We start from the raw sequence: 54,474 nt of genomic DNA on the forward strand, positions 1-54,474 counted from the left end.
TGGAGAACGAACACATGCCCTGGTTGTTCGCGCCCGTGATGTGCAGGTTGCTCTGCACGTCGGCGAAGCCCGCGGGTTGCGAGGGGGCGTTCCACGTGGCGTAGGAGAACGTGAGCCCGGTGAACGTCAGATCGTGGACGGGACGCGCCAGAGTGCCCGCACCTTGCAGGAGGGTCTCCAGGTGGGGCAGTTCGACGTCGAGGGCGTCCGGCCGGGCTCCGTCCAGCGGGTCCAGGTACAGGGTGTGACTGGACCGGTCGAGGAACCACTGGCCCGGATGCAGCAGGCTGCGCGCGTTCCGGATCGAGGCCGGCATCTGCGAGGTGCTCATCGAGGGCAGCGTGCCGCTGGCGTCCGAGTAGGCGGCGCGGTCGGTGACGTCCTTCCAGCACGGTTGGTCCATGGTCAGCGAGGTGCCGGACAGCGACCGCACGCCGCACTCGGAGTCGGTCCACTGCCCGTTGCCACCCGGGTAGTCGAACTCGACCTGCTGCAACTGGGCCGGCGTCAGCGCGGAGAAGAAGGCGATCGCGGCCGGGTCGCCCGACAGGTCGTAGCCGTCGGCCGAGCCCTTCCAGCCGCCGGCGAAGTGCAGTTGGGACGGGGTGGCCTGCGCCACGGGCGCCTGCGTGCCGCCGACGTAGAGCTGACGGCTGGCGTCGGCGGCCGGGACGGACGCCGACCAGACGCCTGACGGGGAGGAGGCGGTCCAGTGCCGCACGCGGCTCGCACCGGAGAGGACCGGGTGGGCGCCGCGTGCCGCGGTCCACACGATCGGGTGCTCGGGGCTGCCCGAGTCGGCCGCGTCGAAGTCGAGGGGCGCGGCCAACTGGTATGTCCCGTCGTCCAGGACCACCTGCACGTCGGCGGTGTGCTTTCCGGCGGCCCGACGGGCGGCCTGCTGGACCGCGGTGATCGAGCAGGGCGCAGCGGCCGAGCACCGGGTGCCGGTACCACCGGGTGCCGCGTAAAGGGACGCCGCGGGGCCGGCCGCCGCGGTGGCCGCGGACACCAGACCTGACGCGACAAGGGCCGCCACCGCCGTCACCGCCAGCGGCAGGACGGGACGTCGACGCATGAGCAGCCACACGGTGGGTCTCCTTCAGCGAAGGGCGATGACCGGAGATTCATCCGATCTATAGTGCGGTCGGTCACGCTAATCTCGGGGCATGCCCGCGTCAAGGCATCAAGCATCCGATGAATGGTTCCACACCTTGCCGGCCGGCGGCCGGCTCGTCGGGTCAGGCGGGCGGGGTGCGCAGGGGGGTGGCGTAGTGCTCCCCCCACTCCCGCAGCGCGCCGAGGACCGGGAGCAGAGCGCGGCCCGCGTCGGTCAGCAGGTACTCGTCCCGGGGCGGACGGTCGCTGTAGCGGCGGCGCTCGATGACTCCGGCGTCCTCCAGCTTGCGCAGCCGCAGGGCGAGCGTCTCGCGCGGGGCGCCGGTGTTGATCTGGATGTCCTTGAACCGGCGGACGTCGAATCCCAGCTCCCGGACGACGAGCAGGCTCCAGCGCTCGCCGACGGCATCGAGCGCGTCGGCGATGGAGCAGACCCGGGGAGCCACGCGATCAGTCGATTCGGATTCCGGACTCACCCGGCCATGCTACCGCTTCCGACCCTCCCGGCACCGAGTGAGTTCGCTTTCCGGACTCACCTTGGGTAGCGTTGCGGACAGGAGTGAGTTCGAAAATCGTACTTACTCGGAGAGAGGGGAACTCCCATGACCTGGATCGCATCGTCACCGCAAGAGCGCCGGGCACAGCTCGGACGATTCCTGCTGGGCACCGGCAACATCGGCGGATTGGCGACTCTGACCGGCCCGGGGCTGGGGCTGTCCGACTCCGAGGGCCTCGGCCTGATCGACCGCGCGCTCGCCGAGGGCTTCAAGACCATCGACACCGCCGACGTCTACACCGGCGGCAACAGCGAGCGCGTGGTCGGCGTGTGGAACAGGGAGCACCCGGACTCCGGCATGCTCATCCAGAGCAAGACGGGCTTCACCAGCAGCGGCCCCGACCTGTCCCCGGAGCGGGTGGGCCGCCAGTTGCGCCGCAGCATCGACACGCTCGGCCGGGTCGATCTCTACGTCGCGCACACCGTCGACCCCGAAACGCCGTGGTCGGCATCGCTCCCGGTCTTCAGCGCGGCCGTGGAGAGCGGCACCATCCGGGCCTACGGCCTGTCGAACGTCGACCGGCCCGCCCTGGAGTCGGCACTGGAGACCGCGGACCGCCTCGGGCTGGTGCGCCCCGAGCTGGTCCAGAACCCCTACTCGCTGATCGTCCGCGGCGACGACCTGTCCGTGCTGCCGATCACGCAGGCCGAGGGGCTGGCGTACACCCCGTACTCGCCGCTGGCGAACGGCATCCTCGCCGGCCGCTACAGCCGCGGTGAACGGCCGGAGCAGGGCAGCCGGGCCAGTACCGTGAGCCGGACCGACGCATTCCTGGACGACCCGGGGCTGATGAAGCGGGTGCAGGAGTTCGACCGGCTCGCGGCCGACCACGGCGTCACGCCGGCCGGGCTGGCGCTGGCATGGCTGGCCAACCGTCCGCAGGTCGCCGCCGCGATCATCGGTGTGAGCAAGGAGTCCCAGTGGCAGGGGGTCCATGAAGCCCTGAAGCTCGCATGGACCCCCGACCTCACCGCGCGGCTCGACGCCCTCTTCCCGGCGACCTGACCGCGCCGCGCGTCAACTCACCGTCACGGTAGGCGAGTTGTACCCCTCGATCCGCAGCGCGGGACGGCCCGACCGGAGTGCCGCCTCGGGCCAGGAGAGCGTGACGGTCCGGGTCTCCCCGGGCAGCAGCCACAGGTAGTTGTCGCTGTAGAGCGTCGGCAGCACCCGCTCGCCGGTGCGCTGGTCGCGCAGGGAGAGCCGGACCATGGCCGCGACGGCCGTGCCCCGGTTCCTGACCGTGGCGGTCAGCTCTTCGCGGCCGTCGCGGCGGCCGACCCGCCCGATGGACCCCGAGAGCCGGACCGGCTTGATCTTGTTGAGCCCGGCCAGGTCCGCCGGCGTGCGGTAGCGCCAGTAGGTGTTCCGCGACAGCTCGCGCCCCCGGCTGTCCTGGAGGACCAGCCGCAGCAGATGCACGTCAGGAAGGCTGTCCGTCCACGGCATCTGGAACGCCTCCGCGGTGGCGGAGGAGCCCACGCTCACGCCGGCCCTGCGCGTCGCCCCCAACTGCCTGCCGCCGAGATCGTGGACCTGGGCGGTGACGGTCGCGCCCTTCAGCGCGCTCGCGGTGTGGTTGACCGCGATGACCTGCCACTTCACCGGGTCGGCCTGGACATGCAGCGGCTCGCAGGCCGAACGCGCCCCGTAGTAGGTGCCGTTGACGTCGAAGTCGTAGTCGTAGGTCTGCCACACCGTGCTGTGCCAGGCGGGATGGGACATCCACAGCATGAGCCCGCTCGCGTCGTCCCACAGGTTGGCGTTCCACGCCTCGAACATGTTGCGGGTGTTCTCGTAGTTGACGAACTGGGCCTTGCGCGCGAAGTCGTCCAGGCCGCTGACCGCGCCCAGCCGGGCCTCGATCGCCGCCTTGTAGTTCTGGGGCGCCTGGTTACCGTGCTCGCTCCAGTCGTGGTAATACCACGCTCCGCCGATCGGCCATTCGGGCTCGTCACCGACGAGGTTGCGCATGCTCTCGGCGGTGGACACCACCGGCATGCCGATCTCGGTGTGGAATCCGAAACTGCGGCTGCCGTAGGACGAGGGGTCGTAGTACTTCTCGGGCTCGACCCAGTTGTACGGGCCGCCGCCGGAGATGATGCCGCCGGCCGAGTTGTTCTGGTAGAGCACGCCGGGCGCCTGCGACTGCACCGCGTCGCGCATACCGTCGTCGATCGCCTTCGGCGGATCGCCCTCGTTGGCGCCGCACCAGACCACCACGCTGGGGTGGATGCGGTAGCGCAGAACGGTGTCCCGCGCCAGCGAGTTGTACGCGTCGTGGTCCGGCGGGTCCATGCCCCAGGCGTTGGGGAAGTCGTTCCAGACCAGGATGCCGTGCTCGTCGCAGCTGGCGAAGAACTCCTCGCGGTCGCTACTGCCCACCCAGTTGCGGATCATTGTGAAGTTCATGTCGCGGTGCATCCGCACCGCCGCGTCCATCCGCTCGGCCGGCATCCTGCGCAGCAGCTCGTCCCAGCCCCAGTTGCCGCCGCGGGCCAGGACCCGCACTCCGTTCACGCTGATCTGCAGCGGGTCCGGCGCGTTCTTGACGGTCTTCACATCGGTCCAGGACTGCCCGTCGTCGGACACCTGGATGACGTACGTCTTCGGGTAGGCGGCCTCCCAGAGGATCGCCACCCGGTCGAACGTCCGGCTGTCGCCCAGGTCCACCTGGATCCACTGGTTGTCCTCGTACTGCGAGGACCAGCGGGTGCCCGGTGCGCCGTCCGTGGCGTTGGCGGCCGGAGCCGACGGGTCCTCGCTGGAGGCGGTCGCCTTCTTGTGCAGGGCCAGGTCGACACCGGGGTCGGCGCTGTCCAGCACGCCGAAGGACCACAGGGAGTTTCCCCAACTGGTCTGCCGCAGGCCGCAGTTCAGCCGGACGAAGCGGGCGCTCTGCCGAGCGAAGTCCTCGGTCTGCAGGCTGGCGTCACCGCCGTTGAACGGCAGCGGCACCGCCGAGTTGTCGACGGTCTTCGCGTCCGTCCACGCGGATCCGTCGGCCGACACCTGCACCGTGTAGGTCTGCGCGTACGCCTGCTCCCAGGTGAGGTCGACGCGGTCGAAGGACACCGCCGACCCCAGGTCCACCTGGATCCACTCGTCGTCCTGGTAGTCCGAGGTCCAGCGGGTGGCGGGGTCGCCGTCGGTGACGCTGCCCGGCTGCGTGCCGTCGGCCGACGAGGAGGCGGTCGCGGTCGCGTGCAGGGCCAGGTCGACGGCCGGCGCGGAGCCGTCCACGACGGACAGCGTCCACAGTGAGGAGCCCCAGTCGGTGGCCCGGGTCAGGCAGCGGACCCGCACGTACCGGGCCGTGCGCGCACCGACGTCCACCGACTGGGTGTAGGAGTCCGCGCCGCCCGTGAACGGCAGCGGGATCGTGTAGCCGTAGCCGAACTGGCGGATGCCGAACCGGGAGGTCCGCCGGTCGCTGCGCGCGCCAGCCACCGAGGCGGTGAGTTCGAGATCGTGCAGGTCCGCGTCGCCGAGGCCGTTCGGCCACCAGAGCCGGGGATTCCGCAGCCGCAGCCGGTCGAAGGCGTCGGGGGCGAAGACCACGTCCAGGCTCTTGCCGGCCGGCACCGTGACCGCCCGGGACACCTGCACGTCGTCGAACGCGGCCGTGACGGTGGCCCGGCGGTCCGCGCCCGAGGCGTTGCGCACCGGCACGGTGACGGTCAGTTCGGCGGCGGAGGTGTCCGGCAGCTTCGGCAGCACGGTGTCGACCCGCGGGTCGCCGATCACGACGTCGCCAGTGGTCCGCAGCCTGACGTGGTTCCAGATGCCGGCCACCCGGTCGCGTACGGCCGGCATCCAGTCCCAGCCGGAAACCGCCAGATACGTCGGCGAGTTGAGGTTCATCTGCCCGGCGCCGGCGTCGACCCACGACTCGCCGGCCGGTCCCTTGTCGCCGGGACTGCCCGGAACCGGCATCGGGGTGATCTTCACCGCCAGCACGTTCGGGCCCCGGTCGGCCAGCAGTTCGGTGACGTCGAGGGCCGACCGGGCGAAGGGGTAGGTCATCGTCCCGGCCTGCCGGCCGTTGAGCCAGATCTCCGCTTGGTGGTTGATCCCGTCGAACTCCAGCCAGACCCGGCGCCCGGACCCGGTCGGCAGCCCGCGCGGCACCTCGAAGTCCCGCCGGTACCACCAGGAATGGCGGGACAGCGCCTCGGGGATGTGCAGGTTGTTCAGGCCGCTGACCGGGTCGGGCAGCCGGCCCTGGTCGACCAGCGAGGCAAGGACGGTGCCGGGCACGGTGGCGGGCAGCCAGGTGCTCGTGTCGACCCCGGGTCCTGACAGGGCGGCGCCCTCGCCGCCCGCCCAGTCGTCCATGGTCAGGGTCCAGCCGGACTCCACCGGCACCGTGCCGTCCGCGGCCACCTCCAGGGCGGGAGCGCGGTGGTCGTGCCTGCCCCAGTCGGTCCAGCCGGTGGCCGGCGCGCGGTGGCCCCGCGCGACGCCGTACACCTCGAACCCGTTCAGGCCGAGCGGATTGGCGTTGGACCGCTTGCGGGAGGTCATCCGCACCCAGCGGGCGACGACCGGATCGCCCAGCGGGATGTCCACCACTCCCCCGGTGCCGGCGGTCGTGCGGTACACGCTCGTCCAGGTGCGCTTGTCCCGCGAGGTCTCCACGACGAACTCCACGGAGTAGCTCGACAGGATCTCCTTCCCCGTCGTCCCGTCGGACCAGTTCCCGGGCGGCCGGACGAAGACGGGGTCGTGCTCGTCCCCCTCGAAGGTGAGGCGGACCGAGGTCACCTGGCAGTCCGTCTGCAGGTCGACGAGGATCCACTGCGGGTCGCCGTCGGCGGCCCGCCAGCCGGTCCCGCGCACCCCGGCCGCGGTGATCTTGTCGACCGCGAACTCCCCCGGCGTGGGCGCGTAGTCCGTCGAGGACACCTCCACCGGGCGGTACGCCGCGAGCTCCGCGGACGGCCGCGAACTCCCCTGCGCCGGGCCGGGCTCGGCGGCCGAACTCACCGCCGGCGGAAGCACCGCGGCGAGCCCGAAGCCGGCCAGCAGCGTCGAGCCGGTGGCGACGACGGATCTCCTGGAGACGTCGCGCGGGGGTTGCGCCTGGTGCGCCATGGGCCAGTCCAATCACGAGTACGAACGGTGCGGGCGGGACGTGGTAGTTGCGCCAACAACTGAATGACAACGTTGCCATAGGCTCGGACGCGCGAGACGTCCTGTCAAGGGCCGAGGCTCCAGTCCGTTCCGTTTACGCGCGATGTTCGGGTTTCCGGCGACTCGGGACTCCGGCTCGCGCCGCAGCCTGCTCCTGGCCGCTCCTGCACGATTGGCCCACCGAGCGCGAGGCCAAGTGGCCCACCGACCTGGCGTTATGGTTGGCAGCGGCCGGCGGTGATCGCGCGCCGCCCGGCCGCTGTCCCGTCCTCCTTCCGGCAGCCGGATCCGACGGGCAGGCCATCGGCTGCGCGGACGGGAGAGCGGGTCACCATGCGGATCTTCATCGCCGGGGGAACGGGAGTCATCGGCCGTCAACTGGTGCCGCTCCTGGTGCGGCAGGGCCACGACGTCGTCGTCGGCACCCGCCGTCCGGATCACCTGCCCGCCCTGCGGGACGCCGGCGCGGACGGAGCGGTGATGGACGTCTTCGACGCGGAGTCGGTGGCGGCGGCGGTCGCCGGGGCCTCGCCCGAGGTGGTGGTCCATCAACTGACCTCGCTGGCCGGCGGCGACCCGGCGGCCAACGCGCGGATCCGTGCGGAGGGCACCCGGAACCTGGTCGGTGCGGCGAAGCGGGCCGGGGTGCGGCGGATCGTCGCCCAGTCGATCTCGTGGGCGTACGAGCCCGGCCCCGGTCCGGCCGCCGAGGACACCCCGCTGGATATTGGCGCCCCGGCACCGCGGTCGGTCACGGTGGGCGGCGTGCGGGCGCTGGAGTCGGCGGTCGCGGAGATCGACGAGTACGTGATCCTCCGCTACGGGACGTTCTACGGGCCGGGCACGTGGTACGCACCCGGCGGGTTCGTGGCCGGCGCCCTCGCCAAGGGCACTGTGGCCGCCAATGACGCGGTCTCCTCGTTCGTGCACGTCGAGGACGCCGCCGCGGCCGTGCCGCTCGCGCTCGGCTGGCCCAGCGGCGCGGTGAACATCGTCGACGACGAACCGGCGCCCGCTCACCTGTGGGTGCCGGTGCTCGCCGGCGTCCTCGGGGCGCCGGCCCCGGCGCGCAGTGAGGGCGGCGCCGCGTGGGAGCGCGGCGCGGCGAACGCCAAAGCCAGGTCCCTCGGCTGGCTGCCCGGGCATCCGACCTGGCGCACGGGTTTCTGAACCCGCGCACCATGACGGCCGCGGGCGGGTGCCGACGGTTCGACGTTGCCCGCCCGGCGGGCGCCTGGTGGGTTGCGCGGGTAGTGGCGGTCTATGGCACGTAGACCTTGCCGTACTCGCTCAGCCAGGGGCCGCGGCCGTCGCGGGGTTGCACGGTGAACGTCCAGGCGTAGCTGCCGGCGGGGACCTGGTGGCCCGGGGAGGTCGTCAGGTCCCAGGAGGCGGTGACGTTCGTGCCGTTGCGGGCGGTGCCGGTGCGGGTGGCGACGACCTTGCCCACGGTGTTCTTGATCGCCAGGGTCCAGGGGCCGGTCGGGCGGGAGTAGTCCCACTGGCCGGTGAACGGGATCGGCGTGTTGCCGAGGCTCGCGCCCGAGTCGATGGAGCGCAGCAGGTTGATGTTCTGCGGGACGATGCCCGCCAGCGGCAGGATGTGGATGCGCTGGCCGGCGTCCACGTAGGCGACGCCGCCGCCGTACTTGTCCACCGACCAGGTCACCCCGCGGTCGTCGGTGTAGTTCCCGGCGGCCAGGTCGGCCACGTCACCGGTGACCGCGGTGCCGCTGTGGAAGTCGGTCAGGACGAGCTTGCCGCGGGACTTGTCGTGCCGCACCAGGTAGCCGTCGCCGAGCAGGGTGTCGGTACCGGCGGGTACGGGGATGTTCTTCCCGGTCTTCCAGTCGTAGACCCCCGCCGTGCTCCCGCACGACCAGTACAACCACCGGTCGTCCGCCTGGAGTTCGGCGAACGAGGCGCAGGTCGCCGCGGTCTGGAACGTGCTGCCGAACGTGCGGTTGGTCAGGTTGTACGGGCGCGCGCTGCCCTTGCCGGCGGTGCCCGGCACCCAGAAGATGTTGCCCCACAGGGCGGCGGCGCTGGTGGTCCGGCTCACCTCGGGCCGGCCGCTGTATCCGATACCGAAGTCGGCCACCCACTGCTTGCCCTGCGAGGGGCTGGTGATCAGGATGTGGCCGTCCGACGCGTCCGAGACGACGTTGTCCGTCGCACCGGTCTCCACGTCGTAGCTGGCGTTGGACGCGCCAGGAACGGGTGCCTCGACCCAGTCGCTGCCTGGTCCGGTGGCGGCGGCACTACCGGTACCGAGGCCGACGAGAGGTGCACAGAACACGCCGGCTCCACAGCTTCTGGGGGAAGGGAGACTGATGTGCCACGGCTGCGTCGCGGCGCCGACGGTCGGCGCGGCGCCCGTACCCACCGCACGGCTGAGCATCTCCGCAGACTGGGTGACGGTGCTTCGGTAGAGCAACTGCCCTGCGCTGTACGTCAGTCCGTAGATCACGGCGGGCACCGGCGGCAGCGCGCGGACCGCGGTGAGGACCGGGTCGGCTCCGGGAGCCGCGGTGACCTTCCGCACCGCCCAGTCGTCGGGACCGGCGCCGCCGACCACCAGCACGGAGCCGTCGGGCGCGACGGCGAAGGACGAGTCGGAGACGGGCAGCAGGGTCTGCACGGTGCTGCCGCCGACCGGAACGCTGAGCAGCGGCAGGCCGGTCTGGCCGCCGGGGTCGCCGGGCCCGCCGAGGATGAGCGGTCCCCGCCGCACGAAGAGCACCCGGTCGCCGACGGGCACCGGGCTCACGTCGATGTCGCTCTTGACGGCTGCGGGGAAGGCCGTCGTCTCCACCGCGCCGGACGGGTCGTCCAGGCGCACGGAGTACGCCGTCGTCCCGCCCGGCTGGGACGTGAGCACCCGAGTGCCGCCGATGATCGTCCGGTACTGGGTGGCGGCCGGCACCGACGCGAAGATCTCCGTCGCGGAGGCGTCGGCGTAGCGCATCAGATACGTGTGGGAGACCCCGCTGACGCTCAGGTGGAAGGCGGCGTAGTCGGAACTCTGTGCGACCAACGTGTAGTTGGTCGCGCCGGCCGGTGTGCCGGTGACAGGCTGATCGGCTGTCGTGCTGTCGGCTGCCATTCGCAGGATGTGCAGCCCGGCTGTGTCGGCCGAGACGACGGCGTCGGACCGGAAAGCACCGGTGAACCGCTGACCGCCAGGCACCTGCACTGTCGCCACGGTGGCGGCGGTGGCCAAGTCGATGGCCTTGACGGTGGCGCCGGCCACGCTCGCTCTGAGGCCGGCGTTCAGCAAGGAGACCGACGACGGGACGGAGGCTCCCTGGGCACCGGTTGCCTCGTCCACCCACCGGGTGGTGCCGGCCTCGCTGGTGGCGAGATAGCCGGCGGCGCCGGCGGTGAGCAGCGTCTCCTGGGTGGGCTCCCAGCGGCTGCCGGCCGGGACGACGGTCTCCGGCTCGGCGGCACGCGGGGCGGCAGCGGGAGTGGCGGCGTGGACGGCCGGGGCGAGCCCGGCGCTGAGTACGACGGTGGTGGCGGTGGCGGTCAGGCCGCGGGCGAGCGCATGTCGGGACACGTCGTCATCCTTGTCGGAAAGGGTGAGCGGGCCCGTCGTGGGCCGCGGTCGGGCGAGCAGGTCCGCCACCGGGCCGCACGCTGCCGGGCCACCGCCTGGACGGCCCGTGGCCGCCGCCTTCCCCCGACAAGGTCCCCACCCCGTGCATCCCCGCCCCCTGCTGCCACCCGCCCGCGAACCGGAAGGTCCGCCTCCGCGAACCGCCTGGTCAACCCCCCACGGGCCGGCTGGCGGCAGCACTCTAGCAGCGAACTGCTCCCGCGACGGGCGGGTTCAGAGGTCCGGATTGGTGGTGGGCGACAGCAATTCGAGAACGCATGACGCGATCATGGCGGTTGGGTCGGATCGGCCCGTGACCGCCCCACCTCACCGACCTCCCTTGGTGCCGACTGCCGGGCCGCGGCCTCGGGGCACGTCAGACCGCCGGGGGTGTCCAGGCGTCCGTCGCGGCTTGGGCGGTCGGGTGGGTGGGGAAGACTGCTTCCAGTCCCACGACGTGGAAGATCCGGTCGATACGGGACGGGACGGCGGCCAGCGCGATGGACGCGCCGGCCTGCAAGGCGTGGTTGCGGGCGGCGATCAGGGCCGAGATGCCGCTGGAGTCGCAGAAGGCGACGGCGCCCAGGTCGACGACGAGGAGCTGGCCCGGCAGCAGGGACAGGTGGAGCAGGTGGGCGCGGACCCGGGGGGAGGTGACGTGGTCGAGGCCGCCGGTCAACTCCAGGACGGGGCCGCTCGGGGCGGTGCGGGTGTGGATCGTCAGATCGTTCACTGCTGCTCTTCACGGGTCGGTCGGGGCACGGTGACAGCCAGCAGTGCGGTGTCGTCGTCCACGCCGGTGCCGAGGCTGTCGAGCAGGTCGCTCAGTGCGCGGATGACGGCGGTCGCAGAGGCCGGGGCCAGGGACCGCGCGAGGTCGAGAAGGGCTTCGTCGCCGTAGCGGCCGCCGGATTGGTCCGCGTGGGCCTCGGTGAGGCCGTCGGTGTAGAGCAGCAGGGTGTCGCCGGCGCGCAACCGGACGGTGGTGGTGGCGATGTGAGGGTCCGGCAGGACACCGACGAGCTGGCCGCCGGGGGTCGGCAGGTAGTCGGCGGTGCCGTCGGCGCGCACCAGCACCGCCGGGGGGTGGCCGCCGCTGGCCAGGGTGATCTGGAACCCGCCGTGCTCGTCCGGGGTGAGCACGCCGAAGATGACCGTGCAGAACCGCGGGTCGATGCCGATGTACTCGTGGCTGAGCACGGTGTTGAGGTTGGCCAGCACCGCCGCCGGCTCGGGGTTGTACACGGCTGCGGCCCGCAGGGTGTAGCGGGCCAGCGAGGTGATGGCGGCCGCCGCGGCGCCCTTGCCGCACACGTCTCCGAGGAACAGCCCCCAGCTCCCGTCGCCGAGCGGGAACAGGTCGTAGAAGTCGCCGCCGACCTTGTCGGCGGAGGCGATGTGGTAGTGCGCGGCGATCTCCAGGCCGGGCACGTCGGCCAGGGCCGGCGGCAGCAGCGTCGCCTGGAGGGTGGCGGCCAGCTGCTGGAGGCGCTTGCGTTCGCTGTCGGACTCCCGGCGGGCGCGCAGCAGTTCCTCCTCGTAGGCGCGGCGGTCCCGCGCGTCGAAGATCATGCTCCGGATCAGCAGTGGCTTCCCGTCGCCGCCGGTCTTGACGGTGGAGGTGACCAGGACGGGCAGCCGGGTGCCGTCGGCGGCCTTCATCTCCAGCGCGATGCCGTTGACCTCGCCCTGCATCTGCAGCAGCGGCGCGAAATGCGTCTCGTGGTAGAGCTTGCCGCCCACGGTGAGCAGGTCGGCGAAGCGCCTGCGGCCGACCAGGTCCTCGCGACGGTAGCCGATCCAGTTCAGCAGCGTGGCGTTGACCTTGGCGATCTGGCCGTCCAGCAGCGTGGACAGGTACCCGCAAGGGGCGTTGTCGTACAGGTCCTCCGCGCTGTCCTCCAGCAGCGCGGAGAACGAGGCATCCTCCTGGGACGGGCCGTGGCCGGGACCACCCTCGCCACCGCCGGCCAGGCCACCACCACCGCCGGCCGCGTCACCGGTGCCGGACATCACCGGGCCGCACCGCCGGCTCCGGCCGCGAACGCCGCGATGGCGTCCGCTGTCGCCTCCGGCGCGCTCAGCTGCGGGCAGTGCCCGGTGGCGGGCAGCGTCACCAGCCGGCTGCCGGGAATCCGGGCCTGCACGAAGGCGCCCACCTCCGGCGGCGCGATCACGTCGCTGGCGCACTGCGCGACCAGCGTCGGCACGCTCACCCCGGCGAGGTCGGCGCGGTTGTCGGACAGGAACGTGGCGCGGGCGAAGACCCGGGCGATCTTCGGGTCGGTCCGGCAGAAGCTGTTCGTCAGCTCCTCCCCCAGCTCAGGGCGCTGCGGGTTGCCCATGATGACCGGTGCCATCACCGCCGACCAGCCCAGGTAGTTCGACTCCAGCGACTCCAGCAGCTCCTCGATGTCCTGCGCGCTGAACCCGCCCCGGTAGCCGGCCTCCGGGTCGTCGATGTAGCACGGCGACGGCGTCAGCAGCACCAGGCCGGCGAACAGCTCCGGCTCCGCCGCGGCGGCCAGCACCCCGACCATCGAGCTCACCGAGTGCCCCACGAAGACCACCGGGCCCGGATCCAGGTCCCGCAGGATCTCCAGCACGTCCTGCGCGTAGCCGTCCAGGCCCGCGTAGCGCTCCTCGCTCCACGCCGACAGGTCGGAGCGGCCCGCCCCGACGTGGTCGAAGACCACCACCCGGAAATCCCGCTCCAGCGCGGGCAGCACCAGCCGCCACATGTTCTGGTCGCACCCGAAACCGTGTGCCAGCACCACCACCGGCCCGTCGGGCCGGCCCGAGACCACCACGTGGTTCCTGCTTCGTACGTCCATACGAACCATCCTCCCACCAGCACGCATACCCCGGCTGCACGGCACGATGGGGGGCAGCTCTGCGCCCCCGGGCATCGGTCGCCCCGCCCGGCGCGGCCCGGTCACCGCGCCGCGGACGGACCGGGGGCTCACCCCATCAGGGCGAAGGCGTCCTCGATGCCGGCACGTCCGGATCCGGTCGCCAGCAGCAGCCGCAGGAGTACGCGGGCCTTGTACGGGTCGAGGAAGCCGCCGTCGATGAGTCCGCGCCGCCGCAGGTCGGACTCCGACCCCGGCGCCTGGTAGGTGTGCCGCAGGACCGAACCGCTCCCGGTGCGGGAGGTCAGCACCACCGGCATCCGCTCTGCCAGCGCGCCGAGCCGGGCGGCCAGCACCCCGGGGACGTGGCCGGCGCCGAATCCGGCGACGACCAGGCCCGCGTGAGTGGCCGCCAGACCGTCCAGCTGCGTTCCGTCGTCGTCCAGGGTGACCACGTGCAGGGCCACCCGGGCACGGTCGAGCCGCTCGCGGTCGACGTCGGCCGGCCACGGCGGCCGGCGAGGCGCGTCCAGGAGCATCCGCACCCGGCCCTCGACGACCCGTCCGAGCGGGCCGGTGCTGGGTGAGGCGAAGGTCGCGGGGCTCGTGCTGTGCGTCTTGCGGACCCAGCGCGCCGCGTGGATCTCGTCGTTGAGGACGACGAGGGCTCCCCTGCCGCGCGCCTCCCGCGCCGCGGCCACGAGCACGGCGGCGAGCACGTTGGCCGGGCCGTCCGCGCCGGCCATGGCCGGCTGCCTCATCGCGCCGGTGAGCACGAACGGCGCTTCGTGCGGCCATACGAGGTCGACCAGGAAGGCGGTCTCCTCCAGGGTGTCGGTGCCCTGCGTGACGACGACCCCGCCGGCACCCGCGGCCACCGCTTCAGCGGCAATGGCGACGACGTCGAGGATCTGCCCGAAGGTGAGGCTGCCGCTGGGCACCGATCGCACGTCCCGCACGTCGAGCCGCGTGTCCAGTTCTTCCAGGCCCGGCACGGCCGCGGTGATCTCGGCGCCGGTCAACCGTCCTTCCTGCCCGCGGGCCCGCACCGAGATCGTGCCGCCGAGTGCGATCAGTACGACGTCCAACGCCCGCTCCCGATCTGTTCATGACGCGTACGGCTCATGCCGCCCGGACGCGTTCGTGCTGGGTCTCGGCCCGCGGGGTGACGGCCAGCAGGTCCGCCGGTTCTGCGACCGTCAGCCGGTGCCAGGTTCCAGCCGGAACGATGAACGCGTGGCCGGCCGTCACCGTGGCGAAGGGCTCGTTGCCGGCGTCGTGGTCGCGCAGGTGCACATGGACCGTACCGGACAATACGCACAGCACCTCCTGTCCGGTCGGATGCCGCTCCCATACGTCGGAGTGCAGGGCCTTGCTGTTGTCGGCGTGGATGGCCCCGATGGTCCACAGGCCCGGGTCCGCGGTGCCGGGTCTGGCACTCGGTTCGGCGACACCGCCTTCGCGGAGGTGGACCAGGGTCCGGGACAGGTCGACAGGGCTCGATGTATTTCGGAACATGTTCCGAAACTAACATCGGGCCGCGGACGCTGTCCATTGCCGGGGGTCAGGCGACGCTCTGCCGGTGCCGCGCCAGCTCCGGTGCCGTCTTCGTGGCGATGAACTCCGTCACCCGGTAGGACGTCACCCCGGCGGTCACGAACGGATCGCCGGCCACGATCTCCTCGATGGCGGCCCGGTTCTCCGCCACGGCCAGGATCACTCCCCCGTCACGCGGGTTCTTGGCGCCCGAAGCGAGGAAGTGGCCCTTCTCGTACTGCTTCTCCAGCCACTTCACGTGGTCGGGCAGTACGGCGTCCACCGCGTCGAGCGGTGCGGTGTAGCTCAGCTCCAATACGAACATGATCACGAGCGTACCCCCGGCCGGCGTCGCGGCTGGGGCCGTTCTCACTCCGCCACCGCCACTGCCACCGGCACCGGCCGGTGCCGCTGCGCCCGGCGGACGGCGGGACCCATGGCCAGTCCGGACGCCGCGAACAGCGCCGCGAGCAGCAGCCATCCGGCGAGCCCGTGCTCCAGCGCGGTCACCGTGACGAGTACGGGGCCGAGCATCGTCGCCGCCGCCTGGCCGGCGTTGAACACCCCCTGGTAGGCGCCCATCGCGTCCTCCCTGGCCAGTTCGTAGCTCAGCGACCAGCCGCCGGCCTGCGACAGCACCTCGCCCACGCTTTGCAGCACCGCCGCCGCCAGCAGGACCAGCGAGGCCGCGACGGCGGGCAGGCCGTGCGCCAGCGCGGCCGTCACGCAGAAGGCCGCGACGAACAGCCCGCCGCGGCGGAAGGCCCGTGCGGCCGACCGGAGTTCCTCCGTGCCGCGGGTCGCCCGTACCTGGAACAGCACCACCAGCACGGTGTTGGTGATCAGCAGCGGGGCCACCAGCACGCGCGGGGCGTGGGTGGACTGGACCAGCCACAGCGGGATGCCGATCTCGATCACGGCGAACTGCATGCACAGCAGCGAGTTGATCACCGTGACGGCCAGGAAGGGCCGGTCCCGCAGGGCGCTGCGTGGGGGCGCTGCGGGTGTCGTGCCCCCGGGCCCGGTGGGTGCGGCGCCGGCCGCCGGGACGGGTGCGGGTACGGCGACGGGTGCGGGTGCGGAGATCGGGATCGTCGGCAGGATCAGCGCGACGGCGGCGAAGCTGGCCGCGTCGGCCAGGATCGCCACCGCGTACGCCCCGTGGGTGTCGGCCTGCAGCGCGAGCGAGCCGACCGCCGCGCCGGCGCCGATGGCGACATTGGTGACCGCCCGCAGGTAGGCGCGGCCCTTGACCCGTACGTCCTTGGGGAGCACCTGCGCGTACAGGGCGTTGCGCACCGCGGCCGAGCCCCGGTCCAGCGCGGTGACGGCGCAGGCCAGTACGACGAAGGCGGCGTAGCGGTGCACGGCCACGTAGCCGGCCATGCCGACCGCCTCGACGGTCACCAGCGTCATCAGCACCGGCCTGGTGCCCCACCGGTCCGCCGCCCGGCCGGCCGGGATGCTCGCCAGCACGCCGCACAGTCCGGCCAGCGTGAGCCCCAGGCCGACCCCGGCGGCCCCGAAGTGCAGGGCGCGGGTGAAGAACAGCACGCCGGTGGTCATGAACAGGCCGTTGCCGAAGGCGTTGACGAGGGTGAGCCCGGCCAGCCTGCGGACGACGGGATCGGGATGGAGCAGCCGTCGGCCGCGCTTGCCGGGTACGGGTGAGGGAGTGGCCACTGTGGCGGTCGCGGTCATGCCACCACCTCACCGCCGGCCGGCCGCCCGGCGAATTGATTTAGTGTGGAGCTTAATGATCCGTTTCCGGCTCGGCCTGGCCGACCTCGCCACCACCTCCTTCGCCACCTCGGCCCTCCAGGAGGCGGTGCTGAGCCTGCGCATGTGGACCCACCCCGGCCACTACGCGGAGCAGATGCCGCTGTTCCGGCAGATGCGCCCGGCCTTCGAGCGGCTGGACACCGAGCTGCTGACCTCGCTGGTGGCCACCAACAGGTGGGTGCCCGACTTCCTCACCCCGCGCCCCACCACGCCCTGGCCGGACTTCTCCGCCGAGCTCGCCGCGCTGCGCGCCACCGCCCCGCAGACCGTCGTCGCCGACCTGCGGCGGGCGTACCTGCCGCACGACCGGGCCGTGCCCGCCCGGCTGGCCCGCGGCGTGACGGATCCGCAGGCCACCCTGGACGACATCGCGGACGCGCTGGAGGAGTACTGGACGCAGTGCCTGGCGCCGATGTGGTGGCCGCGGGCCCGTTCGGTCCTGGAGGCGGACATCGTGTACCGCGCGCGGATGCTCGCGGAGCGCGGGGCGGACGGGCTGTTCGCCGATCTGTGCCACCGGCTGCACTGGGAGGAGGGGGCGCTGTCGATCGTCTGGGACCGGCCGATGGCCATCCCCGACGCCGAGGTGCACGTGGGCGGCCGGGGGCTGGTGCTGGCCCCGACCTGCTTCGCCCGCGGCGCGATCACCACGATCGACAACGCGGCGCTGCCCTGGATCAGCTACCCGGCCCGCGGCCGGGCGACGATGACCGAGAACCTCCGTCCGCCGCCCTCGCAACCGGCGTTGCAGCGGCTGCTGGGGGTACCGCGCGCCGGGCTGCTCACGCTGCTCGCCGAGCCCGCCTCCACCACGGAACTGGCCCGCCGGCTCGGCGTCAGCGCCAGCGCGGTCAGCCAGCACCTCGCCGTGCTGTCCGCCGCCCGGCTGGTGACCAGCGCCCGGCACGGCCGGATGGTGCTGTACGCGCGCAGCCCGCTGGGAGACGAACTGTGCCGCTGAGCGTACTTCGCCGCGCTCAGGGTAAGGCGGATCCCACAGGGCGATATGCGGTGGCCCGGCGGGCGGAGGTGATCGTTGTGCGGTTGCTCTGCGTGCTGCGTGCAGGTCACCGGATCGCCGAGGCACCAGGGCCCGGCCCTTCGGGGCCGGCAGCGATGCGCACGCCGGTCGGGCCCCGAGGCGGACTGGGCGGGCTCGGCCGTGTTCTCGTGCCCGGAGTCTGAGAACGACGTGGCCGGCCGCGGCGCGGAACGTGCTGGGCTGCTGGAGCTCGCCGAGCAGATGTCCGATGCCGTCCGGCGGCTGGCCCTGGTGTGGGACCGGGCACCGCTGAGCGTCAACCCACGGCTTTCCGCTCAGCAGTTGGTGACCCTGGAGAGCGTCAGCGCCTCGCCGGGGATCAACCTGACCGGCCTCGCGGACGTGGTCGGCGTGGGTCACTCTGCCGCGAGCCGCCTGTGCGACCGGCTCGAGGCGGCCGGGCTTCTGGAACGCCGGATCCCGCCCGAGAACCGCCGGGAGATCCACTTGACGGCCACCTCGCGCGGGCGAAGCCTGCTGGACGAGGTCGAGGCGCGGCGCCGTCAGGACCTGGCCGCGATCCTCGCGGAGATTCCGCCGGACCGGCGGGGCGAGCTGCGCGACGGCCTGCGGGCGGTGTCGGCGCTCGACCGCGGCGGCGCGGGGCGGCAGGACCCTCGGGGCTGAGCCGGTCGGCGGGGTCGCGGGGCTGGGCCGGGCCGCAGAACGCTTGGGCCTGCTTGCCGGATCGTTGGGCCGGCCGGTCGGCGGGATCGCGGGCCGGTCGGCGGGAACCTCTGGCGTGGTCTCGGGCTCAGCTCCGGGGGGCCGTGGGCCGGCCCGTCCAGTCGAGGCACACCACCGCCGCGTCGGCCTCGATGTCGGTCGTCCCGACATGGTCGAAGAGGCTGCCGACCACGGAGCGGGCGGTGTCGTAGGGGCCGGCTTCGCGGGAGGCGTGGATGCCGTCGCGCAGCGAGGCCCGGCCGAACTCGGTCCCGTCCTCGGCCTGGGCGCCGTGCACTCCCGAGCTGACCACGATCAGCCGGTCACCGGGTTCGACGTCGAAGGTCTGCTCGACGTAGGGGGTGTCCTCGAACATGCCCAGCGGCATCTGCGGGGTCAGTCCGACGCGCTCGACGCGTCCCTGCCGATGGCGGTAGATGTGCGGCGATCCCGCGTCGACGGCGCTCACCCGCCCGTTCGCCAGGTCGAACCGGAGCAGCAGGGTGGAGGCGTGGGAGGTGCCCCCGTACTGCGCGTAGACGGCCTGGTCGGCCAGGCACGCCTGGCCGACCACGTCGAGACCGGCCCGCCGGGCGTTGCGCATCGCGTTGACCGTCAGGCTGGTCAGCAAGGAGGCGTCCACGCCCTGGCCCATGCCGTCGGTCACGGTGACGATGAGGTGGTCGGCGCTGCTGGCCCAGTCGAAGTTGTCACCGCCGACGGCGTAGGCGGGTTCCAGGTGGCCGCCCAGGGTGAACTCCTGCCGGCTGCATCCGCAGCCGGGGAGCAGTTGCCACTGCATCTCGGCGGCCAGCGTCAGCCGCCTGCGCCGCCGGGCCTGCTGGAAGAGGTCCGTCTCCCGGTCGGCGATGAGGAGTTCATGGCCGAGCGCGACGGCGAACTCGGCGATCTCGTCGACCATGTCCTGGCCGGCGTCCGTGCCCGGCAGCTTCACCGACAGCACGCCGAAGCGGTCGCCGCGCACCGTCATGGGTACGTGCGTCTCGACGGTCTCCCCCACCCGTTCCACGACGGGTTGCTGCGTCGAGAACGCCGTCCCGCAGGGGCCGTCGACGGCGGACAGGCTCTCGGCGGCGTGCGGGAGCACGGTGACCGGCTGAAGGACGGTGCGACCGTAGTCGGCGAGCAGCACGATGGCGTCCTGCGCGCCGGTCAGTTCGATCAGCAGCGAACGGGCGGTCGGGATCAGGTCGTGCGGTGCAGCCTCGCGCAGGGCGCGGCTCACGTCATGGCCGAACATGCTCGCCATCTCCACTCCGGAGCCTTGACTGCGACGGGGTCGCGGACAGGCCGCGCGCTCCTTACGCCCTACTCCTTACGCCTTACGCCACGATCGGGAACAGTACATCGGCCCCGGTGACGGCCAGCACATGGACGACGCAGGAGCTCGGGGCACGCAGGCGGACACTGCCTCCCTCGCCCAGAGCCCTGTCCCGGGCCCGCAGCAGCGCGTTGAGGAACGTGGAATCGGCGAAAGTGACGCCCGACAGGTCCAGGACGAGGTGCGGGTGATGCCTCGCCGCCTGCTCCAGTGCGTGCTGTAAGGGGCCGATCCCGTCCAGATCGGCCTCCCCGGCGACACCGATCACGCTGGGCGTTCCCAGCTGCAGGGTGACAGCCATCCGGGTCCGGGCGCGTGGCGCCGGAACCTCACGCTGGTCCATGAACTCACGCTCCGATCTCGAACTGTTGTCGTCTGGCAATTGTTACCCTGCCACATCCGCGGCCGCCCGCGTCACGGCGGGCGGTAAAGGTTTCCCGCGCCCTACCCCTCACGCGGGCCGACGCGCCGGGCGGCAGCCGCGGCGCCGTGGCGAACGGGCCCGCTCTCGGATCGTATCGGCTGGTCAGGGCGGCCCGGATGTGGGACGGGGACGGTTTCGGATGGGGAAGACGGGAACACGTAGTCCATGACGAATTCCGATGACACGACGAAGACGCCGCATGCTCACGGGTCTCAGCCGAGCACCCGCCCGGGCTCCGACGAACCGCAGACCATCACGGCTCCGACGCCGCCCGTCGGGCAGAGCAGCGAGCCTCCGGAGGAGGCCGACGTCACCGACGAGGACGAGAGGGCCGAGCAGCCCGGTGCCGGCGGGAACGAGAAGTCGTCGTCCTCGGACGACTGAGCCCGAATCGGGAAGGCCGCTCTGAGCAGGGTGCGCCACACCGGGTTCCCGCCTCCGGCCTGTGGGGCGGCGGGGGTGGGGAGCGGCTGTGCGGGTAGGCGGCAGGAAACCGTCGTCGTCGCTGGAGATTCCCATGGACGCCCCTCAAGGCTCGAGAGAACCTCGCAGCGCGCAGGCAGGCGACATTCTCGATGGCCGGTACCGGCTGGGCGAGGTGCTGGGCGTGGGGGGTACCGCCGACGTCTTCCAGGCCGTGGACGTCACGTTGCAGCGCAAGGTCGCGGTCAAGGTGTTCCGGCCCGGCGCCACGGCGGTCTCCGTCGGACGCTTCTGCGAGGAGGCGGTCCTGCTGGGCCGGTTCACGCACCCCTCGCTCGTCGCGGTCTACGACACGGGACGGTACTTCGGCGGCGCCTACGTGGTGATGCAGCTGGTGAAGGGCGTCACCCTGCGCGAACGCCTCACCGGGGGCCGGCTGACCGCCGCCCAGGCGGCCCAGCTCTGTGCCCGACTGGCCTCCGCGCTCGCACATGTGCACGCCGCCGGGATCGTCCACCGGGATGTGAAGCCCTCCAACGTGCTGCTGGGGCCCGGCGACACGCCCTACCTGACCGACTTCGGGATATCCCGGCTGATCGACGAGTCCACGCGCGCAGAGCCCGGGACCGTCGTCGGCACCGTGCCGTATCTCGCACCGGAGCAGGTGCTCGGCAGGGGCTCCAGCCCCGCCAGCGACGTCTACGCGCTCGGCCTGGTCCTGCTGGAGGCCCTGAAGGGCGAGCGGGAGTACCAGGGTGCCCCGATGGAGGCCGGCACCGCCCGGCTGCTGCGGTCGCCGGACATCCCGGGCTGGATACCGGCGCCCCTGGCGTCCGTCATCGAGGCGATGACCCGGACCGAGCCCGCTGAGCGGCCCGACGCGGCCCGCTGTGACGCGCTGCTCGAAGCGGCTGCCGACGCCGTTTCGCCGACCGTGGCCGCGGACGCCGACACCGTGACCCATCGCCGGGAGCCGCCGGCCACCGGTGCTCCCGCCGCCGGTTCCCGGCCGCGGTCGCGGCGCCGCAGGACGGTACTCGCGGGCACCGCGGCTGCCATCGCGCTGAGTGCGACGGGGGCGATGCTCGTCGCCCTGGACGGTGGGTCCGCGCCGAGCGCCGACACCCGCTCCGGGACCTCGGTCGGCGGATCGGCCGATCCGTCCGCGAACGCAGCGGCCGACCCGCCGGGCGCCCACCGTCCCCGTACGTCCGCCCCCGCCTCGTCCCCCGCCAGGGCTGCCGCGCACACGCCGCCCTCCACCTCCGCTCCGGCGTCCCCCGTCGCCGGGGTGGACCAGCACGGACGGCCCCCCAAGGCCGGCGGCAAGGACGACACCGGCCTTCCCGCCAACAGCCACGGGAAGGCGAAGGGCAAGGGCCACGGCGGTCCGGCCGAACCGAAGAACGGGTAGCCGTCCGGGTGCCGGGGGCACACCGACGGCGGGCCCGCACGGGTGAGGGAAGGACGTAGGCGATGGACCTTCAGGAGTGGCTGCTGACCCCGCGCGAGCGCGGGAATCCGGCGACCCGGCTGGACGCGCGCCGCTCGGACGGGCTCTCCTGGTCCACGGGCAACGAGGTGCGCCCGCTGGTGCACGGGGCGGAGTACTTCGGTGAGCTGCTCGCGGTGATCCGGGCGCAGCGGTCCGGTGACCTGCTGCTGTTCACCGACTGGCGCGGAGACCCCGACGAACCGCTGGGCGGCGCCGGGACGGAGATCGGCACCGTGCTGTGCGACGCCGCCCGGCGCGGTGTGATCGTCAAGGGGCTCGTGTGGCGCTCGCACTGGGACCGGCTGTCGTTCAGCGAGCGGGAGAACGCCCACCTCGGCGCCGAGATCGAGGACGTCGGCGGGGAGTGCCTGCTGGACATGCGGGTACGGGCGGGCGGCTCGCACCACCAGAAGTTCGTCGTCGCACGCCACCCAGGCCGTCCCGAGCGGGACGTCGCCTTCGTCGGCGGGATCGACCTGTGCCACAGCCGCCACGACGACGCCGGGCACGGCGGCGATCCCAGGCCGCAGCCCTTCGCCGCGGCCTACGGGCCCACTCCGCCATGGCACGACGTCCAGATCGCCGTGCGCGGACCGGCCGTCGGCGACGTGGAGGCCACCTTCCGCGAGCGGTGGCAGGACCCCTCCCCGCTGAGCCGCAGCCTGCCGGGACGGCTGCGGCAGGCCGCTCGCCGTCAGGACACCGTCGCCGACCCGCTGCCCGAACAGCTGCCGGACCCGGACCCACGCGGCCGGTCGGCGGTCCAGGTGCTGCGCACGTATCCGCGGCTGCGGCACGGCTACCCCTTCGCGCCGCAGGGCGAGCGCAGCATCGCCCGTGCCTACGGCAAGGCGCTGGCCAGGGCGCGGTCGTTGATCTACCTGGAGGACCAGTACCTGTGGAACGAGGAGGTCTGCACGGGCTTCGCGCAGGCACTGGCCGCCCGGCCGGACCTGCGGATGATCGCCGTCGTACCGCCCGTTCCCGACCAGGACGGCCGGCTCTCCCAGCCGCTCAACGAGATCGGCCGGATCCGCGCGGTGGAGCTGCTCACCCGCGCGGGCGGTGACCGGTTCGCGCTCTACAGCGTGGAGAACCCCGCCGGAACGCCGGTCTACGTGCACGCCAAGGTGTGCGTCGTCGACGACGTCTGGGCCGCCGTCGGCTCCGACAACATCAACCTGCGCTCCTGGACGCACGATTCCGAACTGGCCTGCGCTGTGATCGACGACCGCTCCGACCCGCGCGAGCCGCGCGATCCCGGCGGGATGGGCGACGGTGCCCGCGTCTACGCGCGCGATCTGCGGCTGCGGCTGGCCCGTGAGCATCTGGACCGGCCCGAGGAGGGCGCAGACGACGACCTGCTCCCCTCGCGGGCGGCCTTCGAGGCCTTCGCCCGGTGCGCCGCAGCCCTGGACGCCTGGCACGCCGGCGGCCGCCGCGGCCCCCGCCCGCCGGGCCGGCTCCGGACCTGCCCACTCCCCCGGCTGTCACGCACCGCAGCCGGACTGGCGTCCGCCGCCGCCCGCATCCTCGCCGACCCCGACGGCCGCCCCCGCGCGATGCGTCGGGCGCGCTCCTTCTGAGGTCAGGGGAGCAACGATCGATCGCTCGCGCCGTGCCGAGACGTCAGTACACGCGCACCCCGCCGGCCGTCAGCCGGCGCTGGTTGGCGTTGCCGTTGCAGCCCCACAGCTCGGGTCCCGTGCCGGTGACCAGGGTGCCGCCGTCCGCGGGGGCGACCCGCAGCAGGACGGTCAGGCCAGCTGCCAGACCTGGTTGGCGCCGCCGTCGCAGGTCCAGATCTCCAGCGGGGTGCCGTTGGCCGTGCCGTCGGCGGCGGCGTCCAGGTACTTGCTGTCGTAGACCGTCAACTGGTTCGAGGCCGTCGACGTCCACTTCTCGTTGGTACCGCCACTGCAGTCCCACAGGTCGAGCAGGGTGCCGTTGGCCTGGTTGAAGCCGGAGTCGTCGACGCAGCGGCCGGACTGCCGACCCTTGATCATCCCGGTGGTGGCGCCGCGCGCCCAGACCTGGTTGCCGGACTCGACGCTGCGACCACGATCAGCGCCTCGATCAGCATGCGACGACGCGCTGACGGACCGGGAACCTCCACGACGTCATCGTGCCACGGAGTCAGCCTCGGCCCCGTTCCCGGGCTCTGGTCCCTCGCCGCATCGGAAGCTGTGCACCTGGTCGGGCGCGCACGGCATACCGCTTGAGGCCGCGCTGTTGCGCTGAGCATGCCCAATATCACCGCAGTTGTCGCCCGCGTATTCGTGGAAGACCTTGAAGCCGCGATTCCCCTGTACCAAGAGCTGGCACAGGCCGAAACAGTCAACCGCTTCGCGTTCCGCGATGTGCAACTGGCCCGAGTGGGACCGTTTCTCCTGCTCAGCGGAGACACCGCTGCCTATCGGGACAGAGTGGCGACCCTACTGGTCCAACAGCTCGCCCCAGTGATCACCGCCCTTGAGCGCGTTGGGGCGGACATCATTGACGGCCCCTCGCCAACTCCCAACGGCGACCGCCTCATCGCCGGCCACCCCGATGGATCAGTCTTCGAGTACATCGAGACCGGCACCGCCGAACCACCGGCATGACCACGACGCACCGACCGACGTCACCGCTCTTCGCCTATGCCGGCGGCAGGGGGCATCGCGAATGTCTGGACGTGGTCGATGGCCGCCTGCAAGGCGTCTCTCAGCGGGGCGATGTCCCGGGCCACCTGGGCGAGGAGCATGCCGCCCTGGAAGGCGGAGAGCAGGAGACAGGCCAGCTGAGTGGGATCCGCCTCGGCGTTGATGCGGTGGAGCCTCTGCATCCGTTCGAGTCCGTCTCGGAAGACGTCTCTCCACTGGTCGAAGGCGGCTGCGAGTTCCGTGCGAACGTCGAGGTCCGTCTTGATGATCTCGCCGGCGAGGGAGCCGAGGCTGCAGCCTTCCTGGTAGGAGTGCTCGTAGGCGACGTAGAAGCCCGCCCATTCCCGCAGTGAATCGATGCTTTCGAAGTGGGTGAACCGCTCACTGCGATGGAACGTGAGGACGCGCTCGGCCTGCCACGTGATGACCGCGAGGACGAGGCTCTCCTTGTTCGGGAAGTAGTGGTTGAGCTGTGATCCGCTGACGCCTGCCGCGCGACGGAGCTGTTCGTTGTTCGTCGCGTGGACGCCCTTGGCGTAGATGAGCTCCGCGGCGTGCTCGAGGATGCGTGCCCGGGTCGCCTGCCCCTTGCCCGTGAACTGCTGCGGCACCTGAGCTTCCCTTGTGGCATCCATGCCTCACACCGTACCTCGAATTGGGCTTGACAGCCCATATTCGTACGGTGTTGACTGTCCGTAGTGGGCTAGTAAGCCCAAAAAGAGCCCGTCGTCACGGAACAGCGCACAGGGCCGGCGAGCACGCGGTAACTCGGAGGTAGACATGAAGGCAATCGTCGCGACCGACCAGGACGCGGAAGCGGCCGGGATCAAGCTGGCAGAGAGGCCTGAGCCGACGCCGGCGATCAACGACGTCGTCGTCGAAGTCCATGCATCGGGCTTCGTCCCGGCAGAGTGGGAGTGGCCCTCGACGTGGGTCGATCGCTCAGGCCACGACCGGGCCCCGGCGATCATCGGCCACGAGTTCGCCGGAGTGGTCACCTCCCTCGGCTACGGCACGACGGGACTCTCGCTGGGCCAGCGGGTGTTCGGGATCACGGACTGGCACCGCGACGGAACCCTGGCCCAGTACGCGGCCGTGGAGGCACGCAACCTGGCGCCGCTGCCCGGGAACGTCGACTTCACGGTGGGTGCGAGTCTGCCGATCTCCGGCCTGACCGCATGGCAGGGCCTGTTCCAGCACGGTCGCCTTCGGGCCGGGCAGACCGTCCTGGCACACGGCGCCGCCGGCGCGGTCGGATCCGTGGTGACGCAGCTCGCCCGGGAGTTCGGCGCCTACGTCATCGGCACCGGCCGGGCCGCGGACCGCGAGGCGGCCCTCGACTTCGGCGCGAACGAGTTCCTCGCCCTGGACGGCGAGGAACTCGAAGACATCGAAGGGGTCGACCTGGTCTTCGATGTCATCGGCGGTGACATCCAGAGGCGCTCGGCGAGCATCATCCGGCCCGGCGGGACGCTGGTGTCGGTGGTGGGGCCCGCCGAGACCCGCCCGATCGACGGTCTCGCGGTCGACTTCGTCGTCGAATCCGTTCCGAGTCAGCTGGTGGAGATCGTCGACCGGGTGCGGGACGGGCGCCTTCGTACGCACATCGGAACCGTCGCGACCCTCGACGACGCCGTCCCCGTGCTCAACCCGGCCGAGCGGCGCAAGGGCAAGACCGTCATTCGCGTGCGCCCCTGAGCTTCGGGAACGCTCCGACCGCGCAGGCACTCACGAGTTGGCCGGCTGCGCCCTCGAAGAGGCGCAGTCCGCGGGCAATCTGCGGGAGGCGCCCGGCCCCACCGTTTTCGGTGCCCGGCGCCACGCGCGGGCGGGCGCCGACGCGCTCAGGCGGACGTGTTGACGCCGAGGGTGAAGTTGAAGTTCCCTGCGCCGTGGCGGCCCAGGCCCATCATCACCAGCCCTGTCCCCTCCAGCCAGCGCGCCATCTCCAGGGAGCCGGTGTCCAGCGGCCGCAGCCCGAGGCTCGTGATGAACGCCGCCACAGTTGCCTTGGCCTGGGCGTCGTCGCCGGCGATGAGCACGTCCAGCGGGCGGCCCTGGGCCAGGACGTGGCCGAAGACGGTGTTGAACGCCTTCACGACGTGCGCGCCGGCGGGGGCGACCTTGGCGATCTCCTGCGCGATGGAGGTGCCGACATCGGTGGTCAGCCCGGTGGCGTCGGAATTGAAGGCGTTGGTGATGTCGATGATGACCTTGCCGGCCAGCGCGTGCCCGTACTGGGCGACGACCGGCGCCGCGTTGTCGTGCGGCACGGCGAGGATGACGATGTCGTAGGCCGGTGCGGTGCCGAACGTCCCGGCCGTGGTGCCGCTGCCGAGGGCTTCGGCCAGGTTCTTGGCCCTGGCCGCGTCGCGGCCGATGACCTCGACGGCGTTGCCGCCCGCGACCGCCCGGGCGGCGATGGTGCGGGCCATGTTTCCCAGGCCGATGATGCTGACGTTGCTCATGATGTGTCTCGTTCCTCAGTGGTGACAGATGTGGTGGGGACCCGACCTGCTTGTCGGTATTTCTGCACTGCCGCTCGCGCCGGGGCTCAGGCCCAGCGCGCTCCGCCGTCGACGTGGAGGGTCTCGCCGGTGATGAAAGGGTTGGTCAGCAGCGCGCGGGCGGCAGCCGAGACGTCGGAGGGCTCCCCGACACGGCGCGCCGGCGCGGAAGCCGCGACGCGCTGGAACAGTTCGTGTTTGTCGGGTACCGCGGTGTTCCACGCGCTGGTGGTGATCACTCCGGGCGAGATGGCGTTGACACGGATAGGCGCCAGTTCAACCGCGAGGGCGGATGCCAGCGTGCTGACGCTGCCGTTGGTGGCTGCCATCACGACGCCTCCCGATGACGGCCGCCACGCCCCCAGGCCGGAGAAGAACAGCAGCGATCCCTCTTCGGCGATCATCGGGGCGAAGTGCTTGGCCAGCAGGATGGGTCCGAGGACCTTGGCATCGAAGGCCGCGAGCAGCGCGCGGCGCTCGAGGGAGGCGACCGGCCCGCCGGCCCGCTCCATGGCGACACTGACGAGGTGGTCGAGCGCGCCGACGGCCCTGAGCTGATCCGCGGCTGCCTGGATCGACCCCTCGTCCGACAGGTCGAGAGCGACAGGCCGGACCGCGTCCCCGATGGCCTTCGCCGCGACAGCCGCCTTCTCGATGTCCCGTCCGGCGAGGCTGACTCGCGCACCCTCGCGCAGGATGTCGGCGGCCAGGGCGGCGGCGATGTCCGAGCCGCTCCCCACGATCAGAACGTGTTTGTCCTTCAGCGAATACGCCATCGAAAGCTCCTCGAAGTTGCACAGGACGAGCGGTGAGCCCGCCCTCTGTCTGCCGTGCAACTGCCGACGGGGAGCCATCCTTCCCGTCCTACTATCGATAGAAGTGTGGCTTGCGATAGATATTGCTCATATCCGTCGTCGCTCACGCTGGTGGCGCCGGCCAACGACCTGGTCGCCCACCGCCTCGGCGGGCCGATTCTCAGGAGGACGGTCGCGCCTCCGCGGGAGTCGAGTCGTCCCCTCCGAGTTGGGTTCGCACGTCGCGGGGCACGTGCACGCCGTGTCTGCGCACGGTGGCGATGAAGCGCACGGCGAGCGGGTCGAGCGTGGCGGAGGTGACCGCCACCAGTTGCCTGACCCAGGGCGGTGAGAACGATCGGACCACGCCCGGGAATCCGGGGCTGATCGCGCTCACCGGGCACACCGCGACCCCCAGGCCGGCAGCCGCGAGTTGCGGGGCCGCGACAGTGACCGCCGTCCTCATCACGGGCTCCGGGCGGACTCCGGCCTTGGCGAGGGACCGGTCGAGCCACGTGCTGAGGCCGTTCTCCGGGGCGAAGTGAACGAGGCGCACGCCGTCCAGATCCTGTACGGACACGGCAGGCTGCCGGGCGATGGGGTGGTCCGTCGGTGCGGCCAGCACGATCTCCTCCTCGGCGACGGCGGTGGCCGTGAATCGGTCGGGCACAGGAGAGGGCATCAGCACCACGTCGGCTTCGTCTGCGTCGACGAAGCCGTGAAGCTCTTCCACCGACGTGGACTCACGCAAGGTGATCGTCACCGCGGGGTGACGGTCGTGCCACTCGCGAATGACCGGGGCGAGCACGGAGATCAGGCTCTGCGCGCAGGCCAACCGCAGTGATCCCCCGGTCGCCTCACCGGCTGCGCGGGCCGACCGGACTGCGGAGGCGGCCGCTTCGATCGCCCGTCTGGCGTCCACGACGGCGGCACGCCCGGCAGGAGTGAGCTTGACTCCCCGGGGTTCGCGGCGAAGCAGGATCGTCCCTGTCTCGCGTTCCAGTGCGGCGAGTTGGTGAGAGACAGCGGGCTGCGACGAATGCAGCAGCCGTGCCGCCTGTGTGACCGACCCGGAGTCCGCGACCGCGACAAGGCACTCCAGCGCCCGAAGAGAAGCCATGCCGAAATTTTATCGCATCCCACAGAAGTATGAATATTTTCGAGGGAATGGCTGGTGACCTAGGGCTGCTACACCCCAAGAGAGACCTTCTCGCCCCGAGGCAGGCGGGAGGCAGGTATCGATGGAGGAGAGTTTCATGGCACGAGCATTCGTCACAGGCGGTTCGGGGTTCATCGGCCAAGTGCTGGTCCGTCGGCTTGTCAGTGAGGGGCACACGGTCCGGGCTCTGGTCCGAAGCGAGGGGTCGGCCGCCAAGGTGGCGGCGCTGGGCGCGGAACCCGTCCGGGGCGAGCTGACCGACCCGGCCACGTGGCGGGACGCGGTGAAGGGCAGCGACGTGGTGTTTCACCTGGCTGCCGAAACCGATGTCTCCGCCGACCGCGCACGTCAGGAGGCGGTGACGGTCGGCGGCACTCAGGCGGCGGTGGACGCGGCCCGCTATGCCGAGGTTCCCCGGTTCGTTCACTGCGGAACCGAGGCCGCGCTCCTTGCCGGCGATCCGCTCGTGGACGTCGACGAAACCGCGCCGCTGCGGCCGGACTCGGAAGCCGCCTACTCCGCGGTGAAGGCTGAGGCCGAGGCGATCGTGCTCGACGCGAACGCGCCGGGATTCGCCACGGTGTCGATCCGGCCCAGGATGGTGTGGGGTCCCGGCAGCATCCTCATCGACATGCTGATCGAGTTGGCGAAGGCGGGCCAGTTCGCCTGGATCGAGGGCGGCCGCCACACGACGGAGATCACGTTCGTCGACAACTGCGTCGAGGGCCTCATGCTCGGATGGCAGCGCGGCCGGCCGGGCCAGGCATATTTCGTCACCGACCAACACCGCGTCACCTTCCGGGACTTCTGGGAGACCATGTTCGAGATCCATGGCGTCGACCAGCCGACCGCCGAACTGGACGCCGTGACTGCCGCCCGTGATATCCCCGTGCCCGTTCGATGGTTCCTCGGGCAGACGTGCACCCTGCGGACCGACAAGGCGGTAGCCGAACTCGGGTACCAGCCCATCGTCTCGCACACCGCCGCTCTGGACGCCGTCAAGAACGCTGCGGCCGCAAGCAGGGCGTGAACGCCGACCACGTTCCATCGGAATACGGAATACGGCAAGAGTCATCTGGAGATTTCTGTGTTTGAAGCGATAAATTGGCCGGCGGCCCTGGCCCCCAGTCGCTCCCCGATCCACTTCACCAACGAGATCGAGGTCGAAGCTTCTCCTGAAACGATCTGGTCCCTGCTCGTGGACCCCCGAACCTGGCCCACTTTCTACCCGGGCGTCGAACATGTGCAGCTGCTTGACGGCCATGAATCGCTGCGCCTCGGAACTCGATTCGAAACCAACCTGGCCGGCCAGGACATCTTCGCATCCGTACAGGAGTTTCAGCCGGTGACGCGTATCGCCTGGGGTGGTTACCCCAAGGCGTCGGAAACATCCAGGGCCTACCACGCCTGGATCATCACGCCCACGCCGAGGGGAACCCACCTCTGGACCGAGGAGACGATGCGGGGCCCGCTCTGGATCGAATTGGCGAAGCGGGATCCTGAAGTCTTCTGGCGCACACACGAGAACCTTCTCGCGGCGCTCGCCAAGGTAGCGGCCGCGCGTGACAGTCGCGCCCGCTGACTCGCGGGTGCAGCGGACTGCCGAAGGCGGGAGTCAGTACGCAGTACCAGCGGAATGCGGTCCTCCCGCGACAGCCCGATACACCTCAGACAGCAGTTGGCGCATTGAAGCGTTCCCTCCAACACGTTCGGACAGGAAAAGCAGCGGATGTACGACAAGGTAAATTGGCCCCAGCGGTATGACCCGAAAACGTCGGCTCTCTACGCGCTCAACGATATCGACGTGAAGGCGCCGCCCGAAGTGGTATGGAAGCTGCTCGTCGATGCTGAGAACTGGTCGAGCTACCTTCCTCCCGAAGATAAGGTCAAGATCCTGGGAGATGAGACAGTGCTGGAACTCGGAACCGCTTACAGCCGGGTGACGGTGGGATTTCCCATGACTCTCAACGTGACGGAGCATGAGCCCTTCACCAGGCTCTCGTGGGAGACGACGGTCGACGGTGACGAAACCGGTTCGAGCGCGTACCACGGCTGGGTGATCACGCCCACGAAAAATGGTTGTCACGTGCTGACCGAGGAAACGCAGCAGGGGCCCTTCTTCCTCGATGAAATCGGCCACAAGAATCCCGGTGCGCTCTACCGCTATCACCAGGACTGGGTCGAGCGTCTCGCCCGTGCCGCAGAAGCGGAGGTGGCGAAACCCGCGACCTGACCCGCATACATTCGCCAGGCGCGGGCGATGCTCGTGACCTCGGGCTTTCACCGAGGGCTGTCTGACGGGTGGCCATGAGGAGAGCGACGCCGCGCGCCTGGCCGAGCGGTTGGCCACCTGCCTGGCTGCGAACGGGGCCTGGAGTGTGATCGTCCCCGGCAGTCGGTGCTCACGGACGTCTCGCTGCCCCCACGAAGCGCACTCAAGGTCATACGACCCGGTCTCCGCCGGACAGGTCTGCTACTGCGGGACCTGCCTTGAACCGGCTGACTCCGCCGCCGGTGCCTGATAAGCGGTGAGGACGAGTCGTCCACCGTCGGTGGCCCACCACTCAAGCGTGGCCATGCCCTCGTAGCTGTCCATCGCCCAAGTATCAGGGGCGGGTGGGCGATGGAGCATCAGCAGTACAGCAACTGAACCACAAGACGCGTCAAGAGCTCTGAGGCGGTTGCCCGAGCGCTCGATCCCCCGGCAGTGGCCGATCCCCGCACCCGGGTTGAGCGCCCGACGCTGTCAAGGGCCTGGAAAGTCGTGACTTGGCGGGAGGCCGGTGGGCTTGGAACCGGCCTCCGCGGAGTCCCGGGCAGGATGGTGAGCGCCGTTGTGAGAACGATCAGCTCAGCCTGCGGGGTGGACGGCGGCGCGACAGGAGCGAGGCGGGGGTGCTGCCGGTCGAGGAAGTTCTGCAGTGCAGTTGGGGACTGCGAGCCTGTCGACGCCGGACTGGGCCTGCTCAGCGGTCGGCGCGTCGGGGACGGTGCGCCACCACCGCCGTGGCGTCGAGTGGTTGGCCTTCTCCACGACCGCCTTGCGGTTGCCCCGCCGCGGCGGGCAGATCGCCACATGGACGCCGTGGGCTCTCGCGACCTCGGCGAACGCCGGGGTGACCTGGCCGCTGGAGGGGTCTTTCCGCAGTGGACGGCTCTGCGCGCCACCGGCTTCGCCCGCAAACCTGGATCGGGACGGCGATCGGCCGCCATGCGCACCTCGCCTGAACCGGTCATCAACGAGGTGCGCCGGCGCTGGATCACCGGCCGCCACGGACCAGGACGCGCAGCCGGCGCCGCGATCACCGCAGGCCCGGCACCTCCCCGCACTGTAGGGATTCGGCCATTCTCACCGGCACTTGGGAGACACGTTTGACGGTCGGCTCGCTGGACGACAAGGGCGGGCGTGATGCCGATCTTGCTGCCAGTTATGTCTGAAATGTTCCGTCGTAACTTGCTGCCATCCGATGAGGCGCAGATGCTGCTGAACACGCCGGAAACCCTTGGCGTACGGGACATCTGGGGGAATCATGTTCATGATCCGCAAGCAGTTGGAGACCGGGTTCGCGGCGGCGGCGATCGCCGTTCCCGTCATCGCGGTCGGAGGGGCGGGTGCCGCGGTGGCCGCGGAGCGACCTGCGGCGGCGAGCAGCGCCAGCCACGCACGGTGGTTCAACCCCGACATAGCGGGCCCCTCGGTGCGGACGTCGAGCGAGGTCACCCCGGCGTGGTTCAACCCGGACGGACGCGGCGGGAACCCGTGGGGGGCCGCCACCGCAGCACCCGCCTGGTTCAACCCGGACGGACGCGGCGGGAGCCCGTGGACGACCGCCACTGCGACCCCCGCCTGGTTCAACCCCGACGCACATGGCGGAATTTCGGCGGTCTCCGGTGCGGCGGCACCCGTGTGGTTCAACCCGGACAGTGCGGCCCGGCAGGCAGCCGGCTCGGACGGCGAGACATTCGACGCGTGACAACTCCGGTCGGTGCCTGACGCTGTCGGGGATCTTGGACGGGGGCCGTTGACGGTGGACCGGGAACAGGTCTTGGCATGGCCTCGGTCACCAACTCCAGGCGGGTCAGGTCGCGGACGGCGGGCAGGACGTGGGTGGAGCCGGTGCGCTGCCGGCCGCGCTCGCGGACCATGCCGACGGCCCGGATCTTCTCCAGCGCCAGGTCGAGCAGTCTGTCCGCCCGGCCCTCCTCAGCCAGGCGATTGCGGAAGTCGGTGAGAACGCCGTGGTGGAAGCCGGAGTCCTCCAGCACCATGCCCAGGGCGTACTTGAAGTCGATCCGGTTGCGCCCGGACTCGGCAGCCTGCCGGTTGGACGGCTCCAGTAGGAACTATCCGGACTGACACCGTCGCCAACTGGGCAGGCGGCAGGGCCGGCCCGCCGTCGCGCGGGTACCACTCCTCGAAGTCATCCTCCTCCAGGGGCCGTTGAGGTGGTCGCGGACGGCCATGACGGTGGTGCCGTGCGGGTTGACCACTCCGCCGGCCCGGCGCGATCCGTCGGTCTCCGCTTGCGCCGTGCGGTGAAGGCGGCACGAGCCTCGGAGAGAACCGCAGCCGCCGCACTGCCGCCTTGCGTCTGTCCGCGCCCGCGCCGACTGGGACGGGAGGGCCCTCAGGCGAGGAGGGAGCCGCCGTCGACGGTGAGCACCGTACCGGTGACGTAGGAGTTCCCCATCAGGTAAAGGTGCGCCGCTGCGGCCTGGTCGGCCTCCCCTATCGACTTGGTGAGGGTCTTGTCGGCGAGTGCCGCGAACAGTTGCTCACGTCCCTGCTCAGGAACCAGGTCCCACAACGGTGTCCGGAAGGCCCCCGCCCGAACCGCGTTGACGCGGATCGGGGCGAGTTCGGCGGCCAGTCCTCGCGTGAGGCCCTCCGTGGCGGCCGCGGCGCCGGCGGCGAGCGCGGTACCGGGTGCGGGGCGGACCGCGACCGTCCCGGACGTCAGCACGACCGAGCCCCCGGGCCTGATGCGCGGCGCCGCATGCTTGACCGCGGCGACCGCTCCCCAGAAGCGGACCTCCAGCAGGTCCCGGGCGGTGTCCAGCGGCACGTCCGCCAGCGGCTGCGGACGCACGCTGTCACCGGCCGTGTAGACCAGGTGGTCGAGTTCGCCGACGCGGTCGAACAAGGCGGCGACGTCGGCCTCGTCGCGGGTGTTGACGACGGCGCCGTCACAGGCTTCCGGCAGCTCGGCGAGCGCGGACCGCAGCCGCTCGTGGTTGCTCGACGCGATGGTGACCGACGCGCCGGCCGCCGCCGCGGCGCGGGCCGCGGCCAGTCCCATCCCTGAACTGCCGCCGATGATGACGATGCGCTGACCGGAAAGAGTCATGGGTGTCCTCCTGCGTCTCGAATGTGATGACCCACTGAGTCATCATAACAGGATGACGACTCACTGAGTCATCGCTGCTAGCATGGACCCATGCCGCGTTGGGAACCATGTGCCGAGGACCGGCTCCGAGAGGCAGCGCTGGAGCTGTTCCTGGAGCGCGGATATGAGAACGTCACCGTCACGGAGATCACCGAGCGGGCCGGGCTCACCCGGCGCTCGTTCTCCCGCTACTTCGCGGACAAGCGGGACGTGCTGTTCGACGGCTCCGATCAGATGCCGGAACTCCTCGCCAGGTCCGTCCGGGCCGCCGATGACGCCCTGCCGCCCTTCGAGGCGGTTCTGACCGCTCTCGTGGGCCTGGCGGACGTGATGGCAGACCAGGCCCCCCTTGCCGTGAAGAGACGTGCCGTCGTCCAGACCAGCCCGGAGCTGCAGGAACGCGGGCTGACGAAGTTCGCCGCCGTGACCGACGCGCTCGCGGACGCGTTGCGGGACCGGGGAACCGCCGAGCCGCAGGCGACGCTGCTCGCGCAGGTCGGCGTCGCCGTCTTCCGCACGGCGTTCGGGCAGTGGACCGACCAGCCGGACGACGTCGGCCTGCCGGCCCGGATCCGGAAGGCTGCCGCCGAACTCGCCGACAGCCTCGGCGCGGTGAACTTCACCGGAGACGCGTCCCGGTGACGCTGCCACCGACCACTCCGCTTCGGCGGCGGCAGACGACCGGCCGGCAGGCGAGGCTTCCACGTATCCCGTCGTCAGCGTCCGGGACCCGAACCACCTCCGCCACGTAAGCGCAACACAACGTCCCCGGGGACTCCCGGGCGTTGGAGGACGTTGAAGAGCTGATGAGGTCCAGGACGTCGCGGCGCAGGGACTCGCGGGGTGCCTCCAGCCATTCGGCGGCGAGGCCGCCTGCCAGGGTGCGGATCGTCAGGGCGCGCACCTGTTGTGAGCCGTACCAGCGGTTGAGAGCGGCGAAGGCGGGTTGGGGCCGCGACCTGGCTGATGTGCTGGTCGCGGCCACGGCGGTGTCGGCGCGGGACACGGTGGTGGGTCAGCTGCAGCAGCCGGTCGGCTTGTCCGCCTCGGCGGTGGCGATCCCGGCGGATGATCCGATGCCGATCTGGACGAGTTGCGGCGCGGGGGCGCAGCAACCGCCGCCGCCGCCGGCTTCGGCGTCGGGGTCGTCGAACAGGCCGGCGCCGCCGCAGACCCCGGTTTCGGGGAGGGTGAGTTCGACGCGGTCGGCGGATTCCAGGTCTCCGGCGAGCGCGGCGGCGACGGAGCGGGTCTGCTCGTAGCCGGTCATGGCCAGGAAGGTGGGGGCGCGGCCGTAGGACTTCATGCCGACGAGGTAGATCCCGTTCTCGGGGTGGGACAGCTCGCGGTGGCCGTGGGGGTAGACGCTGCCGCAGGAGTGCTGGTTGGGGTCGATCAGCGGGGCGAGGGCGACCGGTGCCTGGAGGCGCTCGTCGAGGCCGAGGCGCAGTTCGGACAGGAACGACAGGTCCGGGCGCAGGCCGGTCAGCACGATCACCTCGTCCACCGGCTCCAGGTGTCTGCCGTCGTCGCCGACCAGAACGACCTGCTCGCCGTCGCGTTCGACCTCGGCGGTGCGAAAGCCGGTGACGGCGTCGGCGTATCCGTCGTCGACGGCTGCCTTGGCGGCGAGTCCCAGGGCGCCGCGGGCGGGGAGCTGGTCGGCGCTGCCGCCGCCGAAGGTGGAGCCGGAGATGCCGCGGCGCAGCACCCATACCGCGTGGGTGCCGGGGGTGTCCTCGGCCAGCGAGGCGAGCGAGGCCAGGGCGGTGAACGCGGAGGCGCCCGAGCCGATGACGGCGGTGCGCTTTCCGGCGTAGCGGGCGCGGACCTCGGGGTCCTTGGTGTCGGGGACGCGGTAGGTGATGTGGTCGGCGGCTGCCCGTTCGCCGAGCGCGGGGAGGCCGTTTGCGCCAGCCGGTGACGGCAGGGCCCAGGTGCCGGAGGCGTCGACCACGGCGCGGGCCAGGACGCGCTGCTCGCTGCCGTCGGCCGTGGTGAAGTCGACGGTGAAGGGCTGGGTGTCGCGGTCGGCGTCCACGATCCGGTCACGGCCCACCCGGGAGACGCCGGTGACGGTGGCGTTGTAGCGCACCGCGTCGCCGAGGGCGTCGGCGAGCGGCTGAAGATACTGCTGCGCCCAGTCCGAGCCGCTGGGGTACGTGGTCGGATCGGGCTTGGCCCAGCCGGTGGGAGCCAGGATCTTCTCGGCGGCGGGGTCGGTCAGTTCGGCCCAGGTGGAGAAGAGCCGCACATGGCCCCACTGGCGTACGGCGTCGGCTGCGGCCGGTCCGCGCTCCAGGACGAGCGGGGTCAGTCCCCGTTCGGCCAGGTGGGCGGCTGCGGCGAGTCCGGCCGGCCCGGCGCCGATGACGACGACCGGCAGCTCGGTGGTGGCGGGTTGTGACATGACAGTGCCCTTCTCCCAGCGTGGCCCGCGATCCGCCGGCCCCATTGCTTCGACGTATGTCTATGTATTCGACGGTTGCACATTGGATAGACGAGCGTCAACATAGAAGCATGTCGAATTCGGGAATGGTCGAGCTGCCGGTCCTCCAGGGCGCCGACGCCGTGCCGTGCTGTCCGCCGATCACCGCCGGCGAGCTGTCGGTGAAGGACTCCGAGAAGATGGCGGCGATGTTCAAGGCGCTGTCCGACCCGGTACGGCTGCGCCTGTTCTCGAAGATCGCCTCCCATCCGGGCGGCGAGGCGTGCGTGTGCGACATCCAGGACGTCGGCGTCTCCCAGCCGACGGTCTCCCACCACCTGAAGAAGCTCCGCGAAGCCGGACTGCTCACCTCGGAGCGGCGCGGCACGTGGGTGTACTACCAGGTCGCCCCGTCGGTGGTGGCGGGCATGGCGGCGATGCTCGACCTGCGAGGCTGACGGGCGCGGCGTACGAACCACACGGCCGGCCCGGACCCGACACGGCCGGCCGGCCCGGGCCCGCGGGGTGGCCGTCAGGCCGGGTCTGTGACCTGCCCCTGGCCGGCGAAGACGAGCGCGACAAGGGCCAGACCCATGACGGCTCCGGCCAGTTGGGCGGCGAGAAAGCCCGGGAGTGAGGCGGGGGCGATTCCGGCGAAGGTGTCGGTGAAGGTGCGGCCGACGGTGACCGCCGGGTTGGCGAACGAGGTGGAGGACGTGAACCAGTAGGCGGCGCCGATGTAGGAGGCTACCGCGGCGGGGGCGAAGCGGAGCCGGTCAGTACGGGCGAGGCCGAAGATCAGCAGGATCAGGCCGGCGGTGGCGACGACCTCGCCGAGCAGCAGGTGCCCGGCCGAGCGGTCGTGGGTGGACCACTTCACCGGCGACTTGGCGAACATCGCGTCGGCCAGGATCGCACCGAGGACCGCCCCGGCTGTCTGCGCGGGGATGTAGACCGCGGCCTCGCGCCATGTGACGCCGGGGCCGCCGCGCCGGGCGGTCCACCACTCGGCGAGGGTGACCACCGGGTTGAAGTGGGCACCGGAGACCGGCCCGAGCAGGACGATCAGCACGCCGAGGCCGAAGACGGTGGCGGTGGAGTTCGCCAGGAGCTGGAGCCCGACGTCTTTGGTCAGCTCCGTGGCCTGGATGCCCGAGCCGACCACCACGGCCACGAGAGCAGCGGTGCCCAGCAGTTCGGCCGCCGCCCGGGCGGTCAGCGGAGCCGGTGGCGGAGTCGCACCGGGAGCCGGTGCCTGCTCGGCGGGGCGCGGGGCGGGCGTCGAGGCGTCGGGTACGGCGGCGTCGGCGGTGGCGCTCAACAACGTCTCCAGGGATGCGGCGGCCATCGGGCCGGTCGGCAGGGGGGTTTGCCGCACGGAGCGGGTGCGGGTCCGTCATGCGGGCGGATTTCCTACGGGCACGAGCGCTTGACGTTGTTGTCCGCCGTGGCCCGTGCGATGGCCGCCAGGTCCGCGAGGGAGCCGGCCAGCCCCTCCAGCACCTCGGGCTTCAGCTTGTAGTACGTGAACCGGCCGCACGGCTCGGTTTCCACCACGCCCGCGTCGCGGAGCACCTTGAGGTGGTTGGACAGGTTGGTCTGCCGGGCGCCGGTCTCCTCCACCAAGTGCGTGGTACAGAGCGTCTCGCGGGCCAGGAGGCCCACGATCTGGAGGCGGAGGGGGTCGGCGAGAACCCGTAGGAGATCAGTGTCGACTGACGTCAGCATGGGCTGATACTGTCATATCAGTGGGTGCTGATGCCAGCCCCGACCGGTTCACGGCGTCCGCACGCCCGGAAGTGCTCTCCGTGTGCCGGCTTCCCCGGGCGCCCCGCCTCGACCGGCCCGTGCCGGACCCGGCCGGCGCTGGCCGAGACGGGGTGCACGCGATCCGCGACGACCTCGGCCTCCGCACCGCCGCACTGGTCGCCGAACTTCTCTCCACGACCTGATCCCTCCCCGCTGCCCAGCATTCGAAGGAAGCGACAACCGTGTCCGACAAGCCGTCCGTGCCGTCCGTGCTGTTCGTCTGCGTCCACAACGCCGGCCGCTCCCAGATGGCCGCCGCCTGGCTCACCCACCTCGCGGGCGACCGCGTCGAGGTCCGCTCCGCCGGCTCCACGCCGGGCAAGGAGGTCAACCCCGCCGCGGTGGAGGCGATGAAGGAAGTCGGCATCGACATCTCCGCCGAGGTTCCCAAGGTCCTCACCATCGACGCGGTCCGCGAGTCGGACGTGTGCATCACCATGGGCTGCGGCGACACCTGCCCCGTCTTCCCCGGTAAGCGCTACCTCGACTGGGACCTGCCCGACCCGGCCGGGCAGGGCGTGCAGGCCGTACGGCCCATCCGCGACGAGATCAAGACCCTGGTCGAGGGCCTGATCGCCGAGATCGCCCCGGACCCGGCACCATGAAAAAGGTGCCGTGAAAAAGGTGCCGTGAGCGCCCGGATGCGCTGTTCGCCCATCAGGACGGCTCGGCAGCAGGCGTGTCGGCGACCTCCGGTACCGCGGTGGTGGTCAAGTTGCTCACCCGCTGGACCGACCTGGTCGAGGCGATGATCGATGTCGTCACCGGGTCACGCGACGGCGCGCTCGACCACCAGGAGTTCGCTGTCGGGCGCGGTTGCCCCGCCGGTCGCACGGAAGCGGCCGCGCACTACCGGGCCGCCATCGGCCTGGGGTCTCCCAGGCGGGTCTCGGCGTGGCGCAGCGGCGTGCCGTCGGGGCGTACGCAGGTGATGGGGGCCAGCGGTTCGCCGGTCCGGGTGTCGATCAGGGGGCGGTAAGAAGTGCCCGGTTCGATGGCGTGGCGCTCACCCCACTGACGCAGGGCGACGATCAGGTCGAAGAGCTCAAGGCCCTTGTCGGTGAGGGCGTAGGCGCGATAGCTCGTACCGTCTGCGCCAGGTTCGGTGCGCAGTACCCCGGCCGCGACCAGGCGGGTGAGCCGGTTGCTGAGGATGTTCTTGGCGATGCCCAGGCTGCGCTGGAACTGGCTGAACCGCCGGGTGCCGGTGAACGCATCGCGCAAGATCAACAAGGTCCAGCGGTCGCCGACCAGATCGGCCGTACGCATGACCGGACACGTCGGCGGCACTGCCTCGTCCGTGTCGTACCCGCCCTCGCCGCCTGGATCGACCACGGCTGCCTCCGTTCGCGTTCGGTGGACACCTGGTTGCCCGACAAGACTACCTCGGTTGCAAATCAAAACTGCTTCGGTTGTGATTCAAAACCACCTGTGTCTATGCTCTAGCCGAGCCTGCGAACGGCCACCCGGCCCCGGCCGTGACGTCCGGCCGTCGTCTCGGCGCACCGCACGCCCGGAAACCACCGGCCATGCCAATGCCACCCGTTGCCCGCCCGGTCCCCGTCCTTCCTTCCCGCCGGCCCCAGCGCCGACGGTCAGCCTCCGAGGAGTTCCCTTCCGATGATCGCGGCACACGAGACCTTCGACGGCTCCTTCCCCTACACCCCGCACTTCAGCTCCGCCCCCGGCTTCCGCATGCACTTCGCCGACGAAGGCACCGGCCCGGTCCTGCTGTGCCTGCACGGCGAGCCCACCTGGGGCTACCTCTTCCGCGAACTGGTCGCCGGCCTCTCCGGAACCCACCGGGTCGTGGTCCCGGACCACATGGGCTTCGGCAAGAGCGAGACCCCGGGTGAGCGGACGTACTGGCTCCAGGACCACGTCGACAACCTGGAGGCGGTGGTCCTCGACCTGGGCCTGCGCGACATCACCTTGGTCATGCACGACTTCGGCGGCCCCGTCGGGATGGGCCTGCTGGCCCGGCGCCCCGAACTGGTCACCCGGATCATCGCTCTGAACGCGCCCACACCGTTCGGCCAGCCCGACCTGCCCGAGGTCCTGGCCGCGAACGCCGCCCGGTCACCGTGGTTCCGCTGGATCGCCCGCGCCGCGGCCGACGGCACCCTGGACCAAGTGCTCGGCGCGCTCGGCTACAACGCGCTGAGCACCCTCAAACTCAACGGCTTCCAGGACAACACGGTGATCACCCCCACCTGGATCCGTGCATACGAAGCCGCCTTCCCGACCCGGCGGGAGACCCTCGGCGCACTGGGCTGGGCCAAGGGCCTCGCGCTCGGCGAGCACCGCTTCGAGACACCGTCAGGCGAGGCACGGAGGGCGGCGACGCGGCTTCCCGCCCTGGCCGTCTGGGGAACGCAGGACCGAACCCTGCGGCACGAGCACTTCCTGCCGCTCTTCCGCACCGCCTTCCCCCACGGTCTGGTCAGCGAACTCCCGGCCGCCGGCCACTACAGCCCCGAAGACGCACCCGACGCCGTGACCGCCCTGGTGCGGCTGTTCCTGGACGCGACGACCGAGCGCCGCGCGCCCTCAGGGACAGCCGCGTCCGCAGCGTGACACCCCGCCACGACCTCTCACCACTCCTGAGTACGCGTCGACAAGTACCGCCGTCTGCCGTGGAAGCGCGGCATCAAGCCCATGATCGCCCCGCCACGGCTGCCGAGGATGCCGCGTCGGCCGTACGGGATAGGGCGCCGTGTCGTACAGCCTCAGGCGGCGGCCAACGCGGGGCCGGCGACCGCCTGCGGGGCCGGGCCGGGATCGGGGCGGCGGGGGCGGTGGTGATGCGGTGCATGGTGTTCTCCGGTGGATCGGTTCGGCCCGCAGCACGTAGTCGGGCGGGCCGCGTCACGCGTGCCGGCTCAGCGCCCGCAGTGCCAGCCGGCCGCACAGCGCGGCGAGGGGCAACTCGGCGCCGAGCGCTATGGCGACCGCGGTGGCGAGGTCGCCGCCCGGGGCCGCGGTCGTGGTGTCGAACCAGGCGTCCACCACAAGGAGCGTCGCGGTCGCGGCGGCTGCCAGGGCGTGCCGCCGGTCGCCGCGGGCTGCGAGGAGGCCGGTGGCGATCAGGCCGAGCGCCTCCAGCGCGTCGAGCCCCACCCAGGCGACCGGCCAGTGGGCCGCGGTCGCGGTGGGCGGCAGGCCGGTGGCCAGCACGTACAGCCACGGCAGCAGGGCGAGCCCGCAGGCGACCAGCAGCCACCCGGCCCGCCGCATGCCCCGCGCCGGGCGCGGCTCCTCCGCCTCTTCGTGGAGCGGGATCACCTCGGCACGGTCGAAGCCCTCGGCGCCGGCCACTTCCTCATCGCACAACACCAGTTGACGCATCGTCTTCTCCCGCTCCCCGTCGGCTGTCCCCTTCACGTGCTCCACCCTCCGCCGCGCACCGGGGCGCCGTCAGTCACGCAGGGTTCCGACCCGGGGTGGAGAAAAGTGCACCCCCGAACCGGGCGGCAGCGTCATGGCACGGGGATGGCCTGCGGCTTTACCGTTTGACGCATGCGACTCACGACGTGGCTGCTGCTGGTGCCGGGCCGGCCGTTCCGCGGGGCGGGACACCGGACCGCGCTCGTCGCCGCCGGCCTTCCGCTCCACCTCGCCGTGGTGCCACTGTCGCTCTGGCTGGCCGGCGCGATGGCGGGGGCGCCGGCCCTGACGCCGCTGCCCGTGCTGCTCACGCTCGTGGTGACGCCCGCGCTTACCGGCGGGCAGCGGCGGCGCTACCGGGCACTCGTCGGCAAGGACCTCCCGCGCCCCGCCGCACCCGGGCCCGGACGCAACTGGACGTCGGCGGTACGCCGCCTGGCCACGCGGGACTTGTGGCGGCAGGCCAGCTACCACGCCCTGGCGGGTCCGCTGCTCGCCGTCCTGGACCTCGCCGTCCTCGCCGTCTGGGCCGCCGCTCTCGTGGCCGCCTCCATCTACGTGTGGATCTGGGCGCTGCCCCCGCAATGGCGGGTCACCGACCTCGGGTACACCACGCAGGCCGCGTACATCACCGCCGGCGGCCTCGCCCTGCTGTTCCTCGGGCCCCGGCTGACCGGCGCTCTGGTGCGGCTGGAGACCCGGGCGGCCGAGGTCCTGCTCGGCCCCAGCCGCACGGAGAAGCTGGCCCGCCGGGTCGCCGACCTCGCCGAGAGCCGGGCGGGCGTGCTCGACGCCGCCGACGCCGAGCGGCGGCGGATCGAGCGCGACCTGCACGACGGCGCGCAGCAGCGCCTCGTCTCACTCGCCGTCAACCTGGGTCTGGCCAGGGCCACCCTCGGCGACCTGCCGGCGGATGCCCGCAAGGTGATCGACGAGGCGCACCGCGAGGCGAAGGAGGCGATCGCCGAGCTCAACAACCTGGTGCGCGGCCTGCATCCGGCCGTCCTTGAGGACCGCGGCCTCGACGCCGCGCTGTCCGGGGTCGCCGCCCGCCTCCCGATCCCGGTGCGGGTGACGGTGGATCTGCCGCAGCGCACCTCGCCCACGGTCGAGGCCGTCGCGTACTTCGTGGTCTCCGAGGCCCTGACGAACGTGGTCAAACACGCCCAGGCGACCCGGGCGGACGTGACCGTGGAGCGGATCGGGGAGACACTGCGGATGGTCGTCACGGACGACGGCGCGGGCGGCGCGGATCTCATGGCGTCCGGCGACGGCACCGGGCTCGCCGGCCTCGCCAAGCGCGTCGCGTCCGTCGACGGCACGTTCTCCTGCCGCAGCCCCGCCGGGGGCCCGACCGTCATCACCGTGGAGCTGCCGTGCGCGCCGTGATCGCCGAGGATTCCCTCTTGCTGCGCATCGGCGTGGTCAAGGTGCTGGAGGCGGCCGGCTTCGAGATGTGCGCGCAGGTCGCCGACGCAGAAGGGCTGCTGGCGGCCGTCGAGGAGCACCGTCCCGACATCGCCGTGGTCGACGTGCGCATGCCGCCCGGCTTCACCGACGAGGGAGTACGTGCCGCGCTGGTGATCCGGCACCAGTACCCGCGTACCGCCGTGCTGCTGCTGTCGCAGTACGTGGAGGAGCGGTACGCCGTCGATCTGCTCGCCGCCAACACCTCGGGCGTCGGCTATCTGCTCAAGCAACGGGTCGCCGACGTCGAGGAGTTCACCGAGGCGGTACGCCGGGTGGCGGCCGGCGGCACCGCGCTCGACCCGCAGGTCGTCGCGCAACTGCTGGTGCGCCGGCACAGCGATCCGCTCGACCGGCTGACACCGCGCGAGCGGGAGGTGTTGGAGCTGATGGCGGGCGGCCGGTCCAACTCCGGCGTCGCCGCCGAGCTGGTCGTGAGCGAGAGCGCGGTCGCCAAGCACATCAACAACATCTTCACCAAGCTCGACCTGCCCAAGGCCGACGCCGACCACCGCCGCGTCCTGGCGGTGCTGCGCTTCCTGGGCGTTGCGACCGGGTAGTACGCGAACCTGCCCGTGGGCCCAGTCCACAACGGTGCTGAGCAGCACCACCAGGCTTCGCCGCGCTGGGAGTCGTGCTTGCGCAGGTACACCTGACCGAGGAGCGGGCGGTAGGGCAGTCTCAATAAGCTCAGTGAGTCAACCCATCGGGGTGGGTCGATATCCACGGGTCGAGGCTGACGCCGAAGTTCTAGGATCCTGTGGTTTCGGGGCGATGTTCGGAGCGGAGCAGGCCGTAGACCAGCACATCGACATACCTGCCGTGCTGGAAGGACCGGCCGCGCATGACGCCTTCTCGGCGGAATCCCAAGCGTTCGAGAGCCTTCTGTTCAGCGAGGTTGCCGCCATTGGTGAGGGCTTCGATGCGGTTCGCCGTCGTGTGGTCCCACAGGTAGTCCACAAGGAGTTTCTGCGCGGCCGTCCCTACGCCCTTTCCGCGATGCTCGGGGACCACCCCCACGCCGATCTCGTGTGTGACGCCCGACGGAAAGCCGCGGGGCCGCCAGGTGGCGATGCCGACGACCGTGCCATCAGTACCCACGATTGCGACTGCCGCGGAGTCGGCGGAAATATACCCATCGGTCTCCCACCGCTTACGGCGTGCCCGTGGATCAGCGAATCCGGGCCATTCGAACTCTCCGAGCGCGTCGGGATCCGTACACAGGCGATCGAGGAACGGGAGGTCGCGTTCCATGAACGCCCGTAGCTGCACTCTGTCCGTGTGATCGTCTGGAGTCATGGGCCTCAGTCTCGCCCTCGAGGGATCCGCCTGTCAGCCCATGCAGCGCAGCAGAGGAGCAGATGAGCAGCAACTTGGTGACATGCATCAGGGTCTGGGGAGCGCCATCGCACTCGGCTCGAAGCTGCATTGCAGCTATCCCGTAGTCACAGAGTTGGATGATCCCTCCGGCTCCCATCTCACGTGGGCACACGAGGAGCGTCGATGCCCTCGGCGTACTCACCGAGATGGGCGCCCCCACCGATGTCCTGGATGACATCAGACAGCGTCGATACGGTGCGCCCTCCCCTGCTGCAGAGCAGTGGATCACCCACCGGGCGCCCGTGCCGGTGAAGGAGGTGTTCGACGTCTCAACTCATCAGCGCAGGCGCCTCGTCGGTCTCCTGTCCTGCCGCACTCGACCTGCCTCATGCGCTGGTCGAGCGGGTCACCATGCTCGCAGTCACCCGCGAGGGTGGCCGCCACTGCATGCTCCCGCCGCACCAACGCGCGCTTCTCGGTCTGGTGTACCTGAGCGAGCACGAACCGGAGTACGTACTGCTCGACGAGACCCTCGCCGAGGGCGACCGTGTGGGCGCCGGCCCTTGGGCGACCACCGGCGGCTGCCGAAGTCCTGGCGAATCTTCCGAAGATCCCAGATCAGCGCCGACCACATGACGTCAACCCATAGCCGCGGCGTCGGACAACGCCATCGCCGTCAACTGGGTTGTGGGCTCGGGCCGAGCCGCTGCTGCCGGTGCGGGAGCGGCGGCTTCATCAAGCCGATCTGCTGTCCCGTACGACCATGGGCGAGCTCGTCCCTGGGGCCGGCGGGATCGTTCCCCGGACCGATTCCCCGCAGCGCACACCCGCGGTGGACCCCCGGTACGGGGCGCCGGTCCCCCGCCCGTCCGTCCAATCGCGCGTCTCGCCAACAGGCCGCCCACGGCGTGGAATGTGGGTGAACTGACAGTGCGACAGTGCGACAGCGAGCCGAGAGCGGGCGGAGGGCCGGGGGTGCGACCTTGGCGTGCACCATTGCCGCGCTGTTCCTGCCGCCGCTGCGTGCGGACCTGGAATCGGCCGCCCCAGGCGCGGGGAGCCGCTGATGCGCGGGGCTGGCGGCGAGGGGCCGCGGCCGGTTCCGCCGTACTGCCCGCCGCCCGGCCGGCTGACGGACCCGGCCGTGGTCCCGGTGCCGTCCGCCCGGCAGCGCCTGTGGCTCGTGAGCCGGCTGGAGGGCCCGAGCCCGACCTACGACCTCGCCCTCGTCCTGTCCGGCGCCCTGGACGCGGACGGGTCAGGCACCGGCGTCGGCATCGCGCAGGGAACGGATCATGCTTCGCAGGATCCCGAACGCGGCCGACTGCTCGGGCCCGGTCAGCCCGGCCACCATTCTGAGCTCGACGGAGCGGACCGCCACGGTGGCCTTCTCCAGGCTCCGCCGGCCGCTGGGCGTGAGCCGTGCGGGCAGAACCTTGCCGACCGGCGCCGCCGCGGGCCTGGTCACGTAGCCGTCCCGTTCCAGGGCCTGGAGCAGTACGTTCATCGACTGCCGGGTGACGAACGCGCCGCGCGCGAGCTCGGAGTTCGACAGGCCCGGGCGCTGGGCCAGCAGTTCGAGGCAGGAGTAGTGCGTCACGGTCATTCCGAGCGGGCGCAGCACCTCCTCCATGGCGGAGCGCAGGGCGCTCGAAGCTTCTTTCAGCAGGTAGCCCAGTGATTTGTCCAGGTCGATGCCCGCGCCGCTTTGACTCATGTCAGTAGTCTGACATACATTGGGATGTGTCAGGAAGCTGACACGAAGAGAACGGCACGAAGACAAGGAGCATCACCATGCCCGCGACCGGCCCCGACTTCATCTCGCTCCAGGCGCGCGACCTCGACGCCTCGCAGGCGTTCTACGAGCACTACCTCGGCCTCGTCCGCTCCCCGGCCGGACCCCCGCACGCCGTCGTCTTCGACACGAAGCCGATCACGTTCGCACTCCGCGACATCGTCCCCGGCACCGATCTCGCATCCGCCGCCCAGCCCGGCATCGGTGCCGCGATCTGGCTGCACGCCACCGACGTCCAGGCCATCCACGACGCCCTCGCCGCCGACGGCCACACCATCGTCACCGCACCGATCGACGGCCCCTTCGGCCGGACCTTCACCTTCGCCGACCCCGACGGCTACCACGTCACCCTGCACGACCGGACCTGAGCTCACGCACGGAGCCGGTGGCCGCGCTCCAACACCAAGTCGTCAGCGTTCACGCATTCTGGACCACCACCAGCACATCGTTGCCCACGCGATGTAGTTGGGCTCCGGCAAGGTGCGGCGCTCGAATTCCTCATCGATGCGCGTGATCAGCCGGCCCAAGTCCCGTTTGGCTCCGGGCGGAAGGTGCACCATCGCCCGCTCCAGGTCATCACGGGCATCCGCCACTCCCGGAGAGTCAAACGCGGAGGCGTCCAGATAACGTCCGGGCTGCTCAAACGCCCGCTCGAAACACGCAAGTGCCCTGGCCACCGCGTCGGGCCGCATCTCCTGGTCCTCCACCCGGCGGATCGCCGCCCGAGTCCGCGCGGAGACACCGGGGAGCCTCAGAACCGGATACCGCCACCGTGGCCGCCACCGCTCTGAACGGACGGCCTTGGGACGCCTACGCGGCATCTCCCTTTCGGATCAACATCAGGCCATCCTGCCACGGCTCGGCACCTGCATGAACTGGCTGTGCTGCGACAAGGAGCCCCGGATCCGGGCTGGTGATCACCCATCAACCTTCCGGGCGCGACGATGCGGAGTGCAGCGGAGTGTGCGGCCGGCGGACGGGGGCGCCGTCGGGACCGTTGGTGAGCCAGGAGCCGTCGCCCAGGGGCACCAGTTCGTACGGGTTGGTCGCCTCGACGGTGATCTCGCCGCTGAGCGTGCCGGTGCGCACGTCGATCAGGTGGTGGCGGAACCACTCCTCCTCGTCCTGGCTCTCACCGCCCAGTGTGACGACGGCCAGGTCAGGGGTCAGGTAGCCGCCGCACCATTCCACGAACGTGTCCTCCGGGTCGTATCCGAAGGCTTCCACCGGCAGAGTGAAGATCACCTCCCCGCCGGGGTGGCGGTGGAAGGCGACATCCGCCTGCGCGTGGTCGACGGTCATGGACTGCCGGCCGTCAGGCGCCAGGTCAATCAGGCAGCGGTCACGCCACGGGTACGTCACGAACTCCGCCTCGCCGTCGTCCCGGGCCGTGCCTCTGAGGATGACTGAGCCGTCCTGGCCCTCACCGATGTCGAGGTAGATGCTGCCGTCCACCGGGTGCACGTGGTGGCCGGCACCGTGCCCGACCGTCTCCAGTTCCCGGCGGGCAACGACCGCCCCGCTGTCGGCGTCGTGCACGACCCACTGATCTCCGCCCCTGCGTCCCGCCATTGCGTCAGGCCGGTAGACCCACACGGTCCGGCCGTCCAGTGACAGTGCACAGCCAGGCCAGTGACCATGGGGCCGGTCCGAGTGGGGCTCGAATTTCGATGTCCACACGAGTTCACCGGCGCGGGTGAGGCAGACGACGCTGTTCAGCGTCGTGTACACAACTCGCTCCAGGTCGGGCCAGACCGCCGACTCCGCAACCTCGTCGCCGGGCCGTGGCTGGAACACCGCGGCGGGCTCCAGTGCCCCGAACACGCCGGAGTCCATCGCGTAGGCATGGATCTGCCCGTCGCGGTGACGTGTGATCACCTTCGGAGGCCGCACAGGAATCATCTGCCGAGGCTAACGCCCGGCTCAGGCCGACCGGCAGCGCGTATTGGTGGGCACACCGTCCTCCTAGTCGTCACCTGGGAGGCAGACTGCTTTTCACGGACGCCGTGAGAAGCGCGATACGGCGCCGGCCGGGCCCGCTGCCCCGCTGCGTAGGAAGCGGGGCAGCGGGCCCGGCCGCGATCCGGTGCTGTTCGTCGCCGCGGTCGACGCGATGATGACCGATCGCGGCATCGCGGCATAGTCGCGCCGATCCCTCGCTCGCGACCGTGTTCAGGTCGGCAGTTCTTGATGAACGCCGAACGCCTGCTCAACCCGCCGCACCAGCAGTGAAGCCGCAATTCGACCGGCGCGAGAGCGAGCCGCGGACATGAGCTTCGAGGCATTGGGGAGCGCAGAGGCCCACAGCCTCGCCTCGGTACAGGGCGACGAGCCGCATTCGAGTTGGCGAACAGGCTAGCCCTCGTTGAGGCTGACCTGGACGGTTTCGTCGATCAATGAGGACGGTGCGCCGAAAGGGTTTTTCATCGGGTCGAATGCCGACGATGATCACCTCATGACGATCAGAAAGGGCCATGCCCTCTAGGCGCCCCGCCCGCTCTCCACCGCTCGCGCGCCGCCGACCGCCGCTCACCGCAGCGACCGATAGCCGTGACCGCCCACCAAGGAGAGCCCGCCCGTGCAGAAGACTGCCCTCATTCCCTACGCCGACCTCCCCCGAGCGCACCACAACCGCCACGTCCTGACCAGTACCATCGACGTCTTCGGCGCTGCCCACTGGCTGCTTGCCGAACGCGCTCCGCAGCCCGGCGGCGGTGTCCTGCCCTTCGACGCGCTGGTCGTCTCGGTCCATCCGGGCGGCAACGTCGAACTCACCGAGCTGAGCGCCGTGCGAGCCCGCTGGCCGCACCTGGACCGCCTGCCGGACGGTGGGTTCGTCGTCGCCGCGTCGCGCGCCCGCCGGTACGAGGACGCGAAACAGGTCCAGGTCTTCGACGTGCTCGGGTGCGAGACCTCGTCCTTCTCTGTCGGGGACGCCATCGAGCACCTGCTGGTCGACGAGGCCGGCCATATCTGGGTTGGGCACTTCGACGAGAACCCGGGCGTGGCCGTCCACGGCGAACGAGTCGCCTTCTACGGCGGCTACCGCGAGGAGCGGGACCGACTCGCTCACGGAGAGCTCACCGAAACATATGTCGAGCCGACGAACGTCGACTTGCTCACCCTGCCCAATGGTCCTGCTCCCGGCCGCCGGCGCGCCGTCAGCCGAGGAAGCAGGATCTACGTCCAGGCCGAGCCATTCACCGCGTGGGGTGTGTTCGATCTCAGCAGCTGATACCCAGGGGCCGAATTCGTGCATCGGTGTTGTCCATCCGGACATGTACCCCGCTTGGTCACACCCGCCCGCTCAACTCGCCAATTCAAGCGCCCAGTCACCGCGACCGGGCCTGACGGGCCGGGGATCGGGCGGGGTCAGAACTCCAGCTCGATGTAGTCGATGTCGGTGAACTCGACTTCCAGGTCGGCCGCGCGGCGGCCGCGGTCTTTGAAGTAGATCTCCTGGAGGCCTTCGGCGGCGATGCGTTGGAGGTGCTGTTCGGTGGCGCCGGCTGCCTGGGCGTCGAAGAGGCGGCTCGCGTAGGCGGGTGGGAGGTGCTGGGTGATGCGGCGCATTCGGCCGTCGTCCGTTGAACCGGGGGCGGCGGTGAAGCCGAATCTCGCTCTCGTCTCGATCACGATGCCGGTGGCCGTGGCCGCCTGCTTCCTTGCCCGCTGCTGCACGCGCGGCTGCCATGCCTTGCGGACCTCGCGTTCCAGGCGGGCCGCCAGGTCCTTGCGGGGGCGGCGGAACGTGCCCTTCAGGTAGCGCTCCACCGTCCGCTGCGAGACGCCCAACCGGGCCGCGACCGCGCGGGTGGAGCCCTTCTCCGTCTTCAGCAGGAAACGCATCTGCGCGCCCGCCGACTTCGGGATGGGGCGGGTCGCGGTGTTCGCGACCGCGCGGCTGATGGCGTCGTCGATCTCGCCCACGGTCTACTCCCCGCTGTCTTCGTCGGCGTCGCCCTTGATGTGCCGGGCCGGGTTGTGCTGCTGCTCCAGCAGCTCCACCGCCCAGAACAGCTCCCTGGTGCCCTCGTGCTTGACCATGCCCGGCGACACCCCGAGCCGGAACGTGCCCGGTGCCGGCTTGCCCGCCGCGTCGTACGGCAGGACGTCCAGCGGCGTCGGTCCCTCCGACGGGTAGACCACGCAGTCCGACAGCACCGCGACCGGCAGCAGCGCGTCAGGGCCGAACGCCACCGAACCCGACGGCGCCGGCGCGCCGCCGGTGGCCAGCGCGGTCTTCACCAGCTTGCGGTGCATGTTCACCCGGGCCGCCGAGATGACGGCCGCCCGGATGTCCGGGCGCCACGTCGGCCGCTCCAGCGCCGGCCACCGCTCCCCCGGCCGGTACCTGGCGCCCTGCGGGCGCTCCCGCAGCTTGCCGATGCCGCCCTTGACCGTCGACTTGATCGCCGACAGCACCATCGCCGTGCCCGGATCGGCCTGCTTGTGCTCCGACATCGCGTCCAGGAACGCTTGCGGGGACAGGTCGGCGGTCACCTCGAGGTCGGACATCGTCGCCTTGTACGCCTCCGCCAGGTGCTTGTACCAGGGATCCAGGTACGGCCCGGCCTCGCGCCGCAGGAAAGCCTCGACCGGGGCGATGGTCACCGGCAGCCCGAACTGGTCGACCAGCTCATGCGCGTACGCCACTGTCGGCGTCGCGTACCAGGCCGGGCCCTCCGGGCGGCGGCCGTGCGGCGTGAATGGCGACGGCAACCGCGGATCGATCTCGATGCCCGACAGGTCCACCAGCCACGAGCCCGGCACCGCCTTGTCGAACCGCGGCGACACCACGTGCTCCGGCCCGGACAGGCCCACCACCAGCCTGTTCGCGGCGGCGAGGAACGCGGTGTTCACATCCACGCCGACCGCGAACGGGCGCGCGCACTCCGCGTCGGTGAGCAGGTCGGTCTCGCGGATCCAGTCGAACGCCTCCTCGTCGAGCACTTCGGCCGGGGTCCGCTCGTGCGTGCGCGGGAACAGCGCTGCCACGACGGGATGTTCGTCCGGTGCCTCGGGCGGGGCCGGCTCCACCGCCGCGGTCAGCGAACCCGGCACCGGTCCTGACACCCAGTTGCCCGTCGCGTCGTCCCGCACCGCACGCGTCGGCGGCCGAAGGGCGGTCATCAGCTCCAGGCCGGCCACCGCGGTCGAGCCGCGCGGGGTCAGCACCCGGCCGGCGTACGCCGTCAGGACGCGGGCAAGCTCTGCCGGCGGCAACTCGTCCGCGCCGCCCCAGGCGCGGGTGTCCAGCGCGCCCCACGGCAGCACGGCAAGCTGTACGCACTGCCGCTCGCTGCCCTTGGCCGGCCGGTACACCCGCGCCCACGGACCGAAGCCGCGCCTCGTGAGCTGCCACTTCGCCTTGGCGATCTGCTTGACGACCTTGTGGTCCTCCGGCAGCCGCATCGACCGGCGGTCCTCCAGCCGCTCCGGCAGCCCCAACCGCACGGCGGCCTCGGCGGTGAGCACGATCAGCGGATCGAAGTCCTTTCCGGACCGGTGCAGCCGCTGCCGGCCGAGCTGGGCCTCGGCCAGCGTCCACTCCACCAGCTGCGGCACCGTGGCGGCAGGGCACTCCAGCACCAGGCCGCCCGCGCCGTACAAAGACCCGTCGCCGTCGAGTACGGCGAGCGGGCCGTGCGCGAACCGCGGATCCGCCTCGGCCTGGGCGACCGGGGCGGGGGCCGGCCTGGTCGACGCGCCATGGGCGGGCTTCGCGGGCGGCCTACGCGACGCTGACGAGGTCCCGGCCGCGCGCGCTGTTGTCGGCTCGGGCGCGGGCGGTACGGATGTCTGCTGCGGACCCGGTGCCGACGCGGCCGACACGCCGTCCGGCCGCAGGGGTTCGGCCGCCGGCTCCACGGGCGCCGGCTGCCCCTCCGGTGCCGCCGGCGCGCCCTCAGCCGGACCCGCCGGACCGGCGAAACGCCCGGCCAGCCCCTCCAGCAACCGCCTGTAAGGCTCAAGCTTCTCCGGCTTCGGCTGACCGGTGCCGTCCTCCCACGCCCGGAGCGTGGCGGGCCGCACCTTCAGGGCCCTGGCGACCTCCTCCACCGGCAGGCCCGCGGCGGTACGAAGCCGTACCCGCTCCGCGGGCGGCGGCAGCGTCTCCAGACCTTCGGCGTGGGCAAGGAGGGCGTCAACGGCTGCGAACAGCCCGGGCTGGTCCGTCATGACGAAAGCCCCCCGCCTACCGGACGCCCTGGCGGATCTCTTCCAGGCGCGTCACCAGGCGCTGGTACCGCTGGGAAGCGGCCTGGGACGACCGCAGCCCCTGGCAGGCGGCGATCTGCCTCCAGTCCATGCCGCGGCGCCTGGCCTCGATGACCACCTGGGTCTCCAACATGTCCAACTCCGTGCGCATGCCTTCGAACAGGCCGAGCACCGCGCCCACGTCCTCGACCGCCACGTCCGGCGCCGCGCCGCCGCTTCGCTGGTGGTCGGCCGCGGCCGTCACCAGGTCGCCGACCAGCGCGGCGTCCCGGGCCAGCCGGTCCGCCGGGGCCACCTCGGCGGTGGCGCCGTCCGCGCTCGCGGGCAGCCGCGGGCGGGTGTTGTTCCGGGAGGTGTCAGCCACGGCGCCACCCTATACAAACGAAACAACCAAACAACATGTTGTTGGCCCGCCGGGGTGTCCCGGCGTGTCACACGCCTGCCCTGGGAGAGCCCCGGCCAACGGTCACAGGGCGATCAGACCCGCCGCCGTCTGCCTGAAGCCGCAGGCGTCGAAGTAGAACGATCGCAGGTGCTCCTCGAAGTCGACGTGCAGCCATTCGCACCCCGCGGCGCGGCACCCCTCAGCGGCCGCGCCGACCAGCGCGGCACCCACCCCGTTCGAGCGGTTGCGCCGCGCCACGACCGTGTCGAGGAGGAACGCGTGGACGCCGCCGTCCCAGGCGACGTTCACGAATCCGAGCAAACGGTCGTCCTGCCAGGCGCAGACCCAGCCCAGGCTGTGACGCTGAAGCCTGGCGCGCCAATCCGTCTGCCCGACCGGGTGATCGAACCCCTCGGCGTGCAGCTCGTTGAGCGCCTCATTGGATACGTCGCCCCGCCACTCGTACGTGATCGCCATGATCCGAACCTACCGAGCTGCACCATGACGGGGCCGCACGTCACTCCGTTGCCTCTCCCCGGCTGCGGGCTGCCCCGGCCGCGCCCAGGCTGGGCGGCGGCACACATGTGCCGGCTCGCTGATGAGAGGCGGAACGACCATGAGGGTGCTGCTGACGGTCCAGATGGACACCGAGAAGGCGACCAAGGCGATCGCGGACCAGACGCTGCCCGACACCCTCAAGTCGGTGTTCGACCGGATCAAGCCCGAGGCCGCCTACTTCGGGACCATGGAGGGGTTGCGCACCGCGTATGTCGTCTTCGACCTCAAGGACGCCTCCGACATTCCGAGCTTCGCCGAACCGCTCTTCCAGAAAGTCGGCGCCAAGGTGAACCTGATGCCCGTGATGAATTTCGAGGACGTCCAAACCGGCCTGCGGAACGCCGCCTCGCACTGAACCGTACCTGGCGGGTCCCGGCGCCGACGGTCGGCGACCTGCCCGCCGGCCTCGGCATCGGCACACCGTGGACGCGGTAGCGGGCGCCGTTCTCGCGGGCCCGGGAACCGCCGTGCGGGCGGCGGGCGTTGGGCGGGTATGCGGTCCAACCGGCACAGCCCCCTGACCTACGCGGCCGTCATCGCGGCCTCCCCGGTCCTTCTGATCGCCGGCGACCCGCTGGCGCAAGCCGCTCTGCGCCGTATGCGGAAGAAGGCGACCACGCGCACCGCCGACGGTGGATT

General features: G+C 71.3%; 56 protein-coding genes and 2 pseudogenes (2 of these 58 only partly in view). 24 read left to right on the forward strand and 34 right to left on the reverse strand.

Translation table 11 applies throughout. The features are described from left to right. Positions 1–1,090 carry the 5' portion of a hypothetical protein gene (locus ACQPW6_RS00255; RefSeq protein WP_433887428.1) on the reverse strand. It extends 1,904 nt beyond the left edge of the window, so the window shows 1,090 of its 2,994 coding nt (coding positions 1–1,090); its start codon is at positions 1,088–1,090; the stop codon falls past the left edge of the window. 151 nt (positions 1,091–1,241) lie between these two features. Beyond that, the gene (locus tag ACQPW6_RS00260) at positions 1,242–1,565 is read right to left on the reverse strand and encodes a winged helix-turn-helix transcriptional regulator (protein ID WP_433887429.1); all 324 of its coding nucleotides are present in this window, start codon (positions 1,563–1,565) and stop codon (positions 1,242–1,244) included. A gap of 156 nt (positions 1,566–1,721) precedes the next feature. Here ACQPW6_RS00260 and ACQPW6_RS00265 point away from each other — a divergent pair, with 156 nt between their 5' ends. Continuing rightward, positions 1,722–2,681, forward strand: a complete 960-nt coding sequence (locus ACQPW6_RS00265) for an aldo/keto reductase (RefSeq protein WP_433887430.1) — start codon at positions 1,722–1,724, stop codon at positions 2,679–2,681. Between the two features lie 12 nt (positions 2,682–2,693). On the opposite strand, the gene ACQPW6_RS00270 is transcribed toward ACQPW6_RS00265, so the two are convergent. Beyond that, the gene (locus ACQPW6_RS00270; protein ID WP_433887431.1) at positions 2,694–6,773 is read right to left on the reverse strand and encodes a discoidin domain-containing protein; all 4,080 of its coding nucleotides are present in this window, start codon (positions 6,771–6,773) and stop codon (positions 2,694–2,696) included. 372 nt (positions 6,774–7,145) lie between these two features. Between ACQPW6_RS00270 and ACQPW6_RS00275 the strand changes: the two genes are divergently transcribed. Continuing rightward, complete coding sequence (locus ACQPW6_RS00275; protein ID WP_433887432.1) at positions 7,146–7,982, forward strand: NAD-dependent epimerase/dehydratase family protein; 837 nt, start codon at positions 7,146–7,148, stop codon at positions 7,980–7,982. 91 nt (positions 7,983–8,073) lie between these two features. Here ACQPW6_RS00275 and ACQPW6_RS00280 read toward each other — a convergent pair whose 3' ends face one another. The 8 genes from ACQPW6_RS00280 to ACQPW6_RS00315 all read right to left on the reverse strand — a co-directional run bounded on the left by ACQPW6_RS00280 (position 8,074) and on the right by ACQPW6_RS00315 (position 16,502). Next, positions 8,074–10,374, reverse strand: coding sequence for a hypothetical protein (locus ACQPW6_RS00280; RefSeq protein ID WP_433887433.1), 2,301 nt, complete (start codon positions 10,372–10,374; stop codon positions 8,074–8,076). 415 nt (positions 10,375–10,789) lie between these two features. Beyond that, positions 10,790–11,146 (reverse strand): STAS domain-containing protein, encoded by a 357-nt coding sequence (locus ACQPW6_RS00285; RefSeq protein WP_433887434.1) that lies wholly within the window; start codon positions 11,144–11,146, stop codon positions 10,790–10,792. After that, positions 11,143–12,426, reverse strand: a complete 1,284-nt coding sequence (locus tag ACQPW6_RS00290) for a PP2C family protein-serine/threonine phosphatase (protein WP_433887435.1) — start codon at positions 12,424–12,426, stop codon at positions 11,143–11,145. Before ACQPW6_RS00290 ends, ACQPW6_RS00285 begins: the two co-directional genes overlap by 4 nt. Continuing rightward, entirely contained in the window at positions 12,426–13,247 is an 822-nt protein-coding gene (locus ACQPW6_RS00295; RefSeq protein WP_433887436.1) for an alpha/beta fold hydrolase, read from the reverse strand. The genes ACQPW6_RS00290 and ACQPW6_RS00295 overlap by 1 nt, the downstream gene beginning before the upstream one ends. Before the next feature lie 128 nt (positions 13,248–13,375). Continuing rightward, positions 13,376–14,353 carry an asparaginase gene (locus ACQPW6_RS00300; RefSeq protein WP_433887437.1) on the reverse strand — a complete coding sequence of 326 codons (978 nt, stop codon included), beginning with the start codon at positions 14,351–14,353 and terminating at the stop codon, positions 13,376–13,378. Positions 14,354–14,387: 34 nt separating this feature from the next. Next, complete coding sequence (locus ACQPW6_RS00305) at positions 14,388–14,783, reverse strand: cupin domain-containing protein (protein ID WP_433887438.1); 396 nt, start codon at positions 14,781–14,783, stop codon at positions 14,388–14,390. A gap of 46 nt (positions 14,784–14,829) precedes the next feature. Next, positions 14,830–15,126 (reverse strand): YciI family protein, encoded by a 297-nt coding sequence (locus ACQPW6_RS00310; protein WP_433887439.1) that lies wholly within the window; start codon positions 15,124–15,126, stop codon positions 14,830–14,832. 44 nt (positions 15,127–15,170) lie between these two features. After that, positions 15,171–16,502 (reverse strand): MFS transporter, encoded by a 1,332-nt coding sequence (locus ACQPW6_RS00315; protein ID WP_433887440.1) that lies wholly within the window; start codon positions 16,500–16,502, stop codon positions 15,171–15,173. A 55-nt stretch (positions 16,503–16,557) separates the two neighbouring features. Between ACQPW6_RS00315 and ACQPW6_RS00320 the strand changes: the two genes are divergently transcribed. Together ACQPW6_RS00320 and ACQPW6_RS00325 are read left to right on the forward strand one after the other, a co-directional pair. Then, a complete protein-coding gene (locus tag ACQPW6_RS00320) occupies positions 16,558–17,544 on the forward strand; it encodes an ArsR/SmtB family transcription factor (RefSeq protein ID WP_433887441.1) in 987 nt (328 codons plus the stop codon). Between the two features lie 231 nt (positions 17,545–17,775). After that, the gene (locus ACQPW6_RS00325; protein ID WP_433887442.1) at positions 17,776–18,252 is read left to right on the forward strand and encodes a MarR family winged helix-turn-helix transcriptional regulator; all 477 of its coding nucleotides are present in this window, start codon (positions 17,776–17,778) and stop codon (positions 18,250–18,252) included. 127 nt (positions 18,253–18,379) lie between these two features. Here the strand turns inward: ACQPW6_RS00325 and ACQPW6_RS00330 are convergent, their stop codons facing one another. Next, entirely contained in the window at positions 18,380–19,561 is a 1,182-nt protein-coding gene (locus ACQPW6_RS00330) for a PP2C family protein-serine/threonine phosphatase (RefSeq protein ID WP_433887443.1), read from the reverse strand. Positions 19,562–19,634: 73 nt separating this feature from the next. Beyond that, positions 19,635–19,934 carry an STAS domain-containing protein gene (locus tag ACQPW6_RS00335; protein ID WP_433887444.1) on the reverse strand — a complete coding sequence of 100 codons (300 nt, stop codon included), beginning with the start codon at positions 19,932–19,934 and terminating at the stop codon, positions 19,635–19,637. Between the two features lie 288 nt (positions 19,935–20,222). Between ACQPW6_RS00335 and ACQPW6_RS00340 the strand changes: the two genes are divergently transcribed. The 3 genes from ACQPW6_RS00340 to ACQPW6_RS00350 all read left to right on the forward strand — a co-directional run bounded on the left by ACQPW6_RS00340 (position 20,223) and on the right by ACQPW6_RS00350 (position 23,561). Continuing rightward, positions 20,223–20,441, forward strand: a complete 219-nt coding sequence (locus ACQPW6_RS00340; RefSeq protein WP_433887445.1) for a hypothetical protein — start codon at positions 20,223–20,225, stop codon at positions 20,439–20,441. 133 nt (positions 20,442–20,574) lie between these two features. Continuing rightward, positions 20,575–21,894 (forward strand): protein kinase domain-containing protein, encoded by a 1,320-nt coding sequence (locus ACQPW6_RS00345; protein WP_433887446.1) that lies wholly within the window; start codon positions 20,575–20,577, stop codon positions 21,892–21,894. Positions 21,895–21,956: 62 nt separating this feature from the next. After that, positions 21,957–23,561 carry a phospholipase D family protein gene (locus ACQPW6_RS00350; protein WP_433887447.1) on the forward strand — a complete coding sequence of 535 codons (1,605 nt, stop codon included), beginning with the start codon at positions 21,957–21,959 and terminating at the stop codon, positions 23,559–23,561. Positions 23,562–23,732: 171 nt separating this feature from the next. Here ACQPW6_RS00350 and ACQPW6_RS00355 read toward each other — a convergent pair. Further along, positions 23,733–24,002 (reverse strand): annotated as a pseudogene (locus ACQPW6_RS00355) (ricin-type beta-trefoil lectin domain protein); the annotation flags it as partial. Positions 24,003–24,218: 216 nt separating this feature from the next. On the opposite strand from ACQPW6_RS00355, the gene ACQPW6_RS00360 reads away from it, so the two are divergent. Then, complete coding sequence (locus tag ACQPW6_RS00360; protein ID WP_433887448.1) at positions 24,219–24,578, forward strand: VOC family protein; 360 nt, start codon at positions 24,219–24,221, stop codon at positions 24,576–24,578. Positions 24,579–24,598: 20 nt separating this feature from the next. On the opposite strand, the gene ACQPW6_RS00365 is transcribed toward ACQPW6_RS00360, so the two are convergent. Then, complete coding sequence (locus tag ACQPW6_RS00365; RefSeq protein WP_433887449.1) at positions 24,599–25,252, reverse strand: TetR/AcrR family transcriptional regulator; 654 nt, start codon at positions 25,250–25,252, stop codon at positions 24,599–24,601. A 145-nt stretch (positions 25,253–25,397) separates the two neighbouring features. Here ACQPW6_RS00365 and ACQPW6_RS00370 point away from each other — a divergent pair, with 145 nt between their 5' ends. Continuing rightward, entirely contained in the window at positions 25,398–26,315 is a 918-nt protein-coding gene (locus ACQPW6_RS00370; RefSeq protein WP_433887450.1) for an NADP-dependent oxidoreductase, read from the forward strand. Positions 26,316–26,461: 146 nt separating this feature from the next. On the opposite strand, the gene ACQPW6_RS00375 is transcribed toward ACQPW6_RS00370, so the two are convergent. The 3 genes from ACQPW6_RS00375 to ACQPW6_RS00385 all read right to left on the reverse strand — a co-directional run bounded on the left by ACQPW6_RS00375 (position 26,462) and on the right by ACQPW6_RS00385 (position 29,038). Continuing rightward, positions 26,462–27,085, reverse strand: coding sequence for an NADPH-dependent F420 reductase (locus ACQPW6_RS00375; RefSeq protein ID WP_433887451.1), 624 nt, complete (start codon positions 27,083–27,085; stop codon positions 26,462–26,464). An 86-nt stretch (positions 27,086–27,171) separates the two neighbouring features. Further along, positions 27,172–27,900 carry an SDR family oxidoreductase gene (locus ACQPW6_RS00380; RefSeq protein ID WP_433887452.1) on the reverse strand — a complete coding sequence of 243 codons (729 nt, stop codon included), beginning with the start codon at positions 27,898–27,900 and terminating at the stop codon, positions 27,172–27,174. Between the two features lie 199 nt (positions 27,901–28,099). After that, entirely contained in the window at positions 28,100–29,038 is a 939-nt protein-coding gene (locus ACQPW6_RS00385; RefSeq protein ID WP_433887453.1) for a LysR family transcriptional regulator, read from the reverse strand. Positions 29,039–29,174: 136 nt separating this feature from the next. Between ACQPW6_RS00385 and ACQPW6_RS00390 the strand changes: the two genes are divergently transcribed. From ACQPW6_RS00390 to ACQPW6_RS00400, 3 genes are all read left to right on the forward strand, one after another. Next, positions 29,175–30,107, forward strand: coding sequence for an NAD-dependent epimerase/dehydratase family protein (locus ACQPW6_RS00390; RefSeq protein ID WP_433887454.1), 933 nt, complete (start codon positions 29,175–29,177; stop codon positions 30,105–30,107). Positions 30,108–30,164: 57 nt separating this feature from the next. Next, entirely contained in the window at positions 30,165–30,659 is a 495-nt protein-coding gene (locus tag ACQPW6_RS00395) for an SRPBCC domain-containing protein (RefSeq protein WP_433887455.1), read from the forward strand. Positions 30,660–30,806: 147 nt separating this feature from the next. Continuing rightward, complete coding sequence (locus tag ACQPW6_RS00400; RefSeq protein WP_433887456.1) at positions 30,807–31,310, forward strand: SRPBCC domain-containing protein; 504 nt, start codon at positions 30,807–30,809, stop codon at positions 31,308–31,310. A gap of 240 nt (positions 31,311–31,550) precedes the next feature. Here the strand turns inward: ACQPW6_RS00400 and ACQPW6_RS00405 are convergent, their stop codons facing one another. Then, entirely contained in the window at positions 31,551–31,673 is a 123-nt protein-coding gene (locus ACQPW6_RS00405; protein ID WP_433887457.1) for a hypothetical protein, read from the reverse strand. Positions 31,674–32,613: 940 nt separating this feature from the next. On the opposite strand from ACQPW6_RS00405, the gene ACQPW6_RS00410 reads away from it, so the two are divergent. After that, entirely contained in the window at positions 32,614–33,051 is a 438-nt protein-coding gene (locus ACQPW6_RS00410; protein ID WP_433887458.1) for a hypothetical protein, read from the forward strand. On the opposite strand, the gene ACQPW6_RS00415 is transcribed toward ACQPW6_RS00410, so the two are convergent. Together ACQPW6_RS00415 and ACQPW6_RS00420 are read right to left on the reverse strand one after the other, a co-directional pair. Continuing rightward, entirely contained in the window at positions 32,990–33,415 is a 426-nt protein-coding gene (locus ACQPW6_RS00415; protein WP_433894379.1) for a transposase, read from the reverse strand. The genes ACQPW6_RS00410 and ACQPW6_RS00415 overlap by 62 nt on opposite strands. A gap of 290 nt (positions 33,416–33,705) precedes the next feature. After that, positions 33,706–34,425 carry an SDR family oxidoreductase gene (locus tag ACQPW6_RS00420; protein WP_433887459.1) on the reverse strand — a complete coding sequence of 240 codons (720 nt, stop codon included), beginning with the start codon at positions 34,423–34,425 and terminating at the stop codon, positions 33,706–33,708. Positions 34,426–34,515: 90 nt separating this feature from the next. On the opposite strand from ACQPW6_RS00420, the gene ACQPW6_RS00425 reads away from it, so the two are divergent. Next, complete coding sequence (locus ACQPW6_RS00425) at positions 34,516–35,106, forward strand: TetR/AcrR family transcriptional regulator (RefSeq protein WP_433887460.1); 591 nt, start codon at positions 34,516–34,518, stop codon at positions 35,104–35,106. 373 nt (positions 35,107–35,479) lie between these two features. On the opposite strand, the gene ACQPW6_RS00430 is transcribed toward ACQPW6_RS00425, so the two are convergent. Next, positions 35,480–36,874, reverse strand: a complete 1,395-nt coding sequence (locus ACQPW6_RS00430; protein ID WP_433887461.1) for an FAD-dependent oxidoreductase — start codon at positions 36,872–36,874, stop codon at positions 35,480–35,482. A gap of 110 nt (positions 36,875–36,984) precedes the next feature. Here ACQPW6_RS00430 and ACQPW6_RS00435 point away from each other — a divergent pair, with 110 nt between their 5' ends. After that, on the forward strand, positions 36,985–37,350 hold the full coding sequence (locus ACQPW6_RS00435; protein ID WP_433887462.1) for an ArsR/SmtB family transcription factor: 366 nt from the start codon (positions 36,985–36,987) through the stop codon (positions 37,348–37,350). Positions 37,351–37,424: 74 nt separating this feature from the next. Here the strand turns inward: ACQPW6_RS00435 and ACQPW6_RS00440 are convergent, their stop codons facing one another. Together ACQPW6_RS00440 and ACQPW6_RS00445 are read right to left on the reverse strand one after the other, a co-directional pair. Then, a complete protein-coding gene (locus tag ACQPW6_RS00440; protein ID WP_433887463.1) occupies positions 37,425–38,240 on the reverse strand; it encodes an aquaporin in 816 nt (271 codons plus the stop codon). 65 nt (positions 38,241–38,305) lie between these two features. Next, positions 38,306–38,620: an ArsR/SmtB family transcription factor gene (locus ACQPW6_RS00445; protein ID WP_433887464.1), complete on the reverse strand. Its 315-nt coding sequence runs from the start codon at positions 38,618–38,620 to the stop codon at positions 38,306–38,308. Between the two features lie 263 nt (positions 38,621–38,883). On the opposite strand from ACQPW6_RS00445, the gene ACQPW6_RS00450 reads away from it, so the two are divergent. Further along, positions 38,884–39,306 carry an arsenate reductase ArsC gene (locus ACQPW6_RS00450; protein ID WP_433887465.1) on the forward strand — a complete coding sequence of 141 codons (423 nt, stop codon included), beginning with the start codon at positions 38,884–38,886 and terminating at the stop codon, positions 39,304–39,306. Positions 39,307–39,550: 244 nt separating this feature from the next. Here ACQPW6_RS00450 and ACQPW6_RS00455 read toward each other — a convergent pair whose 3' ends face one another. After that, positions 39,551–40,036 (reverse strand): winged helix-turn-helix transcriptional regulator, encoded by a 486-nt coding sequence (locus ACQPW6_RS00455; RefSeq protein ID WP_433887466.1) that lies wholly within the window; start codon positions 40,034–40,036, stop codon positions 39,551–39,553. A 285-nt stretch (positions 40,037–40,321) separates the two neighbouring features. Between ACQPW6_RS00455 and ACQPW6_RS00460 the strand changes: the two genes are divergently transcribed. After that, entirely contained in the window at positions 40,322–41,278 is a 957-nt protein-coding gene (locus ACQPW6_RS00460) for an alpha/beta fold hydrolase (protein ID WP_433887467.1), read from the forward strand. Positions 41,279–41,569: 291 nt separating this feature from the next. Here ACQPW6_RS00460 and ACQPW6_RS00465 read toward each other — a convergent pair whose 3' ends face one another. Further along, on the reverse strand, positions 41,570–42,085 hold the full coding sequence (locus tag ACQPW6_RS00465) for a hypothetical protein (protein WP_433887468.1): 516 nt from the start codon (positions 42,083–42,085) through the stop codon (positions 41,570–41,572). Positions 42,086–42,220: 135 nt separating this feature from the next. Here ACQPW6_RS00465 and ACQPW6_RS00470 point away from each other — a divergent pair, with 135 nt between their 5' ends. Both ACQPW6_RS00470 and ACQPW6_RS00475 read left to right on the forward strand, forming a co-directional pair. Continuing rightward, positions 42,221–43,477: a sensor histidine kinase gene (locus ACQPW6_RS00470; protein ID WP_433887469.1), complete on the forward strand. Its 1,257-nt coding sequence runs from the start codon at positions 42,221–42,223 to the stop codon at positions 43,475–43,477. Then, entirely contained in the window at positions 43,465–44,115 is a 651-nt protein-coding gene (locus tag ACQPW6_RS00475) for a response regulator transcription factor (RefSeq protein ID WP_433887470.1), read from the forward strand. The genes ACQPW6_RS00470 and ACQPW6_RS00475 overlap by 13 nt, the downstream gene beginning before the upstream one ends. A 190-nt stretch (positions 44,116–44,305) precedes the next feature. On the opposite strand, the gene ACQPW6_RS00480 is transcribed toward ACQPW6_RS00475, so the two are convergent. Beyond that, positions 44,306–44,854, reverse strand: coding sequence for a GNAT family N-acetyltransferase (locus ACQPW6_RS00480; RefSeq protein WP_433887471.1), 549 nt, complete (start codon positions 44,852–44,854; stop codon positions 44,306–44,308). A gap of 432 nt (positions 44,855–45,286) precedes the next feature. Between ACQPW6_RS00480 and ACQPW6_RS00485 the strand changes: the two are divergent. Continuing rightward, positions 45,287–45,430, forward strand: a pseudogene (locus tag ACQPW6_RS00485) (IS5/IS1182 family transposase); the annotation flags it as partial. A gap of 703 nt (positions 45,431–46,133) precedes the next feature. Here ACQPW6_RS00485 and ACQPW6_RS00490 read toward each other — a convergent pair. Continuing rightward, a complete protein-coding gene (locus ACQPW6_RS00490; protein WP_433887472.1) occupies positions 46,134–46,592 on the reverse strand; it encodes a MarR family winged helix-turn-helix transcriptional regulator in 459 nt (152 codons plus the stop codon). Positions 46,593–46,669: 77 nt separating this feature from the next. Here ACQPW6_RS00490 and ACQPW6_RS00495 point away from each other — a divergent pair, with 77 nt between their 5' ends. Then, a complete protein-coding gene (locus tag ACQPW6_RS00495; RefSeq protein WP_433887473.1) occupies positions 46,670–47,038 on the forward strand; it encodes a VOC family protein in 369 nt (122 codons plus the stop codon). 42 nt (positions 47,039–47,080) lie between these two features. Here ACQPW6_RS00495 and ACQPW6_RS00500 read toward each other — a convergent pair whose 3' ends face one another. Next, positions 47,081–47,377, reverse strand: a complete 297-nt coding sequence (locus tag ACQPW6_RS00500; RefSeq protein ID WP_433887474.1) for a hypothetical protein — start codon at positions 47,375–47,377, stop codon at positions 47,081–47,083. 217 nt (positions 47,378–47,594) lie between these two features. Continuing rightward, positions 47,595–48,572: a hypothetical protein gene (locus tag ACQPW6_RS00505; RefSeq protein WP_433887475.1), complete on the reverse strand. Its 978-nt coding sequence runs from the start codon at positions 48,570–48,572 to the stop codon at positions 47,595–47,597. A 676-nt stretch (positions 48,573–49,248) separates the two neighbouring features. On the opposite strand from ACQPW6_RS00505, the gene ACQPW6_RS00510 reads away from it, so the two are divergent. Next, positions 49,249–49,905: a hypothetical protein gene (locus ACQPW6_RS00510; protein ID WP_433887476.1), complete on the forward strand. Its 657-nt coding sequence runs from the start codon at positions 49,249–49,251 to the stop codon at positions 49,903–49,905. A 137-nt stretch (positions 49,906–50,042) separates the two neighbouring features. On the opposite strand, the gene tpg is transcribed toward ACQPW6_RS00510, so the two are convergent. The 4 genes from tpg to ACQPW6_RS00530 all read right to left on the reverse strand — a co-directional run bounded on the left by tpg (position 50,043) and on the right by ACQPW6_RS00530 (position 53,754). Beyond that, positions 50,043–50,600, reverse strand: a complete 558-nt coding sequence (gene tpg, locus ACQPW6_RS00515; RefSeq protein ID WP_433887477.1) for a telomere-protecting terminal protein Tpg — start codon at positions 50,598–50,600, stop codon at positions 50,043–50,045. Between the two features lie 3 nt (positions 50,601–50,603). Then, positions 50,604–52,853, reverse strand: coding sequence for a telomere-associated protein Tap (gene tap / locus ACQPW6_RS00520; RefSeq protein ID WP_433887478.1), 2,250 nt, complete (start codon positions 52,851–52,853; stop codon positions 50,604–50,606). Positions 52,854–52,869: 16 nt separating this feature from the next. Further along, complete coding sequence (locus ACQPW6_RS00525; RefSeq protein ID WP_433887479.1) at positions 52,870–53,256, reverse strand: hypothetical protein; 387 nt, start codon at positions 53,254–53,256, stop codon at positions 52,870–52,872. A gap of 102 nt (positions 53,257–53,358) precedes the next feature. Further along, a complete protein-coding gene (locus ACQPW6_RS00530) occupies positions 53,359–53,754 on the reverse strand; it encodes a GNAT family N-acetyltransferase (RefSeq protein WP_433887480.1) in 396 nt (131 codons plus the stop codon). Positions 53,755–53,893: 139 nt separating this feature from the next. On the opposite strand from ACQPW6_RS00530, the gene ACQPW6_RS00535 reads away from it, so the two are divergent. Both ACQPW6_RS00535 and ACQPW6_RS00540 read left to right on the forward strand, forming a co-directional pair. Beyond that, positions 53,894–54,190 (forward strand): hypothetical protein, encoded by a 297-nt coding sequence (locus tag ACQPW6_RS00535; RefSeq protein ID WP_433887481.1) that lies wholly within the window; start codon positions 53,894–53,896, stop codon positions 54,188–54,190. 138 nt (positions 54,191–54,328) lie between these two features. Next, positions 54,329–54,474 carry the 5' portion of a hypothetical protein gene (locus tag ACQPW6_RS00540; RefSeq protein WP_433887482.1) on the forward strand. Its footprint extends 118 nt past the window's final position, so the window shows 146 of its 264 coding nt (coding positions 1–146); its start codon is at positions 54,329–54,331; the stop codon falls past the right edge of the window.

The sequence above is a fragment of the Streptomyces sp. CA-111067 genome (assembly GCF_050956065.1).
Classification (GTDB): Bacteria; Actinomycetota; Actinomycetes; order Streptomycetales; family Streptomycetaceae; genus Actinacidiphila.

What these genes read in the sequence shown, in the direction of transcription:
- ACQPW6_RS00360 (WP_433887448.1), top strand. Translation starts at nt 24,219, where the DNA reads ATGCCCAATATCACCGCAGTTGTCGCCCGCGTATTCGTGGAAGACCTT.
- ACQPW6_RS00375 (WP_433887451.1), bottom strand. Translation starts at nt 27,085, where the DNA reads ATGAGCAACGTCAGCATCATCGGCCTGGGAAACATGGCCCGCACCATC.
- ACQPW6_RS00495 (WP_433887473.1), top strand. Translation starts at nt 46,670, where the DNA reads ATGCCCGCGACCGGCCCCGACTTCATCTCGCTCCAGGCGCGCGACCTC.
- ACQPW6_RS00290 (WP_433887435.1), bottom strand. Translation starts at nt 12,426, where the DNA reads ATGTCCGGCACCGGTGACGCGGCCGGCGGTGGTGGTGGCCTGGCCGGC.
- ACQPW6_RS00435 (WP_433887462.1), top strand. Translation starts at nt 36,985, where the DNA reads ATGTCGAATTCGGGAATGGTCGAGCTGCCGGTCCTCCAGGGCGCCGAC.
- ACQPW6_RS00405 (WP_433887457.1), bottom strand. Translation starts at nt 31,673, where the DNA reads ATGGACAGCTACGAGGGCATGGCCACGCTTGAGTGGTGGGCCACCGAC.
- ACQPW6_RS00400 (WP_433887456.1), top strand. Translation starts at nt 30,807, where the DNA reads ATGTACGACAAGGTAAATTGGCCCCAGCGGTATGACCCGAAAACGTCG.
- ACQPW6_RS00370 (WP_433887450.1), top strand. Translation starts at nt 25,398, where the DNA reads ATGAAGGCAATCGTCGCGACCGACCAGGACGCGGAAGCGGCCGGGATC.
- tap (WP_433887478.1), bottom strand. Translation starts at nt 52,853, where the DNA reads ATGACGGACCAGCCCGGGCTGTTCGCAGCCGTTGACGCCCTCCTTGCC.
- ACQPW6_RS00460 (WP_433887467.1), top strand. Translation starts at nt 40,322, where the DNA reads ATGATCGCGGCACACGAGACCTTCGACGGCTCCTTCCCCTACACCCCG.
- ACQPW6_RS00410 (WP_433887458.1), top strand. Translation starts at nt 32,614, where the DNA reads ATGATCCGCAAGCAGTTGGAGACCGGGTTCGCGGCGGCGGCGATCGCC.
- ACQPW6_RS00490 (WP_433887472.1), bottom strand. Translation starts at nt 46,592, where the DNA reads ATGAGTCAAAGCGGCGCGGGCATCGACCTGGACAAATCACTGGGCTAC.
- ACQPW6_RS00330 (WP_433887443.1), bottom strand. Translation starts at nt 19,561, where the DNA reads ATGGCGAGCATGTTCGGCCATGACGTGAGCCGCGCCCTGCGCGAGGCT.
- ACQPW6_RS00305 (WP_433887438.1), bottom strand. Translation starts at nt 14,783, where the DNA reads ATGTTCCGAAATACATCGAGCCCTGTCGACCTGTCCCGGACCCTGGTC.
- ACQPW6_RS00425 (WP_433887460.1), top strand. Translation starts at nt 34,516, where the DNA reads ATGCCGCGTTGGGAACCATGTGCCGAGGACCGGCTCCGAGAGGCAGCG.
- ACQPW6_RS00385 (WP_433887453.1), bottom strand. Translation starts at nt 29,038, where the DNA reads ATGGCTTCTCTTCGGGCGCTGGAGTGCCTTGTCGCGGTCGCGGACTCC.
- ACQPW6_RS00275 (WP_433887432.1), top strand. Translation starts at nt 7,146, where the DNA reads ATGCGGATCTTCATCGCCGGGGGAACGGGAGTCATCGGCCGTCAACTG.
- ACQPW6_RS00470 (WP_433887469.1), top strand. Translation starts at nt 42,221, where the DNA reads ATGCGACTCACGACGTGGCTGCTGCTGGTGCCGGGCCGGCCGTTCCGC.
- ACQPW6_RS00310 (WP_433887439.1), bottom strand. Translation starts at nt 15,126, where the DNA reads ATGTTCGTATTGGAGCTGAGCTACACCGCACCGCTCGACGCGGTGGAC.
- ACQPW6_RS00295 (WP_433887436.1), bottom strand. Translation starts at nt 13,247, where the DNA reads ATGGACGTACGAAGCAGGAACCACGTGGTGGTCTCGGGCCGGCCCGAC.
- ACQPW6_RS00345 (WP_433887446.1), top strand. Translation starts at nt 20,575, where the DNA reads ATGGACGCCCCTCAAGGCTCGAGAGAACCTCGCAGCGCGCAGGCAGGC.
- ACQPW6_RS00265 (WP_433887430.1), top strand. Translation starts at nt 1,722, where the DNA reads ATGACCTGGATCGCATCGTCACCGCAAGAGCGCCGGGCACAGCTCGGA.
- ACQPW6_RS00530 (WP_433887480.1), bottom strand. Translation starts at nt 53,754, where the DNA reads ATGGCGATCACGTACGAGTGGCGGGGCGACGTATCCAATGAGGCGCTC.
- ACQPW6_RS00340 (WP_433887445.1), top strand. Translation starts at nt 20,223, where the DNA reads ATGACGAATTCCGATGACACGACGAAGACGCCGCATGCTCACGGGTCT.
- ACQPW6_RS00320 (WP_433887441.1), top strand. Translation starts at nt 16,558, where the DNA reads ATGATCCGTTTCCGGCTCGGCCTGGCCGACCTCGCCACCACCTCCTTC.
- ACQPW6_RS00445 (WP_433887464.1), bottom strand. Translation starts at nt 38,620, where the DNA reads ATGCTGACGTCAGTCGACACTGATCTCCTACGGGTTCTCGCCGACCCC.
- ACQPW6_RS00390 (WP_433887454.1), top strand. Translation starts at nt 29,175, where the DNA reads ATGGCACGAGCATTCGTCACAGGCGGTTCGGGGTTCATCGGCCAAGTG.
- ACQPW6_RS00430 (WP_433887461.1), bottom strand. Translation starts at nt 36,874, where the DNA reads ATGTCACAACCCGCCACCACCGAGCTGCCGGTCGTCGTCATCGGCGCC.
- ACQPW6_RS00380 (WP_433887452.1), bottom strand. Translation starts at nt 27,900, where the DNA reads ATGGCGTATTCGCTGAAGGACAAACACGTTCTGATCGTGGGGAGCGGC.
- ACQPW6_RS00315 (WP_433887440.1), bottom strand. Translation starts at nt 16,502, where the DNA reads ATGACCGCGACCGCCACAGTGGCCACTCCCTCACCCGTACCCGGCAAG.
- ACQPW6_RS00535 (WP_433887481.1), top strand. Translation starts at nt 53,894, where the DNA reads ATGAGGGTGCTGCTGACGGTCCAGATGGACACCGAGAAGGCGACCAAG.
- ACQPW6_RS00335 (WP_433887444.1), bottom strand. Translation starts at nt 19,934, where the DNA reads ATGGCTGTCACCCTGCAGCTGGGAACGCCCAGCGTGATCGGTGTCGCC.
- ACQPW6_RS00480 (WP_433887471.1), bottom strand. Translation starts at nt 44,854, where the DNA reads ATGACTCCAGACGATCACACGGACAGAGTGCAGCTACGGGCGTTCATG.
- ACQPW6_RS00365 (WP_433887449.1), bottom strand. Translation starts at nt 25,252, where the DNA reads ATGGATGCCACAAGGGAAGCTCAGGTGCCGCAGCAGTTCACGGGCAAG.
- ACQPW6_RS00420 (WP_433887459.1), bottom strand. Translation starts at nt 34,425, where the DNA reads ATGACTCTTTCCGGTCAGCGCATCGTCATCATCGGCGGCAGTTCAGGG.
- ACQPW6_RS00270 (WP_433887431.1), bottom strand. Translation starts at nt 6,773, where the DNA reads ATGGCGCACCAGGCGCAACCCCCGCGCGACGTCTCCAGGAGATCCGTC.
- ACQPW6_RS00350 (WP_433887447.1), top strand. Translation starts at nt 21,957, where the DNA reads ATGGACCTTCAGGAGTGGCTGCTGACCCCGCGCGAGCGCGGGAATCCG.
- ACQPW6_RS00505 (WP_433887475.1), bottom strand. Translation starts at nt 48,572, where the DNA reads ATGATTCCTGTGCGGCCTCCGAAGGTGATCACACGTCACCGCGACGGG.
- ACQPW6_RS00440 (WP_433887463.1), bottom strand. Translation starts at nt 38,240, where the DNA reads ATGGCCGCCGCATCCCTGGAGACGTTGTTGAGCGCCACCGCCGACGCC.